This is a genomic window from Actinoplanes sp. NPDC051859 (assembly GCF_044452725.1).
Taxonomy (GTDB): Bacteria; Actinomycetota; Actinomycetes; order Mycobacteriales; family Micromonosporaceae; genus Actinoplanes.
Window position 1 is genome coordinate 1 of record NZ_JBITBX010000004.1, and the last position, 57,671, is coordinate 57,671.

Annotated in this window: 44 protein-coding genes and 2 tRNA genes (1 of these 46 running past the window's edge); 11 read left to right on the forward strand and 35 right to left on the reverse strand. The window is 70.1% G+C overall.

The window, feature by feature from the left end; all coding sequences use genetic code 11:
- Positions 1–130 precede the first annotated feature (130 nt).
- The 13 genes from ACIA1L_RS10915 to ACIA1L_RS10975 all read right to left on the reverse strand — a co-directional run bounded on the left by ACIA1L_RS10915 (position 131) and on the right by ACIA1L_RS10975 (position 24,228).
- A complete protein-coding gene (locus ACIA1L_RS10915) occupies positions 131–1,111 on the reverse strand; it encodes a ribose-phosphate diphosphokinase (RefSeq protein ID WP_396072474.1) in 981 nt (326 codons plus the stop codon).
- A 146-nt stretch (positions 1,112–1,257) separates the two neighbouring features.
- On the reverse strand, positions 1,258–2,694 hold the full coding sequence (gene glmU, locus ACIA1L_RS10920; RefSeq protein WP_396072475.1) for a bifunctional UDP-N-acetylglucosamine diphosphorylase/glucosamine-1-phosphate N-acetyltransferase GlmU: 1,437 nt from the start codon (positions 2,692–2,694) through the stop codon (positions 1,258–1,260).
- A 62-nt stretch (positions 2,695–2,756) separates the two neighbouring features.
- Positions 2,757–2,827 (reverse strand) — tRNA-Gln (locus tag ACIA1L_RS10925).
- A gap of 39 nt (positions 2,828–2,866) precedes the next feature.
- Positions 2,867–3,742: a helix-turn-helix domain-containing protein gene (locus ACIA1L_RS10930; RefSeq protein ID WP_396072476.1), complete on the reverse strand. Its 876-nt coding sequence runs from the start codon at positions 3,740–3,742 to the stop codon at positions 2,867–2,869.
- Positions 3,743–3,808: 66 nt separating this feature from the next.
- A complete protein-coding gene (locus ACIA1L_RS10935; RefSeq protein ID WP_396072477.1) occupies positions 3,809–4,816 on the reverse strand; it encodes an alpha/beta hydrolase family esterase in 1,008 nt (335 codons plus the stop codon).
- A 92-nt stretch (positions 4,817–4,908) separates the two neighbouring features.
- The gene (locus ACIA1L_RS10940; RefSeq protein WP_396072478.1) at positions 4,909–6,627 is read right to left on the reverse strand and encodes a hypothetical protein; all 1,719 of its coding nucleotides are present in this window, start codon (positions 6,625–6,627) and stop codon (positions 4,909–4,911) included.
- Between the two features lie 132 nt (positions 6,628–6,759).
- Positions 6,760–8,445 (reverse strand): hypothetical protein, encoded by a 1,686-nt coding sequence (locus ACIA1L_RS10945; RefSeq protein WP_396072479.1) that lies wholly within the window; start codon positions 8,443–8,445, stop codon positions 6,760–6,762.
- 13 nt (positions 8,446–8,458) lie between these two features.
- Complete coding sequence (locus ACIA1L_RS10950; protein WP_396072480.1) at positions 8,459–10,075, reverse strand: hypothetical protein; 1,617 nt, start codon at positions 10,073–10,075, stop codon at positions 8,459–8,461.
- Positions 10,072–10,995 carry a sulfotransferase domain-containing protein gene (locus ACIA1L_RS10955; RefSeq protein ID WP_396072481.1) on the reverse strand — a complete coding sequence of 308 codons (924 nt, stop codon included), beginning with the start codon at positions 10,993–10,995 and terminating at the stop codon, positions 10,072–10,074. Before ACIA1L_RS10955 ends, ACIA1L_RS10950 begins: the two co-directional genes overlap by 4 nt.
- Positions 10,996–11,003: 8 nt before the next feature.
- A complete protein-coding gene (locus tag ACIA1L_RS10960) occupies positions 11,004–11,774 on the reverse strand; it encodes an alpha/beta fold hydrolase (protein WP_396072482.1) in 771 nt (256 codons plus the stop codon).
- Positions 11,771–12,067 (reverse strand): acyl carrier protein, encoded by a 297-nt coding sequence (locus tag ACIA1L_RS10965; RefSeq protein WP_396072483.1) that lies wholly within the window; start codon positions 12,065–12,067, stop codon positions 11,771–11,773. Before ACIA1L_RS10965 ends, ACIA1L_RS10960 begins: the two co-directional genes overlap by 4 nt.
- A 12-nt stretch (positions 12,068–12,079) precedes the next feature.
- Positions 12,080–17,002 (reverse strand): beta-ketoacyl synthase N-terminal-like domain-containing protein, encoded by a 4,923-nt coding sequence (locus ACIA1L_RS10970; RefSeq protein ID WP_396072484.1) that lies wholly within the window; start codon positions 17,000–17,002, stop codon positions 12,080–12,082.
- Positions 17,003–17,010: 8 nt separating this feature from the next.
- Positions 17,011–24,228 carry an SDR family NAD(P)-dependent oxidoreductase gene (locus tag ACIA1L_RS10975; RefSeq protein WP_396072485.1) on the reverse strand — a complete coding sequence of 2,406 codons (7,218 nt, stop codon included), beginning with the start codon at positions 24,226–24,228 and terminating at the stop codon, positions 17,011–17,013.
- Between the two features lie 567 nt (positions 24,229–24,795).
- Between ACIA1L_RS10975 and ACIA1L_RS10980 the strand changes: the two genes are divergently transcribed.
- Positions 24,796–25,398 carry a TetR family transcriptional regulator gene (locus tag ACIA1L_RS10980; RefSeq protein WP_396073036.1) on the forward strand — a complete coding sequence of 201 codons (603 nt, stop codon included), beginning with the start codon at positions 24,796–24,798 and terminating at the stop codon, positions 25,396–25,398.
- 30 nt (positions 25,399–25,428) lie between these two features.
- Here the strand turns inward: ACIA1L_RS10980 and ACIA1L_RS10985 are convergent, their stop codons facing one another.
- The 5 genes from ACIA1L_RS10985 to rsmA all read right to left on the reverse strand — a co-directional run bounded on the left by ACIA1L_RS10985 (position 25,429) and on the right by rsmA (position 30,219).
- Positions 25,429–25,887 (reverse strand): DUF4383 domain-containing protein, encoded by a 459-nt coding sequence (locus ACIA1L_RS10985; RefSeq protein ID WP_396072486.1) that lies wholly within the window; start codon positions 25,885–25,887, stop codon positions 25,429–25,431.
- Positions 25,887–26,357 carry a DUF4383 domain-containing protein gene (locus ACIA1L_RS10990; RefSeq protein ID WP_396072487.1) on the reverse strand — a complete coding sequence of 157 codons (471 nt, stop codon included), beginning with the start codon at positions 26,355–26,357 and terminating at the stop codon, positions 25,887–25,889. Before ACIA1L_RS10990 ends, ACIA1L_RS10985 begins: the two co-directional genes overlap by 1 nt.
- A 78-nt stretch (positions 26,358–26,435) precedes the next feature.
- Positions 26,436–28,241, reverse strand: coding sequence for an ABC-F family ATP-binding cassette domain-containing protein (locus tag ACIA1L_RS10995; RefSeq protein ID WP_396073037.1), 1,806 nt, complete (start codon positions 28,239–28,241; stop codon positions 26,436–26,438).
- Between the two features lie 102 nt (positions 28,242–28,343).
- A complete protein-coding gene (locus ACIA1L_RS11000) occupies positions 28,344–29,291 on the reverse strand; it encodes a 4-(cytidine 5'-diphospho)-2-C-methyl-D-erythritol kinase (RefSeq protein WP_396072488.1) in 948 nt (315 codons plus the stop codon).
- Between the two features lie 31 nt (positions 29,292–29,322).
- Entirely contained in the window at positions 29,323–30,219 is an 897-nt protein-coding gene (gene rsmA, locus ACIA1L_RS11005) for a 16S rRNA (adenine(1518)-N(6)/adenine(1519)-N(6))-dimethyltransferase RsmA (protein ID WP_396072489.1), read from the reverse strand.
- 230 nt (positions 30,220–30,449) lie between these two features.
- Here rsmA and ACIA1L_RS11010 point away from each other — a divergent pair, with 230 nt between their 5' ends.
- Positions 30,450–30,872 carry a hypothetical protein gene (locus ACIA1L_RS11010; RefSeq protein ID WP_396072490.1) on the forward strand — a complete coding sequence of 141 codons (423 nt, stop codon included), beginning with the start codon at positions 30,450–30,452 and terminating at the stop codon, positions 30,870–30,872.
- A 25-nt stretch (positions 30,873–30,897) separates the two neighbouring features.
- Here the strand turns inward: ACIA1L_RS11010 and ACIA1L_RS11015 are convergent, their stop codons facing one another.
- Positions 30,898–31,785 carry a TatD family hydrolase gene (locus tag ACIA1L_RS11015; RefSeq protein ID WP_396072491.1) on the reverse strand — a complete coding sequence of 296 codons (888 nt, stop codon included), beginning with the start codon at positions 31,783–31,785 and terminating at the stop codon, positions 30,898–30,900.
- 98 nt (positions 31,786–31,883) lie between these two features.
- Between ACIA1L_RS11015 and ACIA1L_RS11020 the strand changes: the two genes are divergently transcribed.
- Positions 31,884–32,918: a hypothetical protein gene (locus ACIA1L_RS11020; protein WP_396072492.1), complete on the forward strand. Its 1,035-nt coding sequence runs from the start codon at positions 31,884–31,886 to the stop codon at positions 32,916–32,918.
- A 1-nt stretch (position 32,919) separates the two neighbouring features.
- Here ACIA1L_RS11020 and metG read toward each other — a convergent pair whose 3' ends face one another.
- Complete coding sequence (gene metG / locus ACIA1L_RS11025; RefSeq protein WP_396072493.1) at positions 32,920–34,707, reverse strand: methionine--tRNA ligase; 1,788 nt, start codon at positions 34,705–34,707, stop codon at positions 32,920–32,922.
- A 720-nt stretch (positions 34,708–35,427) separates the two neighbouring features.
- Here metG and ACIA1L_RS11030 point away from each other — a divergent pair.
- Positions 35,428–36,456: a hypothetical protein gene (locus tag ACIA1L_RS11030; protein ID WP_396072494.1), complete on the forward strand. Its 1,029-nt coding sequence runs from the start codon at positions 35,428–35,430 to the stop codon at positions 36,454–36,456.
- Here the strand turns inward: ACIA1L_RS11030 and rsmI are convergent.
- The gene (gene rsmI / locus ACIA1L_RS11035) at positions 36,450–37,301 is read right to left on the reverse strand and encodes a 16S rRNA (cytidine(1402)-2'-O)-methyltransferase (protein ID WP_396072495.1); all 852 of its coding nucleotides are present in this window, start codon (positions 37,299–37,301) and stop codon (positions 36,450–36,452) included. The genes ACIA1L_RS11030 and rsmI overlap by 7 nt on opposite strands.
- 109 nt (positions 37,302–37,410) lie before the next feature.
- Between rsmI and ACIA1L_RS11040 the strand changes: the two genes are divergently transcribed.
- The 3 genes from ACIA1L_RS11040 to ACIA1L_RS11050 all read left to right on the forward strand — a co-directional run bounded on the left by ACIA1L_RS11040 (position 37,411) and on the right by ACIA1L_RS11050 (position 43,306).
- Entirely contained in the window at positions 37,411–38,988 is a 1,578-nt protein-coding gene (locus ACIA1L_RS11040; protein ID WP_396072496.1) for a dolichyl-phosphate-mannose--protein mannosyltransferase, read from the forward strand.
- 701 nt (positions 38,989–39,689) lie between these two features.
- Positions 39,690–40,847 (forward strand): hypothetical protein, encoded by a 1,158-nt coding sequence (locus ACIA1L_RS11045; protein ID WP_396072497.1) that lies wholly within the window; start codon positions 39,690–39,692, stop codon positions 40,845–40,847.
- Between the two features lie 2 nt (positions 40,848–40,849).
- Complete coding sequence (locus ACIA1L_RS11050) at positions 40,850–43,306, forward strand: bifunctional polysaccharide deacetylase/glycosyltransferase family 2 protein (RefSeq protein WP_396072498.1); 2,457 nt, start codon at positions 40,850–40,852, stop codon at positions 43,304–43,306.
- An 87-nt stretch (positions 43,307–43,393) separates the two neighbouring features.
- Here ACIA1L_RS11050 and ACIA1L_RS11055 read toward each other — a convergent pair whose 3' ends face one another.
- From ACIA1L_RS11055 to ACIA1L_RS11070, 4 genes are all read right to left on the reverse strand, one after another.
- Positions 43,394–44,635: a GAF domain-containing protein gene (locus ACIA1L_RS11055; RefSeq protein WP_396072499.1), complete on the reverse strand. Its 1,242-nt coding sequence runs from the start codon at positions 44,633–44,635 to the stop codon at positions 43,394–43,396.
- Between the two features lie 157 nt (positions 44,636–44,792).
- On the reverse strand, positions 44,793–45,158 hold the full coding sequence (locus ACIA1L_RS11060; protein WP_396072500.1) for a VOC family protein: 366 nt from the start codon (positions 45,156–45,158) through the stop codon (positions 44,793–44,795).
- A gap of 77 nt (positions 45,159–45,235) precedes the next feature.
- On the reverse strand, positions 45,236–45,997 hold the full coding sequence (locus tag ACIA1L_RS11065) for a phosphodiesterase (RefSeq protein WP_396072501.1): 762 nt from the start codon (positions 45,995–45,997) through the stop codon (positions 45,236–45,238).
- Positions 45,998–46,074: 77 nt separating this feature from the next.
- A complete protein-coding gene (locus ACIA1L_RS11070; protein ID WP_396072502.1) occupies positions 46,075–46,464 on the reverse strand; it encodes a VOC family protein in 390 nt (129 codons plus the stop codon).
- A gap of 159 nt (positions 46,465–46,623) precedes the next feature.
- Between ACIA1L_RS11070 and ACIA1L_RS11075 the strand changes: the two genes are divergently transcribed.
- On the forward strand, positions 46,624–47,019 hold the full coding sequence (locus tag ACIA1L_RS11075) for a response regulator transcription factor (RefSeq protein ID WP_396072503.1): 396 nt from the start codon (positions 46,624–46,626) through the stop codon (positions 47,017–47,019).
- Between the two features lie 14 nt (positions 47,020–47,033).
- Here the strand turns inward: ACIA1L_RS11075 and ACIA1L_RS11080 are convergent, their stop codons facing one another.
- From ACIA1L_RS11080 to ACIA1L_RS11110, 7 genes are all read right to left on the reverse strand, one after another.
- Positions 47,034–47,786 (reverse strand): hypothetical protein, encoded by a 753-nt coding sequence (locus tag ACIA1L_RS11080; RefSeq protein ID WP_396072504.1) that lies wholly within the window; start codon positions 47,784–47,786, stop codon positions 47,034–47,036.
- Positions 47,787–48,001: 215 nt separating this feature from the next.
- A tRNA-Ala gene (locus ACIA1L_RS11085) sits at positions 48,002–48,075 on the reverse strand.
- 82 nt (positions 48,076–48,157) lie between these two features.
- Positions 48,158–48,958 (reverse strand): hypothetical protein, encoded by an 801-nt coding sequence (locus ACIA1L_RS11090; protein ID WP_396072505.1) that lies wholly within the window; start codon positions 48,956–48,958, stop codon positions 48,158–48,160.
- Between the two features lie 135 nt (positions 48,959–49,093).
- Positions 49,094–49,741, reverse strand: coding sequence for a GNAT family N-acetyltransferase (locus ACIA1L_RS11095; protein ID WP_396072506.1), 648 nt, complete (start codon positions 49,739–49,741; stop codon positions 49,094–49,096).
- On the reverse strand, positions 49,738–51,048 hold the full coding sequence (gene glp, locus ACIA1L_RS11100) for a gephyrin-like molybdotransferase Glp (RefSeq protein WP_396072507.1): 1,311 nt from the start codon (positions 51,046–51,048) through the stop codon (positions 49,738–49,740). The genes ACIA1L_RS11095 and glp overlap by 4 nt, the downstream gene beginning before the upstream one ends.
- The gene (locus tag ACIA1L_RS11105) at positions 51,045–51,971 is read right to left on the reverse strand and encodes a UTP--glucose-1-phosphate uridylyltransferase (RefSeq protein ID WP_396072508.1); all 927 of its coding nucleotides are present in this window, start codon (positions 51,969–51,971) and stop codon (positions 51,045–51,047) included. Before ACIA1L_RS11105 ends, glp begins: the two co-directional genes overlap by 4 nt.
- Positions 51,972–52,022: 51 nt before the next feature.
- Positions 52,023–54,296, reverse strand: coding sequence for a diguanylate cyclase (locus ACIA1L_RS11110; protein WP_396072509.1), 2,274 nt, complete (start codon positions 54,294–54,296; stop codon positions 52,023–52,025).
- Positions 54,297–54,377: 81 nt separating this feature from the next.
- Here ACIA1L_RS11110 and ACIA1L_RS11115 point away from each other — a divergent pair, with 81 nt between their 5' ends.
- Positions 54,378–55,001, forward strand: coding sequence for a 5-formyltetrahydrofolate cyclo-ligase (locus tag ACIA1L_RS11115; RefSeq protein WP_396072510.1), 624 nt, complete (start codon positions 54,378–54,380; stop codon positions 54,999–55,001).
- Positions 55,002–55,225: 224 nt separating this feature from the next.
- Here the strand turns inward: ACIA1L_RS11115 and ACIA1L_RS11120 are convergent, their stop codons facing one another.
- Complete coding sequence (locus ACIA1L_RS11120; protein ID WP_396073064.1) at positions 55,226–55,414, reverse strand: hypothetical protein; 189 nt, start codon at positions 55,412–55,414, stop codon at positions 55,226–55,228.
- 249 nt (positions 55,415–55,663) lie between these two features.
- Entirely contained in the window at positions 55,664–55,846 is a 183-nt protein-coding gene (locus tag ACIA1L_RS11125) for a hypothetical protein (RefSeq protein WP_396072511.1), read from the reverse strand.
- A 56-nt stretch (positions 55,847–55,902) separates the two neighbouring features.
- On the opposite strand from ACIA1L_RS11125, the gene ACIA1L_RS11130 reads away from it, so the two are divergent.
- Positions 55,903–56,241: a translation initiation factor 2 gene (locus tag ACIA1L_RS11130; protein ID WP_396072512.1), complete on the forward strand. Its 339-nt coding sequence runs from the start codon at positions 55,903–55,905 to the stop codon at positions 56,239–56,241.
- 140 nt (positions 56,242–56,381) lie between these two features.
- Here ACIA1L_RS11130 and ACIA1L_RS11135 read toward each other — a convergent pair whose 3' ends face one another.
- A complete protein-coding gene (locus tag ACIA1L_RS11135; protein ID WP_396072513.1) occupies positions 56,382–56,861 on the reverse strand; it encodes a DUF2231 domain-containing protein in 480 nt (159 codons plus the stop codon).
- Positions 56,862–57,170: 309 nt separating this feature from the next.
- Here ACIA1L_RS11135 and ACIA1L_RS11140 point away from each other — a divergent pair, with 309 nt between their 5' ends.
- On the forward strand, positions 57,171–57,671 hold the 5' portion of the coding sequence (locus ACIA1L_RS11140; RefSeq protein WP_396072514.1) for an oxygenase MpaB family protein. Its footprint extends 360 nt past the window's final position; 501 of the gene's 861 nt are visible here — the first part of the coding sequence; the start codon lies at positions 57,171–57,173; the stop codon falls past the right edge of the window.

Genomic DNA, 57,671 nt, shown 5'->3' on the forward strand with positions numbered 1-57,671 from the left:
CCCAGATCACAGCCACGGCCCCCGCTGTGGGGGGGGGGCCCCCCCCCCAACCACCCCGGGACAATTTACCCCCCCCCCACCCACCCCCGCGGGGCCCCACCCCCCCCCCCGCCCCCAGAAAAAACCCGACTTAGCTCAGCCCACCGAACAGGGTGGTCACCGAGCCATCGTCGAAAACCTCACGAATCGCGCGCGCCAGCAGCGGCGCGATCGACAACACCGTGATCTTGTCCAGCTGCTTCTCCGGCGGCAACGGCAACGTGTTCGTCACCACCAGCTCCGAAATCCGGCTGTTCTTCAGCCGCTCCGTCGCCGGATCCGACAACAACGCGTGCGTCGACGCCACGATCACATCCGCCGCGCCCGAGTCGAACAGGATGTCCGCGGCCTTGGTGATCGTCCCGCCCGTGTCGATCATGTCGTCGACCACCAGGCAGATCCGGCCCTCCACCTCGCCGACCACCCGGTTCGCCACCACCTGGTTCGGCTTCAACGGGTCCCGCGTCTTGTGAATGAACGCCAACGGGCAGCCACCCAGCCGGTCCGTCCAACGCTCCGCGACCCGCACCCGACCCGAATCCGGCGCGACCACCGTCATCGGCTTGCCCTCGAACTTGCGCTGCACATGGTCGGCAAGGATGTCCATGGCGAACAGGTGGTCCACCGGGCCATCGAAGAAGCCCTGGATCTGCGCGGTGTGCAGATCGACCGTGAGGATCCGGTTCGCGCCCGCCGTCTTCAACAGGTCCGCGATCAGCCGCGCCGAAATCGGCTCCCGACCCCGGTGCTTCTTGTCCTGCCGCGAATACGGGTAGAACGGCAGCACCACGGTGATCCGCTTCGCCGAACCCCGCTTCAGGGCGTCGATCATGATCAGGGTCTCCATGACCCAGCGGTTCACGCCCTCGGTCACCGACTGCACCACGAAGGCGTCGGAACCACGCACGGAATCCTTGAACCGAACGAAGATCTCGCCGTTCGCGAACTCGTACGAGTCCGACGGCGTCGGCGCCACGCCCAGCACCTGACCGATCTCCTCGGCCAACTCCGGGAAGCCCTGCCCGGAGAAAAGCATCAAACTCTTACGGTTCTCAGCGACGATGCTGCCCATGGGCTCGTCCGCTCCCGAGACTCGAGGGGGTGGGTTCACGTGAAGTATGACCCCCGGACGCCGCCAGGCAACCTGCCGGGAGCGGGTCGTGGGATGCCTCACCCAAGCTTGCGCGACCAGCGGATAGGTGACTAGGACCCACCCGATTACTCCCCGGATTCGCCCCCTGCGCGCTCCGCCGCATCCGCCGACACCGTGCCCGGCCGCTTACGCGCGGTCCAGCCCTCGATGTTGCGCTGCTGCGCCCGCGTCACACCCAGATTGCCCGCCGGAACATCCTTCGCCACCGCACTGCCCGCCGCGACGTACGCGCCCGGCCCGATCTCCACCGGCGCGATCAACACCGTGTCGCTGCCCACGAACGCCGCCTCGCCGATCGAGGTGTGATGCTTCGCCACCCCGTCATAGTTCGCGAAGATCGTGCCCGCGCCGATATTCGCCTTCGGGCCCACCGTCGCATCACCCACGTACGACAGGTGCGGCACCTTCGCGCCCGCACCCAACTCGGCGTTCTTCGTCTCCACGAAACCGCCCACCTTCGCCTTCCGGCCCAGCCGGGTGCCCGGCCGCAGGTACGAATACGGCCCCACCGACGCGTCCGGGCCGACCTCGGCGCCCAACGCATGCGACCGCAAAACCGCAGCGCCCTCCGCCACCACCGTGTCCCGCAGCGTCGTGTCCGGGCCCACCACCGCGCCCGTCGCCACCCGCGTCGCGCCCTGCAGCTGGCACTGCGGCTCCACCACCGCATCCGGCTCCAACGTCACCGTCACGTCGATCCACGTCGTCGCCGGATCGATGATCGACACCCCGGCCCGCATCCACTCCGTGTTCACCCGGTCCCGCAGCAGCGCGCGCAACTCGGCCAGCTGCGCCCGGTCGTTACAGCCCAGCGTCTCCCGGGCGTCCGCGGCCACGAACACGCCCACCGGATGCCCCACCGACGCCAGGATGCCGAAGACGTCGGTCAGGTACTCCTCGCCCTGGTCGTTGTCCGTGGACAGCTTGCCGAGCGCCTCGCGCAGCAGCGCGGCGTCGAACACGTAGATGCCGGCGTTGATCTCGCGGATCGCCCGGATCTCGGCGGAGGCGTCGCGCTCCTCCACGATCCGCTCCAGGTTGCCGTCGGCGCTGCGCACAATCCGGCCCAGCCCGGTCGGATCCGCGACCTCGGCGGCCAGCACGGTGGCACCGGTCCGGGCGCCCTCGTGCGCGGCGACCAGCGCCTCGACCGTCTCGGGCCGCAGCAGTGGCACGTCGGCGTTCAGCACCACGACCGTGCCGACCGCCTCCGGGATGGCGTCGAGGGCGATCCGGACGGCGTGCCCGGTGCCGTTCTGCTCGGCCTGCAACACCGGCATCGCGCCCGGCGAGATCTCGGCGAGGTGGGCCTTCACCTGGTCGGCCTTGTGCCCGACCACCACGACGGTGCGCGCGGCCTGCGCGGCGTCGGCGGCGTGCAGCACGTGACCGAGCAGGGTCCGGCCGAGCAGCGGGTGCAACATCTTCGGCGTGGCGGACTTCATCCGCTTGCCTTCGCCGGCGGCGAGAACGACGACGGTACGACTCGGGGCCTGGCTCACGCGGGACTCCATTGTTCGCAGTGTGTCAGAGAAGCGGCGCCAACTCAGCCGCAGACAGAAAGCTCCCGGGAGAGGATTCGAACCCCTATTAACGGTACCAAAAACCGCAGTCTTGCCCTTAGACGACCCGGGAGGGCAAACCGGACATAACTATCTAGGTCATGTACGCGGGTTACATACTAGCGCCTCCTCCTTCACCGGAGGCAGCCGCGATCCCCCGCATCATGCCCTCGACCCGCCAGTAGAGCTGGCGAGACTTGGGCACTTCGACGCCCAGGCAGCCACGATAAGCATCGCCGACGTTCAGCCGAACCGTGGACGGGTTGTGCGTCTTCAAGGTCGGACGCCGGAAAATGTCGAACGGCACCCCGACAACGTCGGCCCACCACCGTCCCGCCGCCTCCGCATCGGCGGACTCATGGATGCTGACGCGATAGGTGAGATCAGCTCGGTCTCGGCCCATCAGCTCCGCGAAGCGAACAAAGAGCAGCACCAACGACGGGTCACTGTTGATGAAGGAAAGGTGGCAAGCGTTGGGCCGCCACGGCTTGGCCTTGCCTCCCTCGCACCAGTAGGCGACCGCACCGAGCAGCCGCACCTCGCGGTCCGACAGCGCGCCAACCCACTCCGCCTCCTCCCGATTGGTCGCGGCGCGCTCACTGTCGCGTTTCTGTCGTAGCGGCTCCCACCGCGTTTCCGAGATCCGGCGGGAGTGCTCCCGCCGACGGCGCTGCGCGCGCTCGCTCGTCTCATCGAGCGGCAGGTGCCGAACCCACAGGTAGACGGTGGATTTGGCGACACCGAGCTGCACGGCGATCTCGGGCACCGTGCCGCCCTGCTCGCGCAGGGTCACCGCTTCGGCGCGCAGCTCGTCTTTCGCGTTGGGCCGCCGGGTCCATTCCGGAACGGGTTCGTTCCAGAGCCAGGCCGCCATCGTGTCCCGGTTGACGTCGAAGTGCTCACGCAGTTGCGCGATGGACATCCGCGTCTCGGCGCGCAACCGGCGCGCCTCGGTTGCCCGCGGATCGTTCTCCCCGTTGGTCTTCATGCAAGAACGTTAATGCGTTGCTCTAGTCTCTAGTCAACCCTAGCGGTGTGCCAAGTGGAGAAGGTTTCAGCTCTTGGGGTGGGCCTGCAGAAACGACCAGATGGTGGGGGTCGCGGCGAGTGCCGTGGAGGGCGGGTCGAGCTGGAAGATGCGCTGTGCCACGGGGGCTTCTTTGGAGCCCGGCCACTGGTGTCCGGCGCCGGCCACTGTGATCAATTCGACCGCCCGGCCTTGCGGGCAGGTCGCCAGGGACGTCGTGACGGTGCCGGCTTTGGTGGTGGCCGGTGCCGGGCAGTTGTCCGTACGGCGCCAGGTGTCGATGAGGGACGGCACGGACGGGCCGTCGATCTTCACGGGGAGCCGGCCGCCGCCGTCGTTGCTGCGTTTGCCGGGGCCGCCGCCGTACGGAATGGTGGGGTCCTTGTCGCCGTGGATGTGGATGATCGACAGGGGCGCGGGATTGTCGCACTTGTTGAGCATGGTGCCGGCGACGGGCGCGATGCCGGCGAAGGTGGTTGTTTCGCAGGCGAGGCGGTAGGCGAGCATCGCGCCGTTGGAGATGCCGGTGGCGTAGATGCGCTTCGGGTCGACGCCGGGCACCGCTTTGACGAGGCGCTCGATGAAGCCCACGTCGTCGACGTCGTCACGCGCCGCCACGCCGCAGCAGTCGGGGCTGACGTTCCAGGTGCGGTTGACGCCGTCGGGGTAGGCGACGAGGAAGCCGCCTTTGTCGGCTTCGGCGTTCCACCCGTACGCGCGTTCGGCCTGTTGTCCGGTGCCGACGGCGCCGTGCAGGACGACGACGAGCGGCGCGGTGGCCTTGGCGTTGGCGGGCCGGTAGAGCAGGTAGGTGCGTTCGCGCCCGTCGACGGTGAGCTTGGCGCTGGAGCGCCCGGCCGGCAGCGGGGGGGCACCGGTCTGCTCGCCGGGGGAAGGCGGGGTGGCCGGTGCGGGTGTGGCCCCGGTCGAGGCGGCGGCGGTCGGCTCGGTGGGGGCGGGGTCACGGCGGTCACGGCCGGTGCAGCCGGCGAGCAGGAGCAGGAGCACGGCCGCGAGGGCGGTTCGGCGCTTCATGGGACCAGCCTTCCTCGACGATGTTCGAGCAGTGTTAGGGCGCGGTCAGGAGCCGGGCGGGAATCCACGGTGGATACCCGCCCGGCAGATCATCAACGCTTGTTCATCTCGAGGAGCTCCCAGCCGCCTTCGGGCTTGACGTCGAACTTCTCCGTACGCAGGTTCATCGGGTTGGCCATGCCCAGGTAGAGGCCGCCCTTGCCGTTCGGGATCATGTTGCGGATGCCGTAGTTGAGGTAGTTGCCGAGGCCGCGGACGTTGACGGCCTGGGCCGGGGATTCCGTGTCGGGGAACATGTAGAGGTCACCGCCGAATTTGGTGGGGTCGATCAGGGGCAGGTGCCAGTTGTCCGGGTCGCGGAGGGCGCGCTTGGCGCGGGCGTTGACCGGCGGTTGGGGTGCCGCTCCGGCGATCAGGTCCTTGACCAGGTAGGACCAGTCCATGGTGCCGACGAAGAGCTTGTTGTCGACGACGGTCATGCGCCAGGTGTAGTTGTTGAAGAGGTAGCCGAAGCCGGACTTGCCGTAGAGCGGTGTGTAGCCGGTGGGTTTGTCGGACCAGGTGGAGGTGGCCGGGTCCCAGGCGGGGAGGGTCTTCTCGCCGTACAGAAGCTCGATCTTCTGGGTGGGCAGGCCGAGGTCTTTGCCGCGCCAGATGCTGATCGCGCGCTGGGTTTTGACGTTCTGCTGCTTGGCGGCTTCGTCGGTGGCGGGCGGGTAGACGGTGGCGTGCACCATGCTGGACTTCATCGGGACGTGCATGGTGCCCCAGTAGACGTAGCCGTTGAACGCGGCGATGCCACCGCCGCCGTAGGTGGCGGAGACGACCCGGTCCTGTTCGTAGAGGCGGGCGTTCCAGACCTGCTTCCAGCCGGCCTTGTCCTCGTCGTTGAGGCCGGGCAGGCCGTCGGCGAGCTTGGGGCTGATCCACAGGCCGGCGAGCATCTGCTGGCTGGTGGGTTGTTCGGCGGGCCAGCTGGTGGCGGCGATCCGACCGTCGTAGACGGTGAGGTCGGCGGCCTGCACGGGCAGGGCGGCGACGGTGGTGAAGTCGAACGGCCGGGTGCTGTCGCCGGTCCAGCGCCAGACGGCGCCGCCGGCGGAGCCGTTGCGGCCGATGCCGACGCCGAGGTAGAGGGCGCCGTCTTCGACGAGGAACGTACGGATGTTGCCGTAGTCCGGGAAGTTGATCGAGCCGAGGTACTTCTGGGTGGTGGCGTCGAACGCGAACATGTTGAGCGTGTTCTCGAGCGCGGGGCCGCCGAGCAGGATGACGTTGCCGAGGTTGCCGGCGGCGCGCAGGCCGACGGTGTGTGACAGCCGCAGCGCGTCGTCGGGGGACTTGGCGCGGATCTCGGCGCTCTTGTTGACGGAGCGGCCGCTGACGGTGTCGTACGTCCACACTTCGGGCGCGCGCATGTCGCCCATGTAGTCGGGGATGGTCTCGTCGTTCTTGCGGACCTGGCTTTCGCCGTACTCGCAGGTCCAGTTGTCGTTGGCGGTGGGTTTGACGTAGTCGAGGGTGGCGCCGCTGACGAGGCAGTGGACGTTGGCACCGGTGCCGAACCAGAGGGTTTTGCCGACCTGGGTGAGGCCCCAGACGTACGCCTGGTTGACCTTGGGCTTGCCGGTGGTGCACCGGGGTCCGGCGGGGTACGGCTTGCCGACGCCGTCGAAGCATTCGTCGGGCTGGGCCTTGGCGAGGCGGGTGAACGTGTAGTCGGCCCGCAGGGGTGCGGCGGTCGCGGGGACGACCGCTGCGGTGCTCGCGGTGACGAGGGCTATCGCCCCGACCGCGAAGATTCTCCGCATATTGATCAACCTGAATTCCTTTCCGAGACGCAACGAGCGCCCGCCGCGGAGGCCCGCGGGGGCGCGTTCAAAGGAGGAGGGATGTGGACGGGCGGCGTCGTGGGAAGCACCGCCCGTCCACGCTTGCGAGGGTTATGGGCGGGGTGCGGTGAGCTTGATCAGCTCCCAGCCGCCCTCCGGCACGTCGTCGGCGGGGTCGGTCCGCAGGTTCATCGGATTGGCCATGCCGAGGTAGAGATCCGGACCGTCCGGGACCATGTTGCGAATCCCGTAGTTGAGGTTGTTGCCGACGCCGGTGGTGCTCACCGGCTGGGCCTTCTCGGTGGAAGTCGGGAAGACCCACAGGTCACCGCCGTAGATCGCGGGGTCGATCGGCGGCGGTGCCACATCTCTGAGCCGGATGCCGGGGTCCTGGGCGACGATGTGCTGGACGATGTAGCTCCAGTCCATCGTGCCGACGTAGAGCTTCCCGCCGGCCACGGTCATCCGCCAGGTGTAGTTGTTGAACGGGTTGTCGAAGCCGGACTTGCCGTAGAGCGGGGTCCAGCCGGTGGGCACCGTGGTCCAGGCCGCGGTCGCCGGGTCGTACGCGGGCAGCGCCGTCGCCCCGTAGAGCAGTTCGATCTTCTGGGTGGGCAGGCCGAGGTCCTTGCCGCGCCAGATGCTGATGGACCGCTGGGTGTTCGCCACCTGGGCCTGCTTGGCCTCGTCGGTGGTCTGCGGGTAGACCTGCTGGTGCACTTTCGTCGCCTTCAGCGGGACGTGCATGGTTCCCCAGTAGAGGTAGCCGTCGTAGGACGCGACGCCGCCCCCGCCGTAGGTCGCGGCGACGACCCGGTCGGTCTCGTACTGGCGGGCGTGCCACACCTGCCGCCAGAGCGTCGCGTCTTCCTCGCCGAGGCCGGGCTCGCCGTCCGCCAGCGCCGGGCTGATCCAGACGCCGGCGAGCTGCGCCGGGGAGGTGGGCTGGTTGGCGGGCCAGCTCGTCGCCATGATCCGGCCGTCGTGGTAGGCGAGGTCGGCGGCCTGTACCGGCAGACTCGCCACCGTCTGGAACGTGAACGGGCTCTTCAGCTCGCCGGTCCAGCGCAGCACGCCCCCGCCGGAGCCGCCGTTCGCGCCGATGCCGACGCCGAGGTAGAGCTGCTTCTCGGCGACCAGGAACGTGCGGATGTTGCCGTACTGCGGGAGGTTGACCGAGCCGAGGAAGCGGCGGGTGCGGGCGTCGAAGGCGAACAGGTTCAGCGACTCGTTCAGCGCCGGGCCGCCGAGGAGGACGACACCGTTGAGGTTGCCCGCGGCGCGCAGGCCGATCGTGGTGCGCAGCCGTTCGGCGTCGTCGGTGCTGCGGGCCCGGATCTCCGCACTCTTGTTGACCTTGCGTTTGGTGAGCGTGTTGTAGAGCCACACTTCGGGAGCACGCTGGTCGCCGATCTCCGCGGGCCAGTCCGGGTCGTGGGCGACGACCTGGCTTTCCGCGTACTCGCAGACGTAGTCGGAATTGACCACCGGCTTGATGCTGTCCAGGGTGGCGCCGCTGACCAGGCAGTTGACGTTGGCGCCGGTGCCGAACCAGACGTCGGGGCCGACCTTGGTGAGGCCCCACACGTACGCCTGGTCGACCTTGGCCTGGCCTTCGGCGCACGGCGGACCCGCGGGGTACGGGTTGCCGATGCCGTTGAAACACTCGTCGGGGGCGGCCTTGGCGAGCAGCTTCACGGTGTACGGGTCGTCGGCGGCGGCAGGGGATGCGGGGGATGTCAGACCGAGCAGCACGACGGCGGCCGCCGTGCCCAGTCTGCGCAGGGATGCTCGCACGAGGGGGGTCCTCTCAGGATGTTCTCTCGAGCCGGATCAGCTCCCAGCCGCCCTCGGGGACGGAATCGGCCGGGTCGGTGCGCAAATTCATCGGATTGGCCATGCCGAGGTACAGGTCGTCGCCGTCGGCGGCCATGGTGCGGATGCCGTAGTTGAGGTAGTTGCCGAGTCCGCGGGTGTCGACCGGTTCGGCGGGGGCGTCCGGGGCGGGGAAGGTCCACAGGTCGCCACCCCAGCCGGCCGGGTCGGTCGGCGGCGCGGTGCTGGACAGGATGTGGACCAGGTAGCTCCAGTCCATCGTGGCTACGTACAGCCGGTCCCCGGCGACGATCATCCGCCAGGTGTAGTTGTTGTAGCCGTTGCCGAAGCCGGACCTGCCGTACTTGGGGGTCCAGCCGGTCGGGACGGGCGTCCAGGTGCCGGTGGCGGGCTGGTAGACAGGGAAGGCCGGTTCGCCGTACAGAAGCTCGATCTGCTCGTCGGGGGTGCCGAGGTTGCGGCCGCGCCAGATGGCCGCCGCCCGTTGGGTGTAGCGGACCTGGAGGTTCTTGGCTTCCTCGGTGGGCTGCGGGTAGGCCGCCTGATGCACCTTCGTCGCCTTGAGCGGGACGTGCATGGTGCCCCAGTAGAGCCAGCCGCCGTAGGCGGCTACGCCGCCCGCGCCGTAGGTCGTGGCGGTCAGCGGGTCCTTCTCGTAGCGGCCGGTGTGCCACACCTGGGTCCACTCGCCGCCTGCCAGCGGGAGCGGCGGGCTGCGCCACACGCCGGCGAGTTGCGCGTCGGAGGTGGGTTGCAGGGTCGACCAGGTCGTCGCGTAGAGGTGGCCGTCCTGATAGGCCAGGTCGGCGGCCTGTGCGGGCAGGGTCGCCACCCGGTCGAACAGGAACGGGGCGAGCCGGTTGCCGCGCCAGCGCAGCACGGCGCCGCCGAGTCCGCCGTCCGGGCCGATCCCGGCGCCAAGGTAGAGGTCACCGGCCGCGGCGAGGAACGTGCGGGCGTTGCCGTACTGAGCGAGGGTCCGCGAGCCGAGGTAGCGCTTCGTGACCGCGTCGAAGGCGAACAGGTTGAGCGTGGCACTCAACGACGGACCGGCGAACAACACTATGCCGTTGGCAGTGCCCGCCGCGCGGAGTCCGAGGGTGCTGCGCAGGCGCGGGTCGTCCGGGGTCCGATTCGTCAGCACGCCGTTGTCGTAGGTCCAGACCTGCGGCACGCGGACGTCGCCCAGGGCGTCCGGGACCAGCGGGTGCTGCTTCGCGATCTGGCTCTCGGCGAACTCGCAGACGTAGTCGTCGTAGACCACCGGCTTCGAGTCGGCGAGGCCGGAGCCGCTGGTCAGACAATGCGTGTTGGCGCCCGTGCCGAACCACACCTGACGGCCGACGCGGGTCATGCCCCAGACATACGACTGGTTGACCTTCGCCTGTCCCGTGGCGCACGGCGGCCCGGCCGGATAGGGCTGCCCGATGCCGGCGAAACACTCGTCCGGCACGGCCTTTCCCAGCAGCCGGGAGGAATACGTGTCGGCGGCCGGGCCGGGCGCGGGATGACGGCCGACAGCCGGGCCGGGCGCGACGGACGCACCCGTGACCAGCAGCACGGCGGCGGCGAATCCGGCCAGGGCACTCATGCCGGCCTGCGGACCCGATCGGCGACCGACGCCGCCCACCCTGCCGGGTCGGCGAAGCCGAGGAACTCCGCGAGCCCGGTCAGCTCCTTCACCGGCTCGGCGACCAGGTCCTCGTAGGCCATCTGGTGCAGGTGCGCCGGCGGGTGGTCGGCCAGGGCCTGCTCGGCCTGGCTACTCATGAACGCGCACAGGCCGATGAACCGCTTCGGGTCCTCACCGCGCTGCTGCAGGAACTCGGCGGTGAGCCGGTCCGGCAGGTACGCGCGCACCTCGTCCGGCATGTCGTCGGACTCCTCGGCGGTGAGCGGGTCGACGCCGTACCGGCCGACGGCCTCCACCCGGAGCTGGACGAGCTGGAACGACGAGTGCCGGCTCATCGACTTCGCGGTGGCCGCCCAGTCCCGGGTCAAGTAGACGATCTTCGCGGTCGGGAAGTTCTCCAGCAGCGACGTGGTGACCTGGCTGCTGCCGCCCGAGCGTTCCACCCAGCGCTTCTTACCGGTCAGCTCGGTCAGCAGGTCGAGGAACGCCTGGTGGTGGGCGCCCACACTCTGGGTGGGGAACGCCGACACCCGCGGGGCGAGCTGGTCGAACAGGGCGTCCGGGTCGTCGGTCAACTTCGCCAGGGTGATCGCCAGGATGCGCGGCAGGTTGACCAGGTCGTCGTTGAAGCGCCCCGACGCCGGGTAGCGGACCTCCTTCGGCGGCACCCCGATCTTGAAGAGGACCGACAGCTCCTCCTTCGGGCCGCTGAGCACTCGCCAGTACGCCGGCCCGTCGATGATCTCGGTGCTCCGGTTCCACGGCGCGACCGACATGAAGAACTCCTGGACCGAACAGGTTTCCGGCTCCTCGACGATCAGGTCGGAGAGCAGCGTCGAACCACAGCGGCCGTTGCTGATGATGATGGCGCGGTCCATGGGATCTCCTAGTGCACGCAGGTGGCGAGCCAGGGCAGCACCTCGGCGCGTACCTGGTCGGGAGCTTTGATGAGCAGGGTGTGCTTCTGGCCGACGACGACCACGTGCTTCGACTGCGGCACCAGGCGTTCGGTCTCGGCGGTCAGTTCCTTGACGACCGAGTCGCCGCCGTACAGGCACAGCACCGGGCAAGTGATCGCCGCGAACCGCGACGGGTGCGGCAGCGGGCTGGCCGGCAGCTCCTCGCCGAGGTCCGTGCTGGACAGCAGCGCGGAGGCGTCCCGCAGGCGCCGGGCGAGCAGCGGCCGGCTGGTCGCCACCGCCTCCGCGTCGGCCAGCGTCTCGGCGGCCCGGGACAGCCGTTGGGCCATCCGGGCGAACCAGGCGGCGGTGGGCGGTGCCGACTCGATCGCCACGATGCCGGCCACCGCGCTGGGGTGCCGGGCCGCGTACGCGAAAGCGATCGTCCCGCCGAACGAGTTGCCGAACAGGTGCACCGGCTCGTCCACTGCCCAGTGGGCGAGCAGGGCTTGCAGGTCGTCGACGAAATCATCCAGCCGGTAGCCGGTCGGCGGGCGGGAACTGTGCCCGTGGCCGCGCAGGTCGTAGAGCAGCACCCGCATCCCCGCCTCGGCCAACGGGTGGACCATGGTCAGGAACCAGCTCGCCATGCTGTCCGAGGTCATGCCGTGGATGAGCACCACCGTGCCCTGGCGGGGGCCGACCGGCGGCACTTCCTCCACGTGCAGGTCGACCCCGTTGGCGTGGACCATGCTCATGACCCGGCCGGCACCTTCCCCAGCGACTCCACGATGTAGTCGACGAGCTGCCCCACCCGGAGCTGACCCACCGATTCCACGTCGAGGCCGGAGACGAACAGCGCGAAGTTCACCGCGGTGCCGTACCGGGCCTGCAGGCGGCCGGCGAGCGACACCACGTCGATGCTTTCCATGCCGAGGTCGTCGCGGAACGTGGTGTCCATGGTGATCTCGGCGTCGGCGCCGAAGTCACCGAGGACGGACTGCAGCATCGCGGTGACGTCGGCGAGGACGGCGGACTCATCGGAGGGCATGGCGGTGCTCCTTCACTGTTCTTCGGTACCGGTCCAGGCGACGACATAGCGCCGCGGCGGAAGCTCCGGCGGGTTCTCGATCTCCTGCCAGGCGACCCGGAGAACCCGGTCGCCGACCGTCACGGTGCCGTCGGCGAGGGACACCTCGAAGCGACGCGGCGCGCCGTCGAGTCCCGTGCCGAGCGCCTTGCCCGCAGCCTCTTTCGCCGCCCACAGCCGGGCGAAGCTGCGGTCATCGGTGAGCTGCGCCCGTTCGGCCTCGGTCAGCGCGTAGCGGTAGGTGCTCTCCTCCCGCGGCGCGACCTCGACCACGTCGATGCCCACCTCCGCGCCGGGCGGCCCCGCAATGGCGACGCCGACCTCGTGGGTGTGCGCAATCGACACTGTGCTGTCCTGGAAGCCGCGACCTGGCCGCAAGTCCACGTAGGGCTTGCCGCTCGGCTCGTTGCGTACGGTCAGCTCGATCGGATATACGTCCGTGTGCCCGGCGTCCCACAACCGGAACCGCACCGCGTCCTTCGCCGCGATCCGACCCAGCATCCACTGATTGCGCTTGGCGCCGGGCATCCGCTCGTACTCCACGGCCGCCTCGCCGCCGAGAATGCCGCGCGCCGCCATACCCCGGGTGACCAGGTCGGTCCAGGCGTCGAAGGCCACGGTCCAGCCGCCCGGGTGCCGCTGCGACATCGGATACTTCTCCGGGAACCGTTCGCAGGCCCGGGCGGTCGGGTGGCTGTCGAACCGCCGGTCAGTCGCGCCGTCGATCTGCGCCCACACCCGGCCGTTCACCGACAGTTGCGTGTCCGCGATCAGTTCACCGTCGGTGATGGACCTGACCCGCGCCGCGCAGTCCATGGCCGTGCCGGGAGCCGGCGCCGGCCCGAAGAACCGCACGTGCCGCAACCCCACCGGCAGGGCGACGGTCCGGAACGGCTGGGTCGTGATCAACCAGTTGCCGATCAGCTGCAGGGCGTTGTCCAGCAGCGCGCCGGGCGGCACCGGGACAGTGACGGTGCCCCGCACGTGCATGTCGCCGAGCGCGTGCACCGCCGTGACGCCCTGGAAGACCGGCCCGTGGAACATGAGCCGCTCGGCGTACATCTCCTCGGCACTGGTCGTCGGCGGAAACTCCGTCGCCGGGTCCTCGGTGTAAGGCAGCAAGTCCGGCTCGGGATAGTCCGCCGCCAGCTCGACCGTTGACCGCGCATAGCCGCCGAAGATCACGGTGAACCGATTCGGTCCGGCCCGCTTCACGGTGATCTCGACATGCTGCGGCGGCGCGGCGATCAACCACCGGTTGAACTTCGCATCCCGCACCGCGACGGCTTTCATCCCGGGTGCGGCCTGTTCAGCAGCGTCCATCATGTGCTGCACCACGGTCGTCGCCGGCACCACCGGCCACCGGTCCTCCACCCGCGGCCAGTCGTCCGGCTGCACGAAGAAACAGTGATCCCGCAGATAGGGCATGGTCTCGACCGAAACGTCGAGGGTCGTTCTGAGGACTACCTCTTCCGCTTCCTTTTTCTGTACGGGCACAGCCTCCCGTGCCGTCGCCGGTCCGTGCCCAGCGGTTACCGGCGACGCGGACGCCGCGGACCGCGGCGCCGGCACGGCGATGGCTTGCGGCCCGGACAGGGTCGCGGGGGCTTGCGGCCCCGGGCGGGTCGCGGGGGCTTGCGGCCCCGGGCGGGTCGCGGGGGCTTGCGGCCCCGGGCGGGTCGCAGTGGGCGCTGGTGGGGGCGGCGCGACTGGCGGTGCCGCCGGTTGCGTCCGCGGCGACGACGAAGGCGCCGGTGTTGCGCTCCGCGGGCGCGGAACCGCCGGCCTCGTTGTCGAGGCTGCCGCAGCAGCGTTCATCACCGTGACTGCGTCGCTGGCGGTCTCCTGCAACAGGGCGGCCAGTTCCGCGGCGGCCTTGGACGTCCCCGCCATCTTGCTCAGCGCGGAAAGGGCTGCACTGTGCGCTTCGACTAGCCCACTCGAAGCAGGCGTCGGAGCTGCCTGCTGCGGGGCGCTTGCCGGTGGCTGGCCCGGTCTTGCCTGCGGCTGCTGCGGTGCGCTTGCCGGTGGCTGGCCCGCTCTTGCCTGCGGCTGCTGCGGCGCGCGGGGCTGGGGCACCTGGGGTTGCGGCTGCGGCGAGCGTGGCTGGGGCACCGAGGGCTGCGGCATCTGCGGGCGGGGCACGGGCGGCTGGCCGGCCGGGGCCAGGCCGAGGAGTTGGTCGGCGCCTTCGCCCAGCTTGACCAGGGGTCCGCCGAGGTCGATGCGGACCGCCGGGCCCTTGCGGGCGGACGGTTCGACGACCTCGTTGACCTTGGGAACTGCGCGCGGGACCGGCGCCGGTTCCAGCACGGACATGTCCGGGTCGCCGCCGTCCACCCACAGGGCCGTGGCGACCCGGCGGAGCTGGGACAGGCCGTCGCGGCGGGAGACGTTGACCGGCATGGCCAGGTGCTCCCGGTCGCGCAGATTGTCGTCGATGAGCGAGGCGAGTTGGCCCGCGCCCATCTGCAGGAAGACGCGGATGCCGGCGTCGTACATGGCGCCGACCGTGCGGCGGAACCAGACCGGCTCGATCATGTGTCGGATGAAGAGCTGGTTGACCTCGTCCGGGTCGGCCGGAAACGGCGCCGAGATGGTGCCGGACCAGACCGGCACCTCGGTCGGGTGCACCTCCCAGCGACCCATGGCCGCCCCGATCGCCTGCAACCCCTCGGCGAACACCGGCGTGTGGAACGCCGACCGGAACGGCAGCAGCTGGCACAGGATGGTCCGGGCGCGCAGATCGTCGACCAGGCGCTGGACCTGCTCGCGCGGGCCGTTGACCACGCACTGGTTCGGGGCGTTGTCGTGGGACAGCACCACGCCCGGATAGCCGTCCAGCAGCGGTGTGACGGTCTCCATGGGGGCGCTGATCGCGGCGAACGCGTAACCGGAGACCTCGACGCTGTCGGCGTCGAACAGGCCGAGGAATGCGTCGACGCCCTGGGTGCTCATCTGGCCGGTGACCGCGGCGGCCGTCCACTCGCCGATGCTGTGGCCGGCGACGGCGTCCGGGCGTACGTTCATCCGGCGCAGCGTCGCGTCCAGCAGCTTGCCGACCTCGACCAGGCCGGTGCCGTGCTGGCCCAGATCGGCGGCGGTCCACTCGCGGTGCGGCAGACCGAAGTGGGCGGCGATGTCAGCCGTCCGCGGAGCGAACTCGGCTTCCACACCGGGGAAGACGAACGCGAGCTTGCCGCCGCCGGGGCCGAGCAACGGCCGGGGCGTGAACCAAATGTCCCGACCGCCGCGCCAAGGTTCGCCGCGGGCGACCATCTTGCGGGCGATGCCGAGCCGCTGATCGCTCGGGTCGACGATGCCCAGCCGGACCGGTCCGCCGTCTACCGCCCGGGGCAGGTCCCGGACGTCGGGGCGCTCCAGCTGCGCGGCCAGGTCGGCGGCGGTGGCGGCGGACAGCCAGAGGATGCGCTCCGGCTCGGCGATGACCGAGGCGGCGTCGGAGGCAGCGGCCGAAGCGCCGGCGGCCGAAGCGGTCGCTGCGACGGCTGTGGCGTACTGCTCGACGATGACGTGGGCGTTGATGCCGCCGAAGCCGAAGGCGTTGACCCCGGCCCGGCGTGGTGTCTCGCTCTGCCACGGCTGGGCCGAGCCGATCGGCCGGAACCGGGTCTGCGCCATCTCGGCGCGGGGCTTGACGACGTTCAGGGTGGGCGGCAGGACGCCGTGATAGACGGCGAGGGTGGCCTTGATCAGGCCGGCCACCCCGGCGGCAGGCATCGCGTGACCGATCATCGACTTCACTGAGCCGATCACCGGGCGCTCACCGGCGGTGTGCGGACCGAACACGTCGGCCACCGTGGACAGTTCGGCTGCGTCACCGGTCGGGGTCGCCGTGCCGTGCGCTTCGAGCAGGCCGAGGGCGTCCGGGGCGGTCGGGTCGAGCCCGGCCATCTCCCAGGCGCGCCGGATGGCCAGGGCCTGGCCGGAGCTGGCCGGGTTGAACATGCTCGCCGAGCGGCCGTCGCTGGAGGTGCCGCTGCCGCGGATGACCGCGTACACCCGGTCGCCGTCGCGTTCGGCGTCGGCGAGGCGTCTGAGGACGACCATGCCGGTGCCCTCGCCGATCAGGACGCCGTCGGCTTCGGCGTCGAAGGGCCGGATCTCGCCCTTGCGGCTGAGCGCCTGCAGCTGGCTGAACACCGACCAGAAGCTGATGTCGTGCACGTGGTGCACGCCGCCGGCCAGGACCGCGTCCAACCGGCCGTTGAGCAGCTCGGTCATGCCCTGGTCGACGGCGATCAGCGAGGACGCGCAGGCCGCGTCGATCGTGTACGCCGGGCCGCGCAGGTTGAGCCGGTTCGCCACCCGGGAGGCGGCCAGGTTGGGGACCAGCCCGATCGTGCCCTCGGGCTGGTGCTTGCCGAGCCGCTCGTCGATCCGGTCCCGGAGCAGGCCGAGCCGGTCCTCCCCCAGGTCCGGCATGAGCTCCTGGAGCAGGCTGATGACCTGGCTGGCCATCCGCACCCGGTTGGCGTACCGGGAGGCGGCCGGGTTGAGCAGACCGCCCCGGCCGAGGATCACGCCGATCCGGTCGGCGTCCGGCATCCGGGCCGCGCCGCCCGCGTCCGCGATGGCGGCCGCGGCCACCTCGAGCGCGATGAGCTGGTCCGGCTCGATGTCGCCCACCGAGTTGGGCATGATGCCGAACTTCAGCGGCTCGAACACCGCCTGGTCGTCGAGGAAGCCGCCCCGGCGGGTGTAGAGCCGGTCGGGCCGGTGCGCGTTGTCCGGGTCGTAGAACAGCGCGTCGAACCGGTCCTCCGGGACGTCGGTGATCATGTCCTTGCCGTTGACCAGGTTCTGCCAGTACTGGTCGAGGGTGGCGGCGCCGGGAAAGATCGCCGCCATCCCCACGATGGCGATCTGCGACATCCCCGCCCCTACCAGCCCGAAGCGGTCAGCACGACCGAGGTCTGCACCGGGTCGCCCCAGGCGAGTTCACGCAGCAGGCTCAGCGCGCCCTCCTCCGGGTCGATCAGGCCGATGCCGCGGCGGGCGTACTCGGCGGTCAGCTCGGGGGTGACCATGCCGCCGTGTGCACCGACCGGCGCCCAGGGTCCCCAGTGCACGGTCACCGCACGGTGGCCCGAGTCCTGCGACCAGCGGGTGCCCATCGCGTCCAGCGCGTCGTTGGCCGCGGCATAGTCGCTCTGGCCCCGGTTGCCGTACGCCGCCGCGATGCTGCCGAACATGACCACGAATTTCGGCGCGGCCCCACAGCCGTCCAGGGCGTCGAGCACCGACCGGGCGCCGTCGACCTTGGTGCGGAACACCCGCTCGAACGAGGCCGGGTCCTTGTCGCCGATCAGCCTGTCCTCGATGATCCCGGCCGCGTAGACCAGGCCGTCGATGCGGCCGTACTCGTCGTGGATCTGCTTGACCAGGCGTCGGGTTGCCTCGTCGTCGCGCACGTCGAGCGAGTGGTAGCGCACGTGGGCGCCGAGCTCGGTCAGCTCCGCGACGGTGGCGTTGACCTCGCGGGCGGCCAGGATCGCCGACGCGGTGCGGTCGATGTCGGCGGGTGAGCGCATGCCCCGCCGGGCCAGTGCCGCGCGCAGCGCCGCCTTGTCCGCGGCGGCTGCCAGTTCCGGGTCCTCGTCGGTCTGCGGCAGCGGCGTACGCCCCACCAGCTCGATCCGGCACCGGGAGGCGTTCGCGACGGTCCGCGCGAACCACGGGGTGATGCCCCGCGCCCCACCGATCAGGACGACCACCGAGTCGGTGTCGAGGCCGATCGCCCGAGCTTCGGCGGTGCCGTCCCCGGCCGGTCCGGCGCCCCCGTCCGCCAGCATGCCCAGCCCCGCCTCGGTGAGCTGCCCGATGTGTCGGCCGTCGGCCCGGCGGTAGACGACCGGCGCGGTGGCGGCCTCGTGCAGTTCCTCGACCAGGCCCTGTGCCAGGTCGTCAGCGGACGCTGCGGCGCTCACTTCGACATAGCGGGCCACCGTCTCCGGATACTCCCGGGCGATCGTACGAAACAGGCCAGTCATGCCGTCGGTACGCGCACTGCCTGCTTCCGGTCCGGCGGCGATCAGCCAGCGCGGCCCGGCAGCGAGCGCCTGCTTGAGGAAGCCGAACGCGTCAGGCAGCAGGGGGCTGCCGTCCTCGCCCAGCCCGTCCAGGAGCACGATGCCGTCCATGCCGGTCGGGTCGTCAGCGGTGGAGCCGCTGACTCCGCTCGCACCCGCGTCGGCGAGCAGCTCGGCGAGCCGAACCCCGGTCGCGCCACCGCCGGTGATCAGGAACCGGGCGCCCGCAAGGTCGGTGCCCGTCCCGGCGGCAGTCGCCGGCTCCAGGCGGGAGATCAGCCGCTGCGGCGCGATCCCGACCCGAGCCGGCGCCTCGATCTCGGCGACGGGCCCAGCCTGCACAGCCGCCCCGACCGACACCGTGGCCCCGGCAGACTCGGCGACACTGGCGACGGCGGGAGCGGCAACCGGCGCAGTGAGCCCGGCAGCCGGCGCGTTGATCTTCGCGTCGAGCCAGCCCACCATGGCCCGAACGGTCCGAGCCTTCACCAGTTCTTCCAGCTCGGACTCGTCGCCCTCGACGCTGAGGCCGAGCTTGTTGGCGACCTCGCCGGCCACCTCGGCCCGCTTGATCGAGTCGACGCTGAGGTCAGCTTCCAGGTCCAGGTCCAGCTCGATCAGCTCTTCCGGGTAACCGGTCCGCTCACTGATCACCGCGAGCACGGCACCCTGCACGTCAATCACCGCGACCGACATCGCCACCGTGGTGGATCCTGCGGCGGTGGTGGTCGTCGTCGCGACGGCAGCGACGGCAATCGCCGGTGCCGAGTTGATGCGGGTGTCGAGCCAGCCCACCATGGCCCGGACCGTCCGGGCCTTCACCAGCTCCTCCAGCTCGGACTCGTCGCCCTCGACGCTCAGGCCGAGCCGGGTCGCGACCTCGCCCGCGACCTCGGCCCGCTTGATCGAGTCGACGCTGAGGTCAGCTTCCAGGTCCAGGTCCAGCTCGATCAGCTCTTCCGGGTAACCGGTCCGCTCACTGATCACCGCGAGCACGGCACCCTGCACGTCCAGGCCGGGCTGCGCCGGGGCGAGGACGGCCTCCGTCTCCGCGATCGTGGGGTAGTGCACGGTGAGGGTGGTGCCAGGGCCGGGCGAGACCGGGGCGGCCATCGCCGCGGGCAGCACCGCTGCCTGCGGCATCGGCTGGGCGGGAATCATGGCCTGGGCGGGGGCGGCGTCGCTCTGCCACACCAGGCGGCCACCAGCGCCCTCCCCCAGGTACGCCAGCAGCACGTCACGTTGGGTCGCGATCAGGTCCCGGCTCGTCCGCAGGAACTCGCTGACCAGTTCGCTGCGGTCGTCGCGGGCGCCGTCCGGGCCCTGCGCTGCGGTCATCGTGAACTCCTCGATCTCGATGCGCCGGGCGGGTGTCATCCCCCCGGGCAGGCACTGTCCGGAGCGGTCTCGTACGGCCTGACCGTCCACGGTCCAGGTGGGACGGTTGGCAGCCGGCGCGGCCGGGCCGGTGGTGTCACGGCCGGCGAAGAGCCAGCCGGTCTGCACTCCCACGCCCGCGCAGGCCAGCTCGGCGGCGGCGGTGAGCAGCGCGCGCAGGCCCTGGCCGGGACGGCCGTCGACGGTGACGACCAGGTGCGGGCGGTCGCCGAGGACCGCGTCGACGAGTTTGCCGAGGACCTGGCCGGGGCCAGCCTCGACGAAGGTACGGGCGCCGGCGGCGTACATCGCTTCGATCTGTTCGACGAAACGGACCGGGGCGCCGATCTGGGCAGACAGGCCGGCCCGGACCGCGGCGGCGTCCGCCGGGTACGGCTCGGCGGTGTGGTTGGACCAGACCGGCAGGGTGGGCGCGGCGATGTCCCGGCCGGCCAGGACGTCGGCGAAGGCCACTGCTCCCTGGGCCACGACCGGGCTGTGGAAGGCGGCGGCGACCGGGATGGCCCGGCCGCGCAGTCCGGCTTCCTTCAACGCGGCCGTCGCCCGGCCGACCGCCTCGGTGGGGCCGGAGATGACCACCTGGGTGGGTGCGTTGTGGTTGGCGACCACGACCTCGCGGTCCAGCCCAGCTGCGGCCAACGCCGCCCGGACCTGCTCCGCGGTGCCACTGACGGCGGCCATGGTGCCCGGGTCGTCGCCGGCGGCCGCGAGGATGGCGGCGGCCCGCTCCCGGCTCAGGTCGAGCAGGGTGGCCGGGTCGAAGGCGCCCGCGGTGCACAGGGCGACCAGTTCGCCGTAGCTGTGCCCGCCGGTCATGTCCGGGCGTACGCCGAGGCGGCGCAGCACGTGGTCGGCGGCGAGTCCGCCGATGCCGAGGACGGGCTGGGCGACGCGCGTGTCGCGTACCCGATCGGCCTGGGCTTGTTCGGTGTCGGTGTCGAACGCGGTCGGCGGGAACAGCAGGTCGGCCCAGTCCCGGCCGAGCTCGAGGTATTCGCGCAGCTCGGGGAAGGCGATGAACAGGTCGGCCAGCGCACCGGGCTTCTGGCTGCCCTGGCCGGGGAAGAGGAACGCCACCTTGCCCGGCTCGGTGCTGGCCGGTGGCTGGATCAGCCCCTTGCGCGGGTCGTGGTCGCCGTTCAGCGCCCGACGCAGCAACCCGGCCAGGTCGTCCACGTCGGCGGCGACGAGGGCGATGCGCACCGGCCCGGTACGCGGGTCCGACTCGCGGGAGGCGGTCGCGGCGAGCTCGCGCAGGCTGGTGCTCCCGGGCAGCTTGTCCAGCAGTTTGGTGACGCCGCGCCGGGCGGCCTCCACCGTCGCGCCGCGGAAGAGGAACAGCTCGGCGGGCCATTCCTGGCGGGTGTGCCGCGGGTCGGCGGTGGCGGCGTGCGCGCTCAGGACCACGTGGAAGTTGGTGCCGCCGAAGCCGAACGCGCTGACCCCGGCGATCCGCTCGGCGGCGGGTGCCGCCCAGGGCCGGGTCTCGGTGTGGAAGGCGAACGGGCTGGTGTCGGGGTTCCAGGCCGGGTTGGGCCGGGACAACCCGATGGTCGGGGGGCGCACGCCGGTGTGCAGGGCGAGGGCGGCCTTGATGACGCCGGCCATGCCCGCGGCGCACTTGGTGTGACCGATCTGCGACTTGACCGAGCCGAGCACCGCGCCGCCGGGCTCAGCCCCGGACTCGGTGAACAACTTGGTCAACGTCTCCAGCTCGGTACGGTCGCCGACGACCGTCCCCGTCCCGTGTGCCTCGACCAGGCCCACTTCGCGCGGCGAGATCCCTGCCCCGTGGTACGCCCGGTCGAGCGCCCGACGCTGGCCTTCGGCGCGTGGAGCGGTCAGGCCCAGCGCACGGCCGTCGCTGGCGCCGCCGAGCCCCTTGATGACGGCGTACACGCGGTCGCCATCGCGTTCGGCGTCGGCGAGTCGCTTGAGGACCACCGCGGCTACGCCTTCGCCCAGCGCGATGCCGTCGCCGGTGCTGTCGAAGGTGCGGCAGCGCCCGGTGGGCGAGAGCGCGTGGGCCGAGGTGAACATCAGGTAGTCGTTGATGCCGTTGTGCAGGTCGGCGCCGCCGCAGATCATCAGGTCGCTGTCGCCCGCGATCAGCTCTTTACAGGCGGAGTCCATGGCGGCCAGCGACGACGCGCAGGCAGCGTCCACCGTGTAGTTCGGGCCGCCCAGGTCGAGTCGGTTGGCGACGCGGCCCGCGATGACGTTCGCCAACACGCCGGGGAACGTGTCCTCGGTGACCGTAGGCAGCAGGCCTTCCAGCTGTTCGGGCAGCTCGCCGAGGTAGCCGGGCAGCAGCGTGCGCAGGGTTTGCGTCTGACTCATGTCGCTGCCGGCCTCGGCGCCGAACACCACACCGGTACGGCCGTGGTCGTGCCCCGAGTCGTACGCGTACCCGGCGTCGGTCAGCGCCCGGTGCGAGATTTCCAGGGCGAGCAGCTGGGTGGGGTCGATGCTCGCCAGCGCGGCGGGCGGGATGCCGTATTTGATGGCGTCGAACGGCACGGGGTCGATGAAGCCGCCCCACTTGGAGACGGTGATCCGGCCGGTCTGCCCGGGGCCGACCTCCGGGGCGTAGTAGGTGTCCACGTCCCAGCGGTGCGCGGGAATTTCGCCCACCTTGTCGGCGCCGCTGAGCACGGTCTCCCAGAAGGCGGGCAGGTCGGGCGATCCGGGGAATACGCAGGCCATGCCGACGATCGCAATGTCCAGCGGGTCGGCGACCTCAGCCTCCAGCACCGGGTCCAGGCCGAGGTCGGCGCGCAGCTCCGTGACCCGGTCGGTGTGCAGGGCCGCGGCGGCCGAGGTGACCTGGCCGTGCAGCCCCGCGATGGTGGTGGCGGCGTCGCGCAGCACGGCGACCTGGCCGGCCATGAACAGGCCTTCGGCTTCCTGGGTGGCCTCGTCGACGGTCACCAGCTGGTCGCCGTCGCGGGTGATGCCCTTGCTGGCGATGCGGAGCCGGCCGACGTTGAGCATTTCGAGCTGTTCCCAGACGACGCGGTTTTCCACGCCCGCGCCTTCGAGCTGGTCGCGCAGGCTGTGGAAGTCGTCCACGAAGCCCGATTGCAGGCAACGGGTCGCGTGACCGGGCGCGGTCTCCAGCAGGGCCGTGCGCGTGGCCGCGATCGCCTGCTGCTGGAACAGCGGTTGGATCGCGCCGTGGGTGACGGCTTCGGCGGTGAAGAGGTACGCCGTACCCATCAGCACGCCGGCCTGGGCACCGCGGCGGGTGAGCGGACCCACCATCGCCGCCACCATCGCGGAGGACCGCTCGTCGTGGATGCCGCCGGCGAAGAAGATCTGCAGCTCGGCGGCCGTGCTGTCGGGCTTGCCCGTCAGGAATTCCTCGAGTACCCCGAGCTGTGCCTCCCACAGCGGGAAGCTGGCGCGGGGGCCGACGTGGCCGCCGCATTCGGCGCCTTCGAAGATGAACTTGCGCGAGCCGGCCTGCAGGAACTGCCGCAGCAGCCCGGGCGACGGCACGTGCAGGAAGGAACTGATGCCGTCCGCTTCGAGGCCCTTGGCCTGGGCGGGCCGGCCGCCGGCGATGATCGCCACGGCGGGCCGGATTTCCCGGATGACTTCGATCTGGGCGGCGCGCAGGTGTTCGGGGGCGAAGCCGAGCACGCCCACGCCCCACGGTCGGTCGCCGAGGGCGGCGGCGGCCTCGGTCAGCATCCGGCGGCTCTGCTCGGCGTTGGCGAGGGCCAACGCGATGAACGGCAGGGCACCGCCGTCCGCCACGGATTTGGCGAAGCCGGCCACGTCGCTCACCCGGGTCATCGGACCCTGTGCGACGGGAAGATCAACCCCGAGCGTACGGGCCAGCGGGGCGCCGGGGCTCAGCGCTTCGCCCGCCTCGGCGTGGTCGAGCGCGGTCAGGATCGCGTCCCGGATGCCGCGTACGGCGGTGGCGGTGTCCGCCCAGCGCTTGGCGAAGTCGGCGGCGAGCCAGCCGTCCTGGCCGATGGGCAGCAGCACGCCGCCGCTGTCGACGCCGCGGAGGCCGTCGCGCTGGACTGTTTCGGTGCCGTCCATCCGGCGCAGCAGCGAAAGGTGTTGATCGGACAATGTGGACTCAGGGAGCAGCCCGAGCTGGGTGTCCAGCACGACACCCGCGGCACCGCCCACGACGCAGGCCGCCGCGGTGTGTGGCCCGATCCCGCCAGCGACCCAGACCGGCAGCCCGACGTCGACGAGGCGCTGCAGGAGCACGAAGGAGCTGAGCTCGCCGACCCGGCCGCCGGATTCCATGCCGCGGGCGACGAGGCCGTGCGCCCCGGCGGCTGCGGCGGCCTGCGCCTCGGCAAAATCGACTACTTCGACATAAACGCGGTAGCGGTCGGCGAGCGCTGCGATGTCCCAGCCGGCATCCGCTGCCACGATCACCAATTCGACGGCCGCGCCGCCGATCCGGTGCAGTTCGTCTGCTGTGGCCGCGCACGACGAGCCCACTCGCACTCCGATGCCGGACCCGGCGCGGCGCACTGTCTGTGCCAGGACGCGCATGTTCCAGGCGTCACCGTGGCCCAGATCCACAATGCCGATGCCACCGGCCCGCGCCGCGGCGGTGACCTGGTGCGGGCTGGGCTCCAGACCGGCGCCCCCGCTGACGGCCAACACCAGTGACCTCGACTGTCGCACTGTCTTCATCGGACTCCCGCCATGTGGTTCGAACACGGTCGCACAGGCATGCAAGGGGGGTGGAGGAAAGAAGAATGTCGATACATGAATGTTGCTCGGAGCGCACGTTATCGACTTGGAGTTACAGCGGCGTTACACCTTCTCGATGGACAAGGTGCAGTTTTCCGCGTTCACCGCACGTCCACCTACCGCGTTGAGAACGATCACAGGGTGCTTCAGCAGGATCTTCGGGCCATCGCGGAGGGCACCCGTCGCAATCCGTACAGTGATCATGGTGAGCGCGGCAAGCGCTCGGAGCGGGCCGACAGACCCCCGTAAAAAAGGCCACAACCTACGCCAACGTAAGCGTAAGTTGTTAACAATTCGCGGTCTCGGGCTGCCGAGATCCCCGCGAGACCTGACCGGTCCTGCGGCACCCCACCCCTTCCGCGGAACCGGGTGGGAACCGGGCAGTCCTGGCAGGATGGCCGGGTGACTGAGCAGAGCGACACCAGCAACCACCCCCGCGGCCGCCGCGTGCGTCCAGCCGCGGCCGCGAGCCGGGCTGCGGGCACGCCCTCCTCTTCCCGCGTACGCATGTCCGCGGCACAACGACGCGAACAACTGATCAGCATCGGCCGTCAACTGTTCGCCGAACGCGGCTTCGACGGCACCTCCGTGGAAGAGGTGGCCTCCCGCGCCAAGGTGTCCAAACCGGTCGTTTACGAGCACTTCGGTGGCAAGGAAGGCCTGTACGCCGTGGTCGTCGACCGGGAGGTGCGCGCCCTGCTCGACCGGGTCACCACCGCCCTGACCGCCGGCCACCCCCGCGAGCTGCTGGAACAGGCCGCCCTCGCGCTGCTGGACTACATCGAGGGCGAACCGCACGGCTTCCGGGTGCTGGTCCGCGAGTCACCGCTCCTGCACCCGGCGGGCAACTTCTCCAGCGTGATGAACGACGTGGCGCATCAGGTCGAGCACATCCTCGCGGCGGAGTTCCGGTCCCGTGGGTTGGAACCCCGGTTCGCCGAGCTCTACTCACAGGCGCTGGTGGGCATGGTCGCCCTGGTCGGCCAATGGTGGCCGGAAGCCCGTCGACCGAAGAAGGAGATGGTCGCCGCCCACCTGATCAACCTGGCCTGGAACGGCCTGTCGAACCTGGAAGCGAAGCCGACCTTGCTGACCCGCAAGACCCGCTGAGCCTGCTGCGAGCGGGCGGCACCCCGGTGCTCAGGCCGGTCGGTGCGCCCGTTCGTTCTCCGTGTGGGCGGCCTCGTCGTCGCCGACCTTGCCGTAGAGCGCGGCAGTCAGGATTACGACCCCGAGCAGCGACAGCACGATGACGTTGACCATCGAGATGTTGAGGACGTTGGCGTCGGTCTGGATCAGTGCGAGCAGCACCATCGCGACGCCCATCAGGACGTAGCCGAGGACCAGGTTGACGTGGTGGTGCACGTTGCCGCCGCGCACCACGGCGGCCAGCACCGCGACACCGAGCAGCAAGCCCAGCCATGCGCCGGCTGAGTTCACGCGCATCCCCAGCACCCAGTCGGCGCCGCGGTGGAAGAAGGGATCTCCCCACGTCGCCGCAATGCCGAGCGCACCCCACAGCGTCAGGTACGCCCCGGAGGCGCCGGCAAGCGTGCGGTAGGTCTGACGGAGATGGTGATTGAGGGGGTAGTGAGCCATCAGGCGTTCTGGGTCGCCTTGGCCTGCCGCACCTGGCGCGGCTCCCCGGTCTGCGCGGCCGGAGCGACCTTGCAGTACAGGCTGACCATGATCAGCACGGTGCCCACCAGGTAGGTGACCACGACCGTCGAGACGCTGAAGTCGAGGAAGTTGGCATCGGTGCGGATCACGGCGAGCGCGTAGCTGCCGACCACCAGCAGGCCCCAGCCGAAGTACTTCGCGACCTCGACGTCGGAGTTGCGCCCGATCACGACGGAGAGCACCACGATCGCACCGATCAGCAGCGAGCAGATCGACCAGAACAGGTTGGCGTGCTGACCCAGCACACGGTCACCGCCGTTGCCGAACATGCCGTCGCCCGAGGTGACGATGATGCCCACGATCCCGAAGAGGATGAGGTAGACCCCGGTCAGCGCGCCCAGGGCGCGGTAGATCGGCCGCAGCGGGTGATTGACCGGAATGTGCGCCATGGTGTCCGTCTCCAACGTCGGTATGGGTCTTGGAGGATTCTCGCGCATCCCTGTCGCGGATGCGGGAGCACCCCCGGATCAGGCGTCGCCCACCTGCTCGGCGAGCTCCAGCCAGGCCTCCTCGACCTGGGCGCGCTCCGCCTGCACGGCCTTGAGCTGAGCGTCCAGCTCCATGATCTTGTCGTAGTCGCTGCCGTGCGTAGCCAGGCCCTCGTTGATCTTCGTGACGCGATCGTCGAGCTTCGTCAGCTGCCGCTCGAGCCGGCTGAGGTCCTTCTTCGCGGTCCGCAGCTCGGCCGCCGACATGCCACTGGTCGTGGCACCCTCGGCCGCCCGTGTCCCGTCCGGCCCGGCGACCGACGCTGCCGGCATGCCGGCCGCCCGCGCGAGATACTCGTCGATCCCACCGGGCAGGTGCACCAACCGACCGTCGCCAAACATTCCGTACGCCGTGTCGGTCACCCGTTCGACCAGGTAGCGGTCGTGGCTGGCCACCACCATCGTGCCCGGCCAGGAGTCGAGCAGGTCCTCCAGCGAGGCCAACGTGTCGGTGTCGAGGTCGTTTGTCGGCTCGTCGAGCAGCAGCACATTCGGCTCGGTGGCGAGCAGGCGCAACAGCTGCAACCGGCGTCGCTCACCGCCGGAAAGGTCGCTCACCGGGGTCCAGATGCGCTTGTCGGTGAAGCCGAACACCTCGGCCAGCTGGCCCGCCGACAACTCGCGGTCGCCGAGCTTGACCCGCTTGGCCACCTCCTCGACGGCCTCCAGCAGCCGCAGGTGCCCCGGCAGCTCCTTGAGCTCCTGGGACAGGAACGCCGGGCGAACGGTCGAACCCGTCACCAGGCGTCCGCCGTCCGGCTTTGTCACCCCGGCGAGCAGGCGCAACAGCGTGGTCTTGCCCGCACCGTTCGCGCCGAGGATCGCAATCCGGTCACCCGGGCCGACCTGCCAGGTCAACTCGGCGAAAATCGACTTGGGGCCGGCATCGAGCCGGACGTTCTCCAGGTCGTACACCTGCTTGCCGAGCCGCGTCGTCGCGAGCCGCTGCAGGCTGACCTTGTCGCGCACCGGCGGCACGTCCGCGATCAGCGCGTTCGCCGCGTCGATCCGGAACTGCGGCTTCGAGGTACGCGCCGGCGGTCCCCGACGCAGCCAGGCGATCTCCTTGCGCAGCAGGTTCTGCCGCCGAGCCTCCACGGACGCGGCCACCCGCTGCCGCTCGGCTCGGGCGAGGGTCCAGGCCGCATAGCCACCCTCGTACGTATGGACCTGCTCGTCCACCACTTCCCAGGTGGCCGTGCAGACAGCGTCGAGGAACCAGCGGTCGTGCGTGACGACCACCAGCGCACCCCGGCGGCCCAGCAGATAGCGGGCGAGCCAGTCGACACCGGCCACGTCGAGATGGTTGGTGGGCTCGTCCAGGATCAGCAGATCCGACTCGCGCACCAGCAGCGCGGCAAGGGCGACCCGGCGGCGCTCGCCACCTGACATCGGCCCCACCGGCGTGTCCAGGCCGAGATGGCCCATGCCGAGCCCGTCGAGGATCTCGCGAACCCCGGCGTCACCGGCCCACTCGTGCTCGGCGCCCATCCCCTCGGCCAGCCAGGCGGTGCCCAGCACGACGTCGCGGACGGTGGCCTCAGCGGCCAGGGCGAAGGTCTGCGGTAGGGCGGCGACCCGCAGGTCACGGCGGTGGGTGACCCGGCCGGAATCAGGCTCTTCGAACTTCGCGAGCATCCGCAGCAGGGTGGACTTACCGGCACCGTTGAGACCGACGATGCCGACCCGGGCGTCGTCGTCCAGCCCGAGAGAGACGTCGGTGAGCAGCTGACCGGCGGCGCCGTAGCCCTTGTTGACCCGGTCGAGATTGACAATGTTGGCCACGATGCCCACCAGCCTACCTTGACGGGCGACAAGCCCGACGCAGCGGCCCCTGCGGGCCACGACGCCGCAGGGCGCCGGCGCCGGCGGTCAGACTGGCGGACCTCAGACCGCGCGCGCGCCGGGCATCGGGCCGCGGGCGGTGACCGCGGTGCGGCAGACGTCGGAGCCGGCCAGCTGGCTCGCCACTTCCTCGGCGTGGCGGGCGTCCGCGCACAGGAAGACGCAGGTGGGGCCGGAGCCGGAGACGAGGCCGGTGATCGCACCCGCGTCGTAGCCAGCCTTCAGCACATCCGACAGGGCTGGGCGCAGGGACAGCGCGGCGGGCTGGAGGTCGTTGGCAAGGGCGGCGCCGAGGACTTCCGGCTTGCGCTGGCGCAGGGCGGCCATCAGCTCGTCGGCGCTCTCCAACGGGGTCGGCGGCCACGGGCTGTCGCGCAGGCGGTCCAGTTCGCGGTAGACCGCCGGGGTGGACAGGCCGCCGTCGGCGATCGCCACGACCCAGTGCCAGGTGGTCGGGCGAGCCAGGATCGGGCTGATCGCCTCGCCGTGGCCGGTGCCCAACGCCGTACCGCCGTGCAGCAGGAAGGGGACGTCCGAGCCGAGCTCGGCGCCGATCTCCGCCAGCTCCTCCTTGCTGTAGCCGGTGCCCCACAGCAGGTCACAGGCGAGCAGGGTCGCGGCGGCGTCAGCGCTGCCCCCGGCGAGGCCACCGGCCAGCGGAATGGTCTTGCGCAGGTGCAGCCGGGCGTGGGCCGGCACCCGAGCTTTCTGGGCCAACGCCCGAGCCGCCCGGATGATCAGGTTGCTCTCATCCAGCTCCAGCTCGCCGGCGCCTTCGCCCTCCATCGTCAGCGCGAGGGTGTCGCCGCGGCGCGCGGTCAGCTCGTCGAACAGGCTGATCGCGTGGTAGACGGTGCTCAGCTCGTGGAACCCGTCGGCGCGCAGCGGACCGACCCCGAGATGCAGATTGATCTTCGCTGGGACCCGGACCCGGACCGGACCGGCCATCCGGCGCGGCTTGTCGTCGTCCGGTCCCCAAGCCTCCGTCACGGAGCGGAATCCCGGGTGAACGCTGCCGTCATCAGTCCGCCTCCCCGTGCCGCCCGCCGGTTGCGCTGAGCTTACCGCCGTACCCCAGGGAGATCCCGGCAGCCGCGAGCGCGGCGAACTCCCGTACGGTCAACGCCTCGCCTCTGGTCTGGGGGTCGATCTCCGCTTCCCGGAGCATGCGTTCCGCCGCGGCGGCCCCACCGGCCCAGCCCGCCAGCGCAGCACGCAAGGTCTTTCGCCGCTGCGCGAACGCCGCGTCGACGACCTGGAAGACGACCCGTCGAGGCACGTCGAAGGCCTGCTCACGACGATGAAAGGCGACCAGACCGGAGTCGACGTTGGGCACCGGCCAGAAAACCGCCGGGGGCACCCGTCCCGCCGCGCGCGCCTCCGCATACCAGGCGAGCTTGACCGAGGGCACGCCGTAAACCTTGGAACCCGGCCCGGCGACCAACCGGTCGGCGACCTCCTTCTGCACCATGACCAGCCCGCCCCGCAGCGTCGGCAGGGTCGCCAACAGGTGCAGCACGACGGGTACGGCCACGTTGTAGGGCAGGTTCGCCACGAGCATCGTCGGCGCGGGCTGAAACAGGTCGGCGCTGACCTTGAGCGCGTCGGCCGGATGCACGGTCAGCCGCGTCGCATCGGCCCGTCCCGCCACCGTCTCCGGCAGCGCCGCGGCCAGCACCGGATCGATCTCCACGGCGTGGACGTGCGCGGCGGCACCTACCAGTCCCAGGGTGAGCGAGCCCAGGCCCGGCCCAACCTCCAGCACCACGTCCTCGGCCACGAGCCCGGCCGCCCCGACGATCCGACGCACCGTGTTGGGATCGTGCACAAAGTTCTGGCCGAGCTTCTTCGTCGGCGCGACCCCGAGGCGCGCGGCGAGCTCCCGGATCTCCGCCGGGCCGAGCAGTGCTTCAGCCATGACGCCATAGCCTACGGCGCGCCTGCACAGCCACCATGGCCCGGATCTCCCACAGCCACTTCTCATCCCCGACCCACGGCGACAACGGCACCCCGGATGCCACCCCGGCAGCCGGCACGCAGCCCGCGGGAAACTCTGTTTGCCGCGTTCCCGGGCAATGCGGGCGCCGTTCGCGTGACGGTCGGTCACGGGGCAGCGACAAGATGCGTGAGGGGAGTACAACCAGGGGCATGACGGAGCTGCTCGAACTGCGCGGCGTGGTCGAAGCCACCCCCGACGAGGTCGCTGCCGTGCTGCTCGATGCGCGCCCGGGCGGGCAGTCACCGATCGCGGCAACGGGCGCGGCCAAGCCGGCCATGGGTGACGAGTTCACTGTCACCCGGGACGGCAGCATCATGACGGTGACCATCGACCGAGCCGGTCGCTCGGTCGCCCAGCAGGGCGAATGGTGGTACCGCGGCGTCACCAGCATCGAACCGGACGAGCGCGGCTCCCTGGTCGTCCACCGCATCTTCAACGTCGCCCAGGGCAACCGGTGGGCGGTCCGCTTCGTCTCCCGCGGACCGGTCAACGCCGCCCCGACCGCATTCGCCAAACTCCTCGGCGGCCTCGGCGAACGCCTGGACTGCGCCGCCTACCCCCTCCCGTCCTGACCCCGCCGGCGCCGACGGGCGTGGCTCAGCGCCAGGGGCCGAAGATTCGGTCGCCGTTGGCGGAGATCGCCGCGCACAGTGTGTCGAGGTCGTGCCCGGTGATCTCGGCAAGCGCTCGGACGGTCACCGGGATCAGGTATGACGCGTTCGGCCGCCCGCGGAACGGCACCGGAGTCAGGTAGGGCGCGTCGGTCTCGACGAGCAGCTGGTCCGGTGGGGTCAACGCCGCGGCCGCCCGCAACTGGGCCGCACTCGCGAAAGTGACCGTGCCCGCGAAGCTGAGCAGGTAGCCCCGGCGCACGCACTCGGCTGCGAACTCGGCGTCGCCGGAGAAGCAGTGCAGCACCACGACGTCCGGTGCGCCCTCCTCGTCGAGCACACGCAGCACGTCGGCGTGGGCGTCCCGGTCGTGGATGATCAGTGGTTTGCCGTAGCGCTTGGCGATGGCGATGTGGGCGCGGAAGCTGCGCTCCTGGGCGGGACGGCCGGCTGCACCCGTACGGAAAGTGTCCAGGCCGGTTTCGCCCAGGCCACGCACCCGCGGCTCGGCGGCCAGAGTCTCGATCTCGCGGAGGGCTTCGTCGAGGTCCGCGAGGGTCGGCGCCTCGTTGGGGTGCAGCGCGACCGTGGCAAGGACCGCGGGGTGGCGGGCGGCGAGCTCCGCGCCCCAGCGCGAGGATGCCACGTCGACGCCCACCTGCACGAGGCGGTCCACTCCGGACTTGGCGGCGGCGGTGATCAGCGCCTCGACCGGATCGCCGCCAGCCTCGGGAACGCCCGCCTCGTGCACGGTGATGTCGAGGTGGGTGTGGCTGTCGAAAACCGGCACGGCCAGCGGCTCGGGCGGTGGCGGGAACTCCCCGGAGCGACGGGCGGAGCGCTGTTTGCGGGACTCGGAAGGCTGCGTGTTCATCGCTGTCCAGCATCACACAAACGGTCGCGAGCGTTCTTCACAGCTGTGGATAACCCGGCGTTCATTCAGCAGCAACACACCACGCCTAGCGTGCGTGCGTGACCGTGACCGGTGCGGAGGCCGCCATCGACAGCGACCCGCTCGAGCCGCCCCTGCTGGCGCCGCTGCGTCGTGACCTCTCCTGGGCCCAGGTGCAGGCCATGACCCAGTCGGTCGGTCACCAGCACGACCCCCTCTTGCAGCGCATTCGCGCCACTGCCGCAGTGCAGCGCGGCACCCGGATGGTCAAGGTGTTGTCCGCGGCCCAGCTCGCCGGCCATCTGGCCGGTTGGCTCCCGTACGGGTTCTGTTACCGCGCCTGCGACATCGCCCACCTGCGGTCGCCCGCCGAGCTTGCCCTGTTGCGCACGGACGGCTCCGGTGCCGAGCCGGTCGCCTACGCCCTGCGCTGGCGCGCCACCGACCGCAGCGACTTCGAGATCCCGATGGGCGCTACACAGGCTGGCCTGCCCGCCCTGCCGGCACACTCCCGGCTCGGCGCGATGGTGCTCGGCACCGGCTTCACGCCGAGCACCGACGACCTGATCCCGGAGTTCGTCACGGCGGGCTTCGCCGACCTGCCGATGCCGGCAAACGCCCAGCTCCTGGCCTATCCCGGCACCGGCGACGAGGTCGTGCTCTACACCTACCAGCCCGAGCAGCACGGCTGGCTGCGCCTGGCCGGCCCGCGCTGGCGGCACCTGCTCGAAGGCGTCCCGGGGGTCAGCCCGGACCGCGAATACCTGCCCTGCACCGACGCCGGCGCAGCCCGGCTCATCGGCCGGATCAACGACCAGGAGTACCCGGCCGTCGCCGACCCGCCCGAGGAGTTTCGGGTGCGCGCACTGACCCGCGCCGCCCGCTACACAGTCGACTCCTTGTCCCGCCGCACCGAACACGCCCACTGGCGTGCCGTCCCGGCCTGGGTGCTGCAACGCGACGACAGCTGGTCCCGGCTGCGCCTGACCCACCCCGACGCGGATGCGGTGGCGGCCGTCGGCGCCCGCTGCTACGAACGCGGTGTGTACGAAGTGTGGGCGCCGACCCGGGAACTGGTCGACCACCACATCGCGGAGTTGCCGTACCAGCTGTGACCTAGGAGCCCAGGCGCTCCAGCTCTTCCTCCACCACGGAGGGGTCGAGCTTGCGGAAGACGGGCTTGGGGGCGGCCAGCGCGGTGCCGGCGACCAGCGGCACCGACTCCCAGCGGGCGCCGACCGTGTAGTCGCCGGTCAGCACCGGGTAGCCCGGTCCGCCGTCGAGGTCGTCGACGTCCACGATCGACGGCATCGACGCGTGGACTCCGGTGCCGCCCAGCAGCTCGTGGACCTGCTGCGCGGAGTGCGGCAGGAACGGGGTGAGCAGGGTGTTCGCGTCGCTCACCACCTGCAGGACGACGTGCAGGATGGTGCCCATGCGTGGCTTCGAGGCCTCGTCCTTGAGCTTCCAGGGCGCCTGCTCGGAGAGGTACTTGTTCGCCTCCGCGACGACCCGCATGGCCTCGCCGATGGCGGCCTTCTGCCGGTGCTTGCCGATGAGGTCACCCACGGTGGCGAAGCCCGTCCTGGCCACGTCGAGCAGCGCGCGGTCGTCGTCGGTCAGCTCGCCGGCCTCGGGGATCACGCCGAAGTTCTTGGCGGCCATCGAGATCGACCGGTTGACCAGGTTGCCCCAGCCGGCTACCAGCTCGTCGTTGTTGCGCCGGACGAACTCCGACCAGGTGAAGTCGGTGTCGTTGGATTCGGGTCCGGCGGCGGCGATGAAGTAGCGCAGGGCGTCGGCGTCGTACCGCTCGAGGAAGTCGCGGACGTAGATGACGACCTTGCGGGAGGAGGAGAACTTGCGGCCCTCCATCGTGAGGTACTCGCTGGACACGACTTCGGTCGGCAGGTCCAGGGCGCCCAGCGAGCCGGGGTTGCCGCCCTTGTCGCCCTCGCCCGAGTAGCCCAGCAGCAGCGAAGGCCAGATCACCGAGTGGAAGACGATGTTGTCCTTGCCCATGAAGTAGTAGCCCCGGGAGTCGCCGCCGGGCGTCCACCACTTGCGCCACGCTTCGGGGTCACCGGACCGGCGCGCCCACTCGATGGACGCTGACAGATAGCCGATGACCGCGTCGAACCAGACGTAGATCCGCTTGTCGTTGCGGTCCCGCCAGTCGTCCAGCGGAATGGGCACTCCCCATTCGAGGTCCCGGGTGATAGCCCGGGGCTGGAGGTCGTCGAGCAGGTTCCGGGAGAACTTCAGCACGTTGGGGCGCCAGCCCTCGCGGGTGTCGAGCCACTTGCCCAGCGCCTCGGCGAACGCCGGCAGGTCGAGGAAGAAGTGCTCTGTCTCCACGAACTTCGGGGTCTCGCCGTTGATCCGGGACTTCGGGTCGATCAGCTGCTCGGGGTCGAGCTGGTTGCCGCAGTTGTCGCACTGGTCGCCGCGGGCGCTCTCGTACCGGCAGATCGGGCAGGTGCCCTCGATGTAGCGGTCGGGCAGCGTGCGCCCGGTGGACGGCGAGATCGCGCCGAGCGTCGTCTTGGCCACGATGTAGCCGTTGGCGTGCAGGCCGGCGAACACGTCCTGCACGACGGCGTAGTGGTTGCGGGTCGTGGTCCGGGTGAACAGGTCGTACGACAGGCCGAGGCCGTGCAGGTCTTCGACGATCACCCGGTTGTAGCGGTCGGCGAGCTCGCGCGGGGTCACCCCGTCGGCGTCGGCCTGCACCTGGATCGGCGTGCCGTGCTCGTCGGTGCCGGACACCATGAGCACGTCGTGGCCGGACATCCGCATGTACCGGCTGAACACGTCGGAGGGCACTCCGAAGCCGGAGACATGACCGATGTGGCGCGGGCCGTTGGCGTATGGCCAGGCGACCGCGGCGAGAACGTGACTCATGACGGTCAAGCGTAGTGACTCGGGTGGCTGCGCTGCGAACGGATCGGCATCCGCCCTTTTTGCCCCGACACGCCCGTCATGTACGCCGAGGGTGCCGCGCCGCGTAGTCCAATGGAAGCCATGACCGGAGACGCGTCGCAGCCTGGGGAAACGCCGCGCAACCAGGAGGGCTCGGGATCCTGGGCCGATCCCGGCACCGGCGCTTGGTGGCGCCCTGACGGCGGTCCGGCCCCGGCGCCCACCGGCGCCCCGGCCCGACCCCAGCCCCGCCACCAACGCCGCCCGATCGAGATGCCCGCCGCCCCCGAGCCGGTCACACCGGCGGCTCCCGCTGCGGACAGTTCGAGCGAACGCGGGGCAGACCTCAGCACCCCGACCGCGCCGCAGCCTCAACCCGCCGGGCAGGCACAAGAGGCGATGCAGTCCGCTCCGCCGGCGACGTGGCCGCCGCAAGCGCCCCAGCAAACACCAGAATCCGCGCAGGCCAGCGGGCCTGCACAGGCCGACGAATCAGCGCAGGCAAGCGAAACAGCGCCGGCTACCGAAACAGCGCCGGCTACCGAAACAGCGCCGGCTACCGAAACAGCGCCGGCTACCGAAACAGCGCAGACCAGCGAAGCAGCGCCGGCTGCCGAGACGGTTCAGGCGAGCGAAACAGAGCCGGCGAGAGCGCACGTTGCGCGCCACTCCGGGGAAGCCGCGGAAGCTCGCCAGGCCGGGATGCAGGATGCCGACGCCGCCCTCGCGCCACCCGCCAAGGAGGCGGAGACGAAGGCGGTGGAGAGCGACCACGACCAGCTCGACGCCGCCCGTTTCAACGCCGAAGGCACCGTCACCGCCTACGCGCCCCAGGTCGCCGAACAGACCACGCTCCCCCAGCGGACCAGCCGAAAGGCGAACCGGAAGGACGCGGATCAGGAACCCACGATCGTGGACCTGCTTGCCGCCGTACCCGAGGAGACGCCCCGGCAGGCTGCGGCCGTACCCGATGTGATGATTTTGCCGGAACCGGCGCGCGACCGGCCGACGGTGGCCCTGGACCGCAAGGCCGTGCCCGGCCAGGGCGCGCTCGGCCGGGCGCGGGAAGAGCACGCGCGCGCGGACCGGGCTTTGCAGGATCGGGTACGCGCGGAGCGAGCCAACGCCCTCCTCGAAACCTCCCCGTTCTGGCTGAGCGAGGAGCAACGCGCCGAGGCGCCCCCTCGCGAGCTGCCACCGGGAACCGGCAAGCCGCCACGGCCCCGCCCACGGGAACCGCGTCGACCCGCCGGTGGGCTGCTGGCACTGCTCGTGCTCGCCCTGGTCGCCACGTTCTTCTCCTGGGTCAGCGCGGAGCCGTTCTGGTTGGCAGTGGGGCACGGCCACCAGGGCACCGCGACGATCGCCCGCTGCAATGGCGACGGCGTCTCGCAGCGCTGCATCGGCCAGTTCGCCTCGGCCGACGGCGTCTACACCGTGCCGTCGATCGCCCTGTTCGGGGTTGAGCCGGCCGAGCGGGGCACCGGCTCGGTGGTTCCCGCCCGGATGGTGAGCAAGGACAGCAGGCAGGCGTACGCCGGGGACACCGGCATGCTGGTGCACCTGCGCTGGAGCCTGGGCTTCCTGCTGGTGCTGCTGTGCGGGCTCGGCATCGCCGGACTAACCGGGGCGCGCCGGCTCGAGACCGCCCGGGCCCGGCGGCTCGCGACCCTGGCAAGTCTGGCGGGACCGCTCGCCCTCCTCGCCGGGTTCCTCCTCAGCGCCTACTGAGCGGCGTGCACCAGCTCGTACACCTCGCGCTTACGCAGCCCGTAGGCGTCGGCGACGGCCTGAATCGCATCCCGCCGTGAGGTGCCGGCGGCCTCGCGCTCGGCGACGGCCGCGCGGAGGTCGTCGTCCGCTGGACGGTCGGCCGGGCCGGCCGGCGCCCCCGCCACGACCACGGTGATCTCGCCGCGTGGCCCGGCCTCGGCGGACCAGGCGGCCAGCTCGGCGAGGGGGCCACGGCGGATCTCCTCGTACGTTTTGGTCAGCTCCCGGCAGACCGCGGCCTCCCGTTCGGCGCCGAACGTCTGGGCCAGGTCCTGCAGCATCCCGGTGATCCGGTGCGGCGCCTCGAAGAACACCAGCGTGCGCGGCTCAGCGGCGAGCTCCCGCAGCCGAGACCGACGCCCCGACCCGGTACGCGCCAGGAAGCCCTCGAAGCAGAACCGGTCGCTCGGCAGCCCGGACAACGCCAACGCGGTCGTCACCGCGCTCGGCCCCGGGGCGGCAGTCACTGCAAAGCCGGCGTCGAGGGCGGCCCGCACCAGGCGGTACCCGGGATCCGACACGCTGGGCATGCCCCCGTCGGTCACGACGGCCACGACCGCCCCGCCGCGTAGGGCCTCGACCAGGTCCGGCGTACGCCGCTCCTCGTTGCCTTCGAAGTACGACACGATCCGCCCGCCGACCGTGATGTCGAGGTCGCGGCACAGCCGGGTCAGCCGACGGGTGTCCTCAGCCGCGACGACATCAGCGGCGGCCAGCACCTCGCGCAGCCGGGTCGACGCGTCACCCGTGTTCCCGAGCGGCGCACCGACCAGCACGACCCGACCTGCACCGTTCTCGTCCACCGGCCGAGTCCATCACATCCGTCCCGGACCGTGCTGTCCTGGGCCGCCAAGAGCGACCCGCCGTAGGCTGAGGACGCCGGCACGCGGGACGGCGGCCTACGATCGCGGGGTGACTGCGGCGACAGCGGAGACTGAGACCCCGAACCCCCCGCCCGAGGATGAAACTCCGGGCGCCGGGTCAGGCGGCGTGCCCGCGGCCGTACGGCGCCGGCTCGCCACCCTGGACAACTGGCTGAACCCGTATTCGTGGCTGGTCACCGCGGTGATCGTGGCGATCGCGGCGGTGCTGCGGTTGATCGGCATCAGCCGTCCGAAGGGGCACATCTTCGACGAGGTGTATTACCCGACTGACGCCTGGGACATGCTGCAGCACGGCGTCGAGTGGGACGAGAAGACAAACGGTCCCGCGTACGTGGTGCATCCGCCGCTGGGCAAGTGGTTGATCGCCCTGGGTGAGCAGGCATTCGGCAACACCGAGCTGGGCTGGCGTTTCCCCGCCGCGGTCGCTGGCACGCTGATGATCCTCGTGCTGATCCGGGTCGCCTACCGGCTGTTCCACTCGATCGTGCTAGCCGGCACGGCCGGCCTGCTGATGACGCTCGACGGTTTCCAGCTGGTCCTGTCCCGGACGTCGCTGCTCGACATCTTCCTCGGCCTGTTCATCCTGCTGACCTTCGCGGCCCTGGTCCTGGACCGCGACCACTACCGCCGGCGCTGGCTGAAGGCCCTCGAAGCCGGCCACGATCCCACCGGGCCACGCGGCCACCTTCCGGTCGTCCCGTGGTGGCTGTTGGTAGCGGGCATGACCTTCGGGCTCGCCTGCGGCGTCAAGTGGAGTGCGCTGTTCTTCGCGCCGTTCCTCGGGCTGCTCGTCGTCGTGTGGCGGATCCAGGCTCGCCGCTCGGCCGGGATGCGTCGCCCCATCTTCCCCGGCATCTTCGGCGACCTCGGCTACCTGATCCTCAGCTTCGTCCTCACCGTGGTCTTCTACCTGGCTACGTGGACGGGCTGGTTCGTCACCAACACCGGCTACTTCCGCCACTACCGCGAAGCCAACGGCATGGACGAACCCCCGGTCCTGGGTGCGCTGCTCAACCTCATGCACTACCACTACGAGGCGTACACCTTCCACAGCGGCCTGGACGACAAGCACGTCTACCAGTCGTGGCCGTGGCAGTGGCTGCTGCTGGGCCGCCCGGTGGCCTTCTACTGGAGCGGCAACGGCGACTGCGGCGCCGCCAGCTGTGCCGCGGAGATCCTGCTCCTGGGCACGCCCCTGCTGTGGTGGTCGTTCCTGCCGGCCCTTGGCGCCCTCGTCTGGTTCGGCATCGCCCGCCGCGACTGGCGCGCCTTCGCCATCGGTACGGGGGTCGTCGCCGGCCTACTCCCCTGGTTCTTCTTCGCCGTCAAGGACGGCCGCACCATGTTCTCCTTCTACGCCCTGCCCGCCCTGCCGTTCCTCATCCTGGCTGTCGTCTACGTCCTCGGCGCCATCATGACCCCGCCGTCCGGCATGGCCGCCGGCACCCGACGCACCGACCGCCAACTGATCGGCACGGTCGTCGCCGCGGTGTACGTCCTGCTGGTGGGGCTCTGCTTCGCCTACTTCTATCCGATCTTCATCGGCCAGCTCCTGCCCTACGACGACTGGTCAGCCCGCATGTGGCTGGGCAGCCGCTGGATCTGACCGGGCGCTGGCTCGGCGCTGGCGCTGGCGCTGGCCTGGCTCTGGCCTGGCGCTGGCTCGGCTCTGGCCTAGCGCTGGCTCAGCGCTGGCGCTGGCGCTGGCGCTGGCGCTGGCTGTGACTTTGGCCGGCGCTGGCTGGCCCGTCAAGAAGGCCGGAGCGAGCTGCTCGGACGGCCGGAAATAAGCAACGCCCCGATCGCCTGCCACGGGGGAAGCGGGCGATAGGGGCGTGCAAGAGGAAGCTTAACGAGCGTGGGTGGCCGGCACAACGGCTGGAGTCTGTGCGTTGTCTGCGAGTTTTTCTCCACTACGTGTAACGCCTGGCAGCACCCTCCGTGAGACGCTCGGGACGCTGAGAATCGACACGACTACGGACCGTCTCCCGCTCGAGCGTTTGCGACAATTCAGACATAAGGTTATATTGCCTTTTAAGCCGCAAAGCTATTGACGAATGGCTTTCAGAAATGGCCCTGTCGGCGAGTCGTTAATACGACAGGGAATTATTCCGCGAAATCGCGTAACCTTCCCCTCCGCGAAGATTATCCGCAGGTCAGCAGGACCCCCAAAATGGCTGCACACACTCGCCTGATCAGGTCAAACTCCAGCGCTCACCGTTTCGGATGAATTCGATACATCTCGCGGACGTCATCTGATCAGGTGAGTCCGATCATGATCTTCGTAGATGTTCCTAAGCTCGCCGCGTGACAATGCAGGAGCCTGAGAACCAGCTTTCCGCCGACGCCGAGATCCCGGACACCGAGGTGATCGTCGTCGCGCATCCCTCCCCGGTGTTCGTGGACTCGACCGGGCGCCGCCGGCGCATGCTGCGGCGCGTCGCGTACGGGTTCGGCGCCCTCTGCATGGTCTACGGGGGACTCATCAGCGTCAGCCTCGCCGGCGGTCCGGTCAGTTCGAGCGCGGTACTGCCGCTGCCGGACCTCGCGGACGGCAACGACGAGGAAGCCACCGCGGCCCGGCCTACGCCGACGCCGCTGATCACGATGGCGCCGAGCACCCGGCCAGTGATGGAGTTCCTGCCCCGGCAGGCCGAGCCCATCACCCGGCGGACCGTGGAGTCAGGCGAACTACCGAGATCAAAGACCCCGACGGTACGGCCCACGCCCACCCCCACCACGAAGCCAACAACCAAACCGACCACCGCACCACCGACCACCCGGCCAACCGAGGGATCCACCACCAAACCGCCCACCACGGTCCCGACCACCCCGCCGGCCACCACCCCGACCCCGGTGCCCCCAGCCCCGCCGCCGCTCCCACCCGGCACCGGCGGCTCCGGCGGCGGCACTACAGGCAGCGGCAGCACGGGCAGCGGCACCGGCGGCAGCAGTACAGGCGGCGGAAGCAGTGCAGGCAGCGGCGGCACGGGCAGCGGCAGCAATGCAGGCAGCAGTAACGGCAGCACGAATAGCGGCGGTGCAAGCAACGGTGGACAAAACACGGGCGGCAGCGGCTCATCCGGCGGCGCCAGCGGGCTGAGCAGAGGCGGACAGGGCGGCGGTGGGCAAAGCGGCGGCGGATCCGGGACCAAGTTCCCGCTGGCACCGGTGCTCCCCGCCACCGACCCCACCGACACCGACGAACCCCCGACCCCGAAACCACCCGCCAGCACCAAGGCCCCGGCCCTGACCGCACCCAAGTCACCCACACTCGCCGCAACGACAGCACCCGCAAAGCCGGCGGGTACAGCACCCGCACCGGCCGCGACGACAGCGACGACGCCGAAAGCACCCGCCACGACGACAGCGCCCGCTACGACGAAGGCACCCGCACCGGCCGGGACCAGGACCGCGGCCATAGCTGACGACGGCGACGAAGGCAGCGAAAGCGACAAGGACTGACGATGACCAAGCGCCGCAATCGCAACCGGAGCCGGTCCCGCCGCCGCATCCTGCCCCGCCCTCGGGTCATGCTCGGCGTACTCCTGATCGGGCTCTTCGTCGGTGTACTCGTCGTGCAGGCGTACATCAATGCGGAGTTCCGGGGTGACCACATCGAATCCGAGGTGGGCGACCAGGCCGGCGTGCCGGCCGCGATTCGCGGCGGCGGGCCGATCATCAACACCACCGGCGGGCAGGAGAGCTCAAACCGGCTGCCCAGCAAGACCATCGCGCTGACCTTCGACGACGGGCCGGACCCGACCTGGACGCCGAAGGTGCTGGACGTGCTGCGGGAGAACGACGCGCACGGCACGTTCTTCGTGGTGGGTTCCGAGGTGGCGCGGCATCCCGAGCTGACCGAGCGGATCACCGCGCAGGGCAACGAGGTCGGCCTGCACACCTTCACCCACCCCAACCTGCAACGCATCGCGAGTTGGCGGCGCGATCTCGAGTTGTCCCAGACGCAGGTCGCCATTGCCCGGGCCGCGAACGTCCACACCAACCTGGCCCGATTTCCGTACTCGTCGAAGCCGCAAGCGATCGACGAGGTGAACTGGAAGATCATCAAGGAAGCCGGCGCGCACGGCTACCTGGTGGTGGTCAACGACCAGGACAGCCATGACTGGCAGCGCCCCGGGGTCGAGCGGATCGTGCAGAACGCGACTCCGCCCGGCGATTCCGGCGCGGTGGTGCTCTTCCACGACGCGGGCGGCGACCGGGCGCAAACCGTCGCGGCGCTCAAGGTCTTCATTCCGATGATGAAGGCGCGGGGATACACCTTCACCACGGTCACCGAGGGCATGAACCTGGCGATCGCCCAGCAGGAGAAGGAATCCATCACGCCGGTGCCGCTGCTGCCGGTCAACCCGGAGGCGGAGGCCACCGACCGCTGGCGGGGGTCGGCACTGCTGTGGACCGTACGGGTCGCCGACGGCATGGTGTGGGTGATCGCCGGGCTGTTCCTCGTGGTGGGTTCGCTGACGATCGGGCGTACCCTGCTGCTTCTCGTGCTCGCGACCCGGCATGCCCGGCAGCGCCGCAAGAAGAACTTCAGCTGGGGCCCGCCGGTGACCGAGCCGGTGTCGGTGATCGTGCCCGCCTACAACGAGAAGGAAGGCATCGAGGCGGCCGTGCGGTCGCTGGCCGGTGGCGACCATCCGGAGATCGAGGTGGTGGTCGTCGACGACGGTTCCACCGACGGCACCGCCGACATCGTCGAGAAACTTCGCCTCCCCAACGTACGCGTGATCCGCGTGCCCAACGGCGGCAAGGCGAACGCGCTGAACACCGGCATCGCCCTGGCCAAGCACGACATCGTCGTCACGGTGGACGGGGACACGGTGTTCGAGCCGGACTCGATCCGGATGCTGGTGCAGCCGTTCGCCAGCCCGGCAGTCGGCGCAGTCGCGGGCAACGTCAAGGTCGGCAACCGGGAGAACATCGTCTCGGCCTGGCAGCACATCGAGTACGTGATCGGCTTCAACCTGGATCGCCGGCTCTACGAGGTGCTGAACTGCATGCCGACTGTGCCGGGGGCGATCGGCGCGTTCCGGCGGACAGCTCTGGCCGAGGTGGGCGGCATCAGCGACGAGACGCTGGCCGAGGACACCGACGTGACGATGGCGCTGTGCCGGGCCGGCTGGCGGGTCGTCTACGAGGAGCGCGCCAAGGCCTGGACCGAGGCGCCGGCCACCCTGGAGCAGCTCTACCGGCAGCGGTACCGCTGGAGCTACGGCACCATGCAGGCGATGTGGAAGCACCGCGGTGCGCTCACGGACACCGGGGACTCGGGCCGCTTCGGCCGCGTCGGGCTACCCTTCCTGGCGCTGTTCGGGGTGGCGCTGCCCATGCTCGCCCCGGTCGTCGACATCATGCTGCTGTACGGCATCGTGTTCTGGGAGCTCGAAGCCACGGTCGTCGCCTGGCTGAGCATGCTGGCCCTACAGCTGTTCACCGCCGCGGTGGCGTTCCGTTTCGACAAGGAGTCGTTGCGCCCGCTGTGGCGGCTGCCGCTGCAACAGTTCGCGTACCGGCAGCTCATGTATCTGGTGTTGATCCAGTCTGCGATGACCGCGATGACGGGCGCGCGCCTGCGCTGGCACAAACTGCACCGCGCCGGGCTGACCGGCGTGGAGTCGGTGCCCGCGGCACGGATCCCGGTGCTACCGCAGCAGAGCGTCGCCCCGCCGGTCGACACCTGGCCCCCCAGCCGCGACAACCAGCGAGGGCCGGCCCACCCGGCCGCGGGACGGGCCACTGCCCGGCCACCCGTGCCGACGCAGAGCCCCAAGGATCGCCTGCTCACGCCCCCGGATGGGGTTCTGCCACCCGAAGACCTCCCGTCGGCCGGCTCGCCCCCGGGCGGCGGTTCCGGCCCCGGCTATCCACACGGGGTCCGGGGAGTGTCCGGCCGGTCCTGACGAGACTCGCGTCCCGGACCGCACACCTCCCCACGCGAACCCGCTCCCACCCGAACTGCAGCCGGGTGGGAGCGGGTTCGCGGCACGTCAGACGCCGACCAACTCCAGCTCCCGGTCCCGCTCCTTCTCCGCAAAGGGGAAGACCACGTGCAGCGACGTGCCGTCGCCGGGCCGGTCGGACAGCGCCACCGTCGCATGGTGCGCATCGAGGATCTTCTTGGCTACCGCCAACCCTTGATCGGGTCCCGGCGCACCGGACGGCGGCGAGATCGTCCCGTAGTACAGGTGCGGGAAGAGATCAGGGCGCATGCCGTCGGGCAGATCCATGTCGTCGAGTCGCAGCGCCGGCCCGGACTCGATCTCAGTCCCCACCTTCACCCGTCCGCCGGCCGGCGTGTACTTGATCGCTGCGAAGAGCAACTGCATCAACACCTGCTCCAGGCGTACGGGGTCAGCGATGATCGGCAGCGACGGCCCGCCGGCGTGGTTCAGGATCCAGATCCGCTTGGTGGCGGCGATCGGACGCACCGCCTCGACCGCCCGCTCGGTGAGCCGGGTCAGGTCGATCTCCCGCATGTGCAGACTGTCCGCGCCCTGCCCCGCCTCCGCCATCGAGGCGAGGTGGTCGAGCAGGTCGGTCAGGCCCCGGCAGTGCGCGGCGGTGGCCCGCCCGACCAGGCCGGCCAGCTCCGGATCGGGCACCCCTTTGTCGCCCAGATCCGCGAGGAACGCCCGCATCAGCTTCATCGGCGCCCGCAGCTTGCCGCCGACGAGCCCCGCAAGGTCGTCCTTGCGCCGCTCCAGTTCCTGCAGGCGGGCCGTGGTGTTGGCCAGGCTGGTGGCGTACCGGCGCAGTTCCAGTTGCGTCGTCACCTGCCGGGCCAGCGCCCGCAGCGCCTGCAACTGCTCGGCATCCAGCGAGCGGGGCGTCGAGTCGAGCACGCACAATGTGCCCAGCGCGAATCCGTCGGTGGTGATCAGCGGCGCGCCCGCATAGAAGCGGATGCCGCTGCCGCCGAACACGGCCGGATGTTCCGCGAACCGCTCGTCCTTCGTCGTGTCCGGCACGACCAGCAGGTCCTTGCCGCGGATCGTCTGCGCACAAAACGCCAGGTCACGCGGCGTCTCGGTCAGGTCGGTCCCGACCCGCGCCTTGAACCACTGCCGGTCGGAATCGACGAGCGACACCAGCGCCATGGGTACGTCGCACACCGACGCGGCCAGCGCGACGATGTCGTCGAAGTCCTTTTCTGGAGCGGAGTCGAGGATGTTCAGGTCGTACAGGGCAGCCAGCCGGTCGGCTTCATTCGTGGGCAGGGGCGATTGCATGACGGTCACCTCCGAGACGTGACTTCAGAGGTACCACCCAGAAGTAGCAAGACCGACGTTTCGGCCTATCTTGCTCCTTTCCTCTCCAGGCCGGAAGTCCTCTTCAGGTCGGGCGGTGGCAAACCGCCTGTCAGGCCGGGCGGTGGCAAACCGCCTGTCAGGCCGGGCGGTGGCAAACCGCTTCGATGTTGTTGCCGTCCGCGTCGAAGGCGAACGCGCCGTAGTAGTGCTCGTGGTAGATCGGCCGCGGCCCGGGCGGACCGTTGTCCACCCCGCCCGCCAACAGCGCAGCGGCGTGGAACGCATCGACCGCTGCGCGGTCCGGCGCGGTGAACGCCACGTGCACGCGATGCGTCGGCTCCCGGACAGCCAGCCAGAAGAACGGTCGCCCGCTGTCGTCGCCGAAGCCGGCCATCTCGGGCCGCTCAGCCACCACCTTGAGGCCGAGCGGACGCAGTGCATGCTCGTAGAAATGCCGGCTCTCGTCGAGGTGGTGCACCCCGAGAACGACGTGGTCGATCATCGGTCTTCCCCTTCCCGCTGAACATCGACCGTATAGCGGGGGTATGACACTTCGATGATCGCTGCGCCGAGCGGCGGTCAGTATGCGCCGAGCAGGGCCGCCGCATGGCTGACCTGCACGGTGTGGGTCACGCAGTCGTCACCTTCGAGCAGGTGCAACAGGAATCCGGTGGGCTCGGCCACGTACCCGGGCGGGGCGTCGGAGTTCAGCAGCAGGCCGGTCTGCCGCCAGGTGCTCGGACCCACCGTCAGCACGGTGCCGGCGAATCCGGCGGTGATGGGTCTGTGGATGTGGCCCGCCATGATCCGGGCGACGTTGCCATGCGCGGACACCACCTCGCGCAGCGCATCGCCGTCGAGCAACCGCATGTCGTCCAGGAACGGAATGCCGATCGGCATCGGCGGATGGTGCAGCCCGAGCATCGCCGGCACGTCGGGGCGGTTGGCGAGCACCGCGTCCAGCCACTCCAGTTGCTCCGCACCCAGCCGGCCGGCCGGCGAGCCGGGGATCAGCGAGTCCAGCGCGACCAGCGTGAAACCGGGATAGTCCACGGCATAGTACGGCTCCCCGCCGAACGTCTTGACCATCGCGTCCCGGTCGTCATGGTTGCCCGTGGTGAGGTGCAGCGGCAGCGGGAAGTCCCCGATGACCTCCTTGAGGGCGGCGTACTCCTCCTCGCGGCCGTTGTCGGTGAGGTCGCCGGTGACGACGACACAGTCCGGCCGCGGATCGAGCGCCATGACCCGGGCCAGGGCGAGTTGCAGCCCGGCAGCCGGGCCGCCCCCCAACGGCCCGGTGGTGAGGTGTGAGTCGCTGAGCTGAGCGATAAAGGAGGCCATATCGCAGATGATCCTGTGCCGCCCCGCGCGGTCAACAGATCGGTCGTAACCACTACAACGAAAACTTCGCGAGTCGGCTAACCCTCGTTGTCGACGTACAGGCAGAAGGGATGGCCGTCCGGATCGAGCATCACCCGTACGGTGTCCTGGGTTTGATGGTCCGCCTCGGTCGCGCCCGCGGCCGTGGCGCTCTTGACCGCTGTCTCCAGATCCGGCACCTCGATGTCGAGATGCATCATCATCTGCTGCTTGTGCGCCTTGTTCGGCCAGGTCGGCTGCTCGTAGTCGGGCGACCGCTGAAAGGCCAGATACTCGACATGATCACCCAGCGGAGCAACGGCCACGAAGTCCGGCTCCTCCTTCACGATCTTCCAGTCCATCAGCGCCGCGTAGAACTCCGCCAGGGCCAGCGGATCGGGAGTCTCGAGCACCACGCCCCAGAAGTGCGATGAGTTTCGTCCCAGCATTCGTGCAGTCTCCTACCCCAACCCCGCCAATGCCGCGAGGGCGCGCGGACTCTCAACGTGATCGATGTGTCACGAAGATCATGCGCTGGTCACCGATGCTCCCGGGATGCAACTCGGATCTTGCTCGGGGATCGCCCGCGCCGGCCGATTCGAGCGGACATGAACGAGAACCTGATCCTCGTCGCCGAGGACGACCCGGACCTGCGCGACATGCTGACCTTCGCCCTCGAGCGGGCCGGCTACACCACGGTCGGCGCCAAGGACGGCAGCACCGCGGCCCGGATCATCCAGGTCGCCCGCCCGGTCGGCATCGTCACCGACGTCCGCATGCCCGCGCTCAACGGCATGGAGCTGTGCCAGCTCGTCCGCCGCAACCCGGAGGTCCGCAACGCGGCCGTCCTGATGGTGTCCGCGAACGCCCACTTCCACGACATCAACGCGGGCCTCGGCTCCGGCGCGGACGGCTACCTGCCCAAGCCCCTGTCCCCGCGCCGCCTCGTCGTCGAACTCCAGCAGGTCATCGAGCGCCGCAAACTCATCACCAACGGCGCCTAAGTCGCCGTCTGCGCTCAGGACACGCGGTTCAGCAGGATACGACCGGCCTTGTTGTCGCAGGTACCCCAGGCGTTGGTGGCCTTCACCCGCAGGACGTAAGCACCCTTGCGATCGAGCCCGGTCACGCTGTGGGAGACCGAACCGGTGATGGTGTTGGCCGCAATCGTGTACGACTTCACCACCTTGTTGTCGGACATCCGGACCAGCTCGGTCTGGTACGACAGCGGGGTGGGCCGGCTCACCACCTCTTTAACCGACATGCCGTATTCGTTGGTGTGCCCGCGGACCGCCGGGGGCGTCCAGGTGAACGTCGCAGTAGTCGGGTCGGTGCCGCGCTTCGCGGACGCCTTCAAGACTCCGCCCGGGCGGATCGAGTTCGCCAGCCGTCCGCGGCTGGTCGGCCCGTTGCCATTGGCGTCGCGAGCGCCGACCTTCACCACGTAGCTCACGCAGGGGTCGAGGTTCACCACGACGGCCCGCTGCCTGCCGGTCTTTTCAAAGCCGTAACCCGGGCTGCTGACCGTCTGGGTCTTACCTGCTCCGCTGACGATGATGTCGTAGTGGTCCGTGCCGGCAATCGTCTTGTAGTAGACGTAATTGGACCAGGTGAGGCTGGGGTAGAGGTTCCCCATTCGGTAGGGGCTGACGTCGAGCAACGCGTCCGTGGACTTCGTGGCCGCCGACGCCGCGCTCGGCGCGCAGACTGCCGCCATCATTGCTGCGGCCGCCCCAACGGCGGTGACGATACCGGGCAGCTTGAATTTCACAGCGTGGGTCCTTCCGAGGGGAGCGATGTCCCAAGCTTGGCCGCCGTAGGTCAACGTGATCTCAAGCCGATCTCCAGGTTGGTTCACGCCTGGCCGCCAGGTTTCTGGCAGACCCCCCGGATGGTGTTCACCCGACGCCCGGTGTACCTGCGCCGCGGTGGTAGCACGCGAAAAGAGGCCATATCCGTCGCCGGATATGGCCTCTGACCTTGGGGTGGAGCTGTGGGGATTTGAACCCCAGACCCCCTCGATGCGAACGAGGTGCGCTACCAGACTGCGCCACAGCCCCCCGGTCCCTGAGGACCGCAGCTAGGCTAACAGGTCCCCCACCCGCCCAGCGAGTCACCCCCTCCGCGTGGCGGTGGTGATCCTCAAGCGGGATAGGACGCGCCCCGGCCACCCGCTTCGTACGCCCGACCACGGAGTCCGCCGGCCCGCCGGTAGGACACCGAACCGCCGTTTGCCGCGGCCGGCAGGTCCGGGTCACGGTCCAGTCCCATCGCGGTACGGCGGACCGCCTCACGCTGGGCGGCGAGCCTGCGCTGGGCTTCTCGCCGGGCGGCCGCGCGGCGGGCTTGTTCGCGGCGCACCTCAGCCTGGCGGGCGGCGAGCCAGGCTGCTTCGCGTGCTTCGATGCGGCGCCGGCGGCGGTCGGCGATGGCGTGGTTGCGCAGGTGCACCAGGTAGACGCCGAGCAGGGTGCCGGTCACCGCGAAGCTGATCCAGAAGCCGGGGCCGACGGCGAGCACGCCGACCAGCTCGATCAGGTTGAGCAGCAGCAGTGCGGCGAAGACCCGGCGGCGTCGGACGACGGCCGGGGTCTGCCGGCGTACGGGACGACGGCGCACCGGACGCCGGGCTGACACGACCCGCAGGCGTCGGGCGGGTGGGGCCGATACGGGAGCGCCCGAGACGGGGGCGACCTGTTCCGGAATGGCCGGTACTGGATCACCCGTTAGGGTCCGGGTCGTAACCAGAAACCCGCGACCGGGGTTGACCGGTCGGCGTCCGGGCACGCTGCGGAGCCGACGGTGGCGCTGGAGCACCCGAGCCGTCGACGACGCCCGCTCCGCTGCCAGGCGCTCGGTGGCGTCGTACCGGCGGACGAGGGCCGGTGCGAGGGCGAGCAACCCGGCCGCGGCGAGGACGGCGAGGAGCACCGAGGTCGGCACCCTCACCCCTCCCGTCAGCCGCAGATCGTGCCGGGCGTACGGTTCCCGGTCACGAAAAAGTCGCAATCTCCCCGAGATTACGGGCGAGAGCTGCGGAAATCGCCGCGCCGCGCCGGACCGGCCAGCCTTCGATGATCATTTCGCTGTGGTACGCAATCGGCGCCAGCGGGCCAGCAGACCGCCCTCGCTGGCAACTTCCTCGCTGGTCATTGCGTACCCGAGGTGGTCGCGCCAGGCGCCGTCGATGTGCATGTAACGGGGGTGGTAAGCCTCTTCGCGGAAGCCGAGCTTCTCGACGACCCGCCGGCTGGGCCCGTTCTCCGGGCGGATGTTGATCTCCACGCGGTGCAGCCCGCCCGATCCGAACGCGTGGTCCACGACGAGTGCGAGGGCCGTGGGGATGACTCCTTGGCCGGCGACCCGGGAGTCGACCCAGTAGCCGACGTACGCCGAACCGAAGGCCCGCCGCACGATGCTGCCCAGGTTGATGTGGCCGACGAGGCGTTCCTCGCCGCTGCTCTGCCGCAGGCAAACGGCGAACGGCATGCTGTCGCCGCGCCGTGCGGCCCGGCTCATGTCCCGATAGACATAGCGGTACGCCCGCGGCGAGTTCATGTCGGCCCACGGCCCGGGCGGCGCCGATTCCCAGGGGGCGAGCCAGGCCTGGTTGGCTACGCGGACTTCGGACCAGGCCTCGGCGTCGCCTCGCCGGTAGGGCCGAAGCAGCACCGGGCCGTCGGCCAGCACGGCGGGCCAGCCGGGCGTCGACCCCAGCAGCATCATCGCCTCCGGTCGAGCAGCAGCACGTCGACGGTCGACCCGGCCGCGGCCGCGGTGACCTTCTCGCCCAGGACCAGCAAACCGTTGGCCTCGGCGAGGCCGGACAGAGTGTACGGCCCCCCGGCGAGCGGTTGCACCGTGTAGCCACCGCCGCGCCGTTCCGCCACGTGCGCGGGCCGGAACTCGCGCAGTCCGCCGGGCGACGAGACGGTTTCCAGCAGGTGTGCCTTCACGCTGGGCCGGAACACCGGTTCGGACCCGGCGAGGAGCTGGATCACCGGGCGGGCCAGCACCTCGAAGCCGATCAGGGCGGCGCCGGGCTCGCCGGGCAGGCAGACGACCGGCACTTCCTCGCCGCCGACGGTGCCGAAGCCCAGCGCGGCGCCGGGACAGAGCGCCACGTCGGTGAACTCGACCGCGCCCCGGCCGTGGTCGCGGCGGGAGAGGACGCGGCGGAGCATGTCACCTGGCCCCGTACCCGTGCCGCCGGTCGTGATGATCAAATCGGCCCGCAGCGTTTGATCTTCGAGCAGACCGCGCAGGCTTTCCGGGTCGTCGTCGCAGATGCCGATTCGGTACGCGAGCGCGCCGGCCTCCACCGCCGCAGCGGTCAGCGCGTGCGAGTTGGCGTCCACCACCTGCCCGGGCTGACTGGGCCGACCCACGTCGACCAGCTCGTCACCGGTGGCGACCACGACGACCCGCGGGCTGGGCCGCACCACGACATGCCCGATGCCACAGGCGGCGAACACGGCGACCATGGCCGGTGTCACGTAGGCGCCGGCGGAGGCGAGCACCCGCCCGACCGGCAGCTCGTCGCCGGCCCGCCGCACTCCTGACCCGCGCTTCGGCGCATGCAGGATCTCCACCGCGGCCATGCCCTGATCGGTCCAGTGCACGGGCACCACGACGTCAGCGCCGATCGGCAGCGGCGCACCGGCCGCCACCGAAAAACAGGTCCCCGGGGTCAACCGGACCGGGCGCCAGCTGGCCGCGCCCAGGTCGCCGACCACGTTGAGCCGGACCGGCCGCAGCCCACCCTCGAACTGTCCGAAGGAGGGGTGCGAGTTGATCCGCCCGGCGGCAGCGAGGTCTTCCCAGCGGGCCGCGTACCCGTCGATCGCCGCTTGATCGAACGCCGGGTACGGGTGCGGGGCCAGCACGTCGTTTGCCAGGACGTTGCCGTGCGCCTGGGTGAGGTCGAGGTCGAGCGGAGGCAGCGCCCGAAGCCTGCGCAGCACGCTGCCCAGGTATTCGGCGAGAGGCATCAGCTCGTTGGCGGCCGCCTCGGCATCGGCCGTCGCGGTCATCCCTGCGCACCGCCGATGTTCTTGGTCACGAACTCGCTCAGCCACTGCCGGAACTCCGCGCCCAGGTCGGGCCGCTGCGACGCCAGCTGCACGACGGCCTGCAGGTAGCCCAGCGGCATTCCCGTGTCGTATCGGTGTCCCCGGTAGACGATGCCGTGCACCGGGACGCCTTCGGCCAGCAGCTGCGCCATCGCGTCGGTGAGCTGAATCTCGCCGCCGCTGCCCGGCTTCGTCTGGTGAATCGCCTCGAAGATCGCCGCCGGCAGCACGTAGCGTCCCACCACGGCCAGGTTGCTCGGCGCCTCGGCCGGCGACGGCTTCTCGACCAGCCCGGTGACCTTGACGATGTCGTCACCGCGGCCGGGCTCAGCCACCACCGATGCGATGCCGTATCGACTGGTCTCCTCGGGCTTGACCTCGATGAACGCGAGCACAATGCCACCGGTCTCGGCCTGCAGGTCCAGCATCGCCGGCAGCAGCGGCTCGTCCTCGGCGACAAACTCGTCACCGAGCAGCACAGCGAACGCTTCGTTCCCGACGTGCGACGCGGCTACCCCGACTGCGTGGCCCAGCCCCAGCGGTTCGCCCTGCCGGCAGGTGTAGATGTCCGCGAGTTCGCTGGTCCGGCGCACGGCGGCCAGCCGCTCGGTGTCGCCCTTCTCCTCTAGCCGCGCCTCGACGTCGGGCCGCCGGTCGAAGTGGTCAACCATCGAGGTCTTGCCCCGACCGGTCACCAACAGGACGTCGGTGATCCCTGCGGCGGCGGCTTCTTCCACGATGTACTGCAGTACCGGCCGATCCACCACCGGCAGAAGCTCCTTCGGTACGGCCTTGGTGGCCGGAAGGAATCGGGTCGCGAGCCCCGCCGCGGGAATGACGGCCTTGACGGCTCGACGGCCGGTTGCATGCGCCTGCGTGGTCATCTGTGAGGGTCACCGCACCTTCGCTCAGTTCGTGGCCGGACATCGCCGAGACTATCGGCCACGGCCTTGCCGCGGCGGCTGTGGCCCGCCAGACGCGCCCGGCACGGATTCCGGATGATCGAATTGCCCTTCGTCGACGCCCGGCGAAACTGCCGCCTGCGTCACACCGCCGGCGGCCAGGCCGCAGTCTTGGCCTTCTTCCCGGCTTCTGTCGCGGAGCTCGTTGCGAGGTTCATTCTGACGCCAGCCGTCAGGTTTTCTTTGCACGTTGTACTGAGAGCCCGTCATCGTGCGCTCCCGCTCGCCGGCGGCCAGACGATAGGTGTCCCGCCCGGCACTCTTGGCCGCATACAGGGCGTCGTCGGCGGCGGCGAGCACCCGTTCGACAGTGGCACCGTGCTCCGGAAAAACCGCGACCCCGATCGAAACAGTGACCCGCACCCGATCCCCCGCCACCGAGGAACCTGCGCCGGCCCGATGCGAGTCGATCAGCACCGGATGGTCCCGAAGCGCGGCCCCCAACCGCTCCGCGACAACGATCCCGCCGTATGCATCGGTCTCGGGGAGCAGCACCACGAACTCCTCACCACCCTGCCGGAAGGCCACATCAACCTCCCGCAACGCGACCCGAACCCGCCGCGCGAACTCACCCAGCACCGTGTCCCCGGCCGCATGCCCGTACGTGTCATTCACCTCTTTGAAGTGGTCGAGGTCCAGCACCAGCACGGTGAGCCTCCGCCCGAACCGGCTGGCCCGTTCCACTTCGCGGCGCATCGACTCCCGCAGGTAGCGGTAGTTCCACAACCCCGTGAGCGGGTCGGTGAGCGAGAGTCGTTGCGCTTCCTCATGCATGCGTACGTTGTGCACCGCCACCCCGGCCTGCCCCGCGAACGTCCGCAGCATGAGCAGATCGGCGTCGTCGAACTCGTCGGACCCGAGCCGGTCGTACAGGGCGAGGACCCCCAGCACCGCCGGCTGCCCAGACGTCTCCCACTCCCCCGGCACCAGGGGATCCCCGGCACTGGCGGGCGCACAGATCGGTACGGCCACGTACGTCCGACACGGCGGCTCATCGACCAGCCCACCGCCGATCCCGCAAAACCCGCGCCGCGGCTCTCCGCTGGCGGCAACGGCCCCCAGAATCCCGCGTCCCCGCGGCACCCGCAGCGAGGCCAGCTCGTTGCCGGGCACGTCCCACCTGCCGGTAAGGCCCTCCGCATACCGCCCGACCAGGTCACCGTCGACCGGATCGGTCAGCAACACGATCCCGGCCCGAGCCCCACTCGCGGACAGCGCGGTCTGCAGCAGCACTTGCAGAATCCGGTCCAGATCGTGCGTGCTGGACAGGGTGTCGCCGAGGATGGCGAGGTGCCCACGAAGCTGGTCCCGGCTGGCGGTGAGCGCCTGCACGTACGCCTGAAGCTCTCTCGTCATCCGGTTGAAAGTGCCGGCGAGCTGCCCAATCTCGTCGTCCCGCCGAACCGGCACCCGCACACCGAGTTCCCCGTCGGCCACCTTGCCGGCGGCCCACACCAAGTCTTCCAACGGCCGGGTCGTGGACCGGGCGAGCCACCGCGCGACCACGATCGCGATCCCCGCGACAACGATCACCGCCGCACCCAACAGCCCATAGAGCGGGTACGGCACGCGCCCCGGCACCGAAACAACGAGCGGCATGGGCTGCCCGGGACCAGTCGCGACAGCCCGCTCCGTTTCCTCGCCCCGTTCCCGCCCCTGCGCCACGGCGGCGCCACTGGTGTCAGCCAGCCGCTGCATGAACGCCTCGTCCGTACGCGCCACCGCCACGACCGAGAACCCGTCCCGAGCGGCTCCGGCGGTGACGGCAGTGCTGCCCCCATCGGCGTCAGCAGGCGAAGCCGGCACCGCAGCGGTCAGCGCGTCACCTTGGGCCGCCGGCGCGGTGGACGGGCCCGCACAGTCCCGCTCCGTTGCCTGGCTCACGCCGTCAACCGGACGGCCTCGGTCCGGGCCCTGCCCCGCCTCAGCACCAGAAACCACTGCCGCCCCCGACGCGGCACCCGGGGCGATCCGGACCTCGGTGGCTAGTCCGCGGTTCACCATCTGATCTGCCGCAGCCTTTCGGCTGTCGGGTGGCAGCACGGCGATGGCGTCAGCGACCGCTTGGAGCTGCCCGCACAAGGAGCCCATCGCGTTGCGGACGGAAGTGACGGCATGATCGAGTCGCTCCGTTGTCCGTTCACCGCTCACCGTGGCTACGGTCATCCCGACGAAGAAGGATCCGAGCAGCACCGGACCGAGCACGACCACCAGAAAAGCCGTCGTGAGTCGGCCACGCAGAGTCACAGGTCCTCCTGGAAGTGGCCTTCTTTCCAGCGATGCTGACATAGTGCGCACCGTTTGCCGGTCTCCCCAAGGGGGTGTTGGATGTCCGATTTCACCCGTGATGCGGGAAACAATAGGGCCGCAAAGGTGGCGCTACGCAATCAACTCCTCGCTTTGCGTAGATCAAAATCCCCAGAACTCCTAGCCGCCGCAGCCACCCACGTCCTGCACACCCTTGAGGCTCTCGTACGCCAACAATCACCCAAAGTGATCGCTGCCTATGTCCCGCTCGGCGCTGAGCCCGGCGGCCGAGATCTACCAGAGTCGCTAGCCCAGGCCGTCCCCGGCGCCACCGTCCTCCTGCCCGCCCTCCTGCCCGACGGCGACCTGGACTGGGCCCGTTACGAGGGTCCGCAGTCCCTGCACCGCGCCGCTCGCGGCCTCCTCGAGCCAGCTGGCGCACGCCTGGGGTGCGCAGCGGTCACCCAGGCAGACCTCGTCGTCGTCCCGGCGCTCGCCGTCGACCACCACGGCGTCCGCATGGGCCGAGGCGGCGGCTCCTACGACCGCGCGCTCGCCCGTGTTTCCGGGACAGCTTTCACCCTCGCTCTCCTGCACGACGGCGAACTTCTCGCCAGGGTGCCCGCAGAGCCGCACGACTGTCGGGTCAAAGCCGTGATCACACCCACCGAGGGGCTCAGCGAGAGCTTGGACTGGACGAAATAAACTCCGATGACGGAACATTGGCACTCGTAGTCGGCGAGTGCCAGCCATCGAGAACGACGCGGAGGACTTGTGCCCACGTACCAGTACGCATGCACCGAGTGCGGGGAGCAGCTCGAGAAGGTGCAGTCGTTTTCCGAGGCTGCTTTGACCGAGTGCCCAGCCTGTGGCGGCAAGCTCCGCAAGGTCTTCAACTCGGTCGGTATCGTCTTCAAGGGCTCCGGCTTCTATCGCAATGACTCGCGCTCCGGCACCGGCGACAAGTCATCGTCAGCGGCCTCGCCGGCGACGTCCTCGGCGTCCTCGTCATCCTCGGACAGCAAGTCAGACTCGTCCTCGACGTCTTCGACCTCGGCAACACCGGCGGCTTCCTCTCCGTCGCCAGCCCCGGCTCCCGCCAAGACGTCGTCGTCCACCGCTTCGACCTCTTCCTAACCGGGTCGCCGCGGCGGCGTGGCCCGTCCCTTTCTACCGGGCGGGCCATGGCGATCTCGAGTTATCCACAACGCGCAGTTATCCACAGGCATCGACCCAGAACGCCTCGCGCATCGTTAGCTTCGCGGCATGTGGCTACCGGGAAACAGCACCCACCCAGGCTCTGACCTCACCCCGTCGCAGGCCGAGCTGCTGTGGACCGCTCGATGCGTCAGCTACCGCTGGGAATGTCAGCCCCAGTGTGGCGGCCGGTCCTCCAACAGACGCTCGTCGTTCGAGTCGGCGTTTCGATAACCCCAGCCGCGCTCGGTGTCGTCGCTGGTTTGGTCCGGCAGCAGCGGCGTCTCCTCGGACTCGAAGTCGACGGTGCGCTCCGCATCGGCGTCGCGGTCGGGTTCGTCAAGGATGTCCACGGTAAGAGGGTAAGCCGCGTCGCGCGCGCTGTCCGCACCCGATGGATGTAGCGTCGATGAACGTGAGCGCCCCGACCGGATCCGACGACCACTCGTACTGGCAACGTCCCGACGCGGAGTCCGGGGACTCGTTCGGCGCTGAGCGTCCGACGCCTACGCCTAAGCCCGATCCGCCGACCTATCCGGGACCGCCCCGGCCTGCTCCCGCTTCCCCGCTGTGGCGTCCCCCGGTCGTGTCCGAGTCTCCACCCCCCAGAATCATGCCGGCCCAGAACACCGAGGCATTGGACGCGTCCGAGAGCGCAGCTCGCACCATGACGTACGGCGTGGGCATGGTCGTCGGCGCCATCGCCATCATCGTGATGTTCTTGCTCTGCGCACGCGCCATCTTCTGATCAAGATCTACAGCCGGTTCGTGCCCCATGGTGGATAGCCACACCGGCCGCCGACCCCACGCATCTCGCATAGCCAGCACCACCGCGATCGTCAGTCGCACGTGTGGTCAGGAGGGGTCCACGGCCGGGGCGACCACCCACTAGGACGAGGTGCCCCACACCGCCTGCGCGCCCGTGTCACCGGTCTTGAACACGTAATACCCGGAGACCGCTGCCAGGGCGAGCATGACCACTCCGAGCAGCAGGTCTGCCACGCGCGGCAGACTGCGCTCAGCAGGCCTGAGGGTCAGGAACACCAGGATGAGCGTCGCTACCGCGAGCGCAAGGGAGAAGTAGAAGGTCATCGTGCCGAAGCCCGCGTGTTCCTCGATCTTGGTCAAGGGCGGTCCGGACATGCCGTTGGCGACGAGGCGATCGTGCAGCTCAGCACCAGACTGCTTGGCGACGAATGCTGTCACCGGGGCGGCCACGGCCAACAGGATGGTGGCCCAACCGACCTTTGCCCGCCAGCGCGGTACGAACGCGTACACCACTGCGGCCACGGCGAGGAGAGGGACGAAGACGACAGCCGCATGGATCACGAGGGCGTGGACGGGCAGGCCGTTTATCTGGTCGAACACGGTCAACCTCCTTGAAGGTTAAACAATCATGGTGCAAGCCTAAGGCCAAGTCGAGCCAAGCACATCCTCTGACCGCGCATACGCCAGCGGGGTCGATCCGGTTCACCCCGCTGCGCCGAACCCATCCGACACCCGCGATCCCAACGCGTGCCAAACACCAACCGGCCTACACCACTCAGATCCGGCGAGCTGGCCGGCACAGCGAGCCCGCCAGATCACCCACGCACCGAAGCAGCGCGACCCACAGGGCGTAGGCCGAAGAATTCTGAACCTGTTCAACTTCACCGGGTTCGTGGCAGGCTGGTAGACATGACCTCGACTGGCGACGTGGGGCTGTTCGGCCCCGACTCGGTCACCTGGAAGGTGCTCCGAGAACCGATCTCCATCCTCGGCGGCCTTCGTTCGCTCTACCTGCAGGCCCTCCACCCCCGCGCTGTCGCGGCGATCGCGCAGAATTCCGGCTACCGCGCCGACCCGTGGGGCCGCTTGGACCGCACTTCGATGTACGTCGAGACTGTCACCTACGGCACCACCGCGGAGGCCGACCAGGCAGCGAGCCGGATCCGGCGCCTGCATGCCCGCATGACGGCGACCGATCCACGTACGGGGGAAACGTTCCGTATTGACGAGCCGGACCTGCTGCGCTGGGTGCATGTGACCGAGGTGGAGTCATTCCTGACCACCGCCCGCCGTGCGGGGTTAGACCTCACCGAAGAAGAAGTCGACCGCTACTACACCGAGCAGCTCCGATCCGCGAAGTTGGTCGGGCTGGATCCGACGTCAGTCCCCGCGACGGCGGCCGAGGTGACT

Bases quoted from the DNA above. Each gene is read 5' to 3' on its own strand.
- ACIA1L_RS11030 (WP_396072494.1), top strand. From the start codon at position 35,428: ATGCAGGATGCCGACGCCGCCCTCGCGCCACCCGCCAAGGAGGCGGAG.
- ACIA1L_RS10915 (WP_396072474.1), bottom strand. From the start codon at position 1,111: ATGGGCAGCATCGTCGCTGAGAACCGTAAGAGTTTGATGCTTTTCTCC.
- ACIA1L_RS11095 (WP_396072506.1), bottom strand. From the start codon at position 49,741: ATGATGCTGCTGGGGTCGACGCCCGGCTGGCCCGCCGTGCTGGCCGAC.
- ACIA1L_RS11010 (WP_396072490.1), top strand. From the start codon at position 30,450: ATGACGGAGCTGCTCGAACTGCGCGGCGTGGTCGAAGCCACCCCCGAC.
- ACIA1L_RS11055 (WP_396072499.1), bottom strand. From the start codon at position 44,635: ATGCAATCGCCCCTGCCCACGAATGAAGCCGACCGGCTGGCTGCCCTG.
- ACIA1L_RS10950 (WP_396072480.1), bottom strand. From the start codon at position 10,075: ATGAGTGCCCTGGCCGGATTCGCCGCCGCCGTGCTGCTGGTCACGGGT.
- ACIA1L_RS11130 (WP_396072512.1), top strand. From the start codon at position 55,903: ATGAACGTGAGCGCCCCGACCGGATCCGACGACCACTCGTACTGGCAA.
- ACIA1L_RS11060 (WP_396072500.1), bottom strand. From the start codon at position 45,158: ATGATCGACCACGTCGTTCTCGGGGTGCACCACCTCGACGAGAGCCGG.
- glp (WP_396072507.1), bottom strand. From the start codon at position 51,048: ATGACCGCGACGGCCGATGCCGAGGCGGCCGCCAACGAGCTGATGCCT.
- ACIA1L_RS10955 (WP_396072481.1), bottom strand. From the start codon at position 10,995: ATGGACCGCGCCATCATCATCAGCAACGGCCGCTGTGGTTCGACGCTG.
- ACIA1L_RS11065 (WP_396072501.1), bottom strand. From the start codon at position 45,997: ATGGCCTCCTTTATCGCTCAGCTCAGCGACTCACACCTCACCACCGGG.
- ACIA1L_RS11105 (WP_396072508.1), bottom strand. From the start codon at position 51,971: ATGACCACGCAGGCGCATGCAACCGGCCGTCGAGCCGTCAAGGCCGTC.
- rsmA (WP_396072489.1), bottom strand. From the start codon at position 30,219: ATGGCTGAAGCACTGCTCGGCCCGGCGGAGATCCGGGAGCTCGCCGCG.
- ACIA1L_RS11050 (WP_396072498.1), top strand. From the start codon at position 40,850: ATGACCAAGCGCCGCAATCGCAACCGGAGCCGGTCCCGCCGCCGCATC.
- ACIA1L_RS10965 (WP_396072483.1), bottom strand. From the start codon at position 12,067: ATGCCCTCCGATGAGTCCGCCGTCCTCGCCGACGTCACCGCGATGCTG.
- ACIA1L_RS11015 (WP_396072491.1), bottom strand. From the start codon at position 31,785: ATGAACACGCAGCCTTCCGAGTCCCGCAAACAGCGCTCCGCCCGTCGC.
- ACIA1L_RS10940 (WP_396072478.1), bottom strand. From the start codon at position 6,627: ATGCGGAGAATCTTCGCGGTCGGGGCGATAGCCCTCGTCACCGCGAGC.
- ACIA1L_RS11070 (WP_396072502.1), bottom strand. From the start codon at position 46,464: ATGCTGGGACGAAACTCATCGCACTTCTGGGGCGTGGTGCTCGAGACT.
- ACIA1L_RS11075 (WP_396072503.1), top strand. From the start codon at position 46,624: ATGAACGAGAACCTGATCCTCGTCGCCGAGGACGACCCGGACCTGCGC.
- ACIA1L_RS10975 (WP_396072485.1), bottom strand. From the start codon at position 24,228: ATGAAGACAGTGCGACAGTCGAGGTCACTGGTGTTGGCCGTCAGCGGG.
- ACIA1L_RS10935 (WP_396072477.1), bottom strand. From the start codon at position 4,816: ATGAAGCGCCGAACCGCCCTCGCGGCCGTGCTCCTGCTCCTGCTCGCC.
- ACIA1L_RS11115 (WP_396072510.1), top strand. From the start codon at position 54,378: ATGTCCGATTTCACCCGTGATGCGGGAAACAATAGGGCCGCAAAGGTG.
- ACIA1L_RS10960 (WP_396072482.1), bottom strand. From the start codon at position 11,774: ATGAGCATGGTCCACGCCAACGGGGTCGACCTGCACGTGGAGGAAGTG.
- ACIA1L_RS10980 (WP_396073036.1), top strand. From the start codon at position 24,796: ATGTCCGCGGCACAACGACGCGAACAACTGATCAGCATCGGCCGTCAA.
- ACIA1L_RS10990 (WP_396072487.1), bottom strand. From the start codon at position 26,357: ATGGCGCACATTCCGGTCAATCACCCGCTGCGGCCGATCTACCGCGCC.
- ACIA1L_RS10930 (WP_396072476.1), bottom strand. From the start codon at position 3,742: ATGAAGACCAACGGGGAGAACGATCCGCGGGCAACCGAGGCGCGCCGG.
- ACIA1L_RS10985 (WP_396072486.1), bottom strand. From the start codon at position 25,887: ATGGCTCACTACCCCCTCAATCACCATCTCCGTCAGACCTACCGCACG.
- metG (WP_396072493.1), bottom strand. From the start codon at position 34,707: ATGAGTCACGTTCTCGCCGCGGTCGCCTGGCCATACGCCAACGGCCCG.
- ACIA1L_RS10970 (WP_396072484.1), bottom strand. From the start codon at position 17,002: ATGTCGCAGATCGCCATCGTGGGGATGGCGGCGATCTTTCCCGGCGCC.